Here is a 43,485-nt window from a genome sequence, read left to right as displayed (position 1 = left end):
AGCAGCCGACCGAGCAGCCGTCGCTCAATTCCACCGCGAACGGCAGGTACAGCGCCGTCAGGCCGAAGTAGCCGCGGGCGATGACATTGCGCGCCGTCTGCCGCCGGCGCCACTCCAGATACTGCCGCCGGCAGCCGTCAAAGCGCCCGGCTTCGTTATAGACGAAATCCAGATAGGACGACTCGCGCTCGAAGAAGCGGCGCACCACCTGTTGCTGCTCGCGGTCGAGATGCGCGTCGCTGCCGGCGATGTCCCTGCCGTAGGGGCCGAGGACGGCGCGCGCCAGCGTCTCCGGCGCCGCCAGATGATATTCCTCAAGCGCCGCCGGCCAGCCGCGCGCGGCCTTGTCGCGGAAGGCCTCGTCGGCGATCCATCGTTCCTTGACTCTTTTGAGACGGGCGAGGAGGGCCGCGTCGTCCGAAGCGTCCATCGCCTCAGATGAACACGGGAACCGGGTTCAGTTGGTCTTCGGCCTTCGGCGCCTTCAGTTTGCCCATCGCCACCGGCACATCGTAAAGCCTGCCCGGCGCGAAACGCGGCCAGAAATGGCGCATCCCCGGCACCAGCAGTTTGATGACCGGCAGGCCGATGTCGGGCCGCGTCTGGTCGAGCGCCAGCAGTTCCAGCCCCTTGTCGTGCACCTTGTCCACGCACGCCTGCACTTCCTGGTAGATGGTGCGCCGCGGCGCCTCGTAGTCCTTGCGCCCGCGAAGGCTGGCCCCCGCCAGCGGAATCATGTACTGCTTGTCCTTCAACTTCGCATTCTGCCACCAGTCGAGGCATTCCGGGTCCATGAAGTCGTACGAGTCCGGGTCGTCGGTGGCGTTCAGCACCGCGGTCAGGTACTGGTTCATCTCGCACACCGCCCGCAGGCACGCGATGTGCGGGTCGAAATGCGCGCCGGCGGAAAAGCAGATGTCCTCGTTCTCCTTGTCGGTGCGCCGCGACATCGCCACCATCACCGGAATCCCGAAGTCGTTGGTGATGTCAATCACCCACATGTCGCGGTTGTAGTGCTTGCGGTAGCGTTCCGGCGCCCTCGACAGAAACGGGTCGCCGAAGGTGGCGATGTCAACCGCCGGAAACTGCAACTCGTTGTACCACCACATCGCGAAGGCGTCGCGCTCGACCAGTTCCATGAAGCCCTGCACCGCCGCCTCTTCCAGCGTGTTGCCGGAGGCGGCGCCGTTGGAGTCCGGCCCGACATAATACTTGTCGGCGAAGCGCCCGCCCATGTAACTGAAATACAACTGCGCCGTCGGCAACCACACTTTCCTGCCGCGCGTCACCGACCATATCGGCGACCATTCCATTTCCTGCTCCTCGTCGAACACCAGCGGCACGCTGCCGAACCGGTGGCCGCGCCGGTTGATCTCGTCGCGCCCGGCGTACTGCTTGTCGCTGTAGAGCATGATCTTGTTCGGGTGCAGCGCCTCGCCCTCGCCGAAGTCGGCAAAGCGCGCGGCCTTGCGAATCTCGTCGCCGTGGAAGACGCCGCTGTAACGCTCCAGCGCCTCGCCGATGGCGCTGGCCTGCGCCTGGTCGCGGCTGCGCCCCTTGCCGGAACTTTTGGTGCGTAAACTCGCCGTCAGCAGGTTGAAGTGGGCGTTCATCAGCGCCAGGTTGCTGCCGGCCCAGTACACATGCAGCCACGGGTCGTCCGGCGGCGACGAGCGCAGCAACTGCGTGACGACGCCGGAAAGCGGGCTGACCAGGTCCTTGTGCAGTTCCACCGTCAGGTGCGGCTCGCGCGCCTTCATGCCGCCGCTGGTGAACAGCGTGTCGCCGCCGTCTTTGAAAACCACCGGGCGAAACTCGCGCGACGGGTCGTGCAGGCGCTTGTCGCCGCACGCCGGGCACTGCGGCCTTTTCATCACCGTGTGCAACTCCATGTCCGTCATCACCAGGCTGAAACTTCGCATCTGCCGGTGCAGCGCAATCATGTCGGCGCGCCCCTCTTCGTGCAGCACAATCCATCTCGCCGCATCCATCGCCAGCAACCGCGCGCAGCCGCGCAGCAGGCCCTCGTCCAGCACCTTCGGCACAAACTGCTCGCCGCCCTCGGCCATGTGGCCGAGAAAACTGCGAACCTCGCGGTTGCCTTTCATGCGGTGGTAGAGGCAGCGCCAGCACGGCTCTTCGGCGCCGGCGCGAAACACCGGGCCGAACATCGCCTGCAAACCGACGAGGCGCGCCGGCAGCCACGGGCGCCCGTCGTGCAGCCGCGCCCGGTTGAACGCCTCAAGCGCCGGGTCGAGATAATCGTCCACCAGCACGATGAACAAATCCGGCGTGTCCGACTCCGTCATCTCCACCGACCACGCCGCAAGGCCCTCGCGCAGCCACTCCGCCGCCTGCGGGCGCCCGTTCAGCGACACCATCCTGACGGCGCAGCCGCGCAGTTTCTGTTCGGCATAGCGCGGCGACACGCCCATGGACGCCCAGATGGCGGCCTGATCCTGCGCGATTGCGTGCTCCGCCGAGACAATGTAGAAACTGTACGCCATGCGCGACAGCGCCGACTTGATTTCCATCTCCGGGGCGACGCCCCTGAGTTTTTCAACCAGTTGACGGCGGTCGGTCTTGCCGTCTATCGCCGACGCGAGGCCGAAGAACAAATCGCCGGACAGCACATAGTCGCCGTATTCGGAGCCGAGAAAAACCCGCTTGTCGAGTTTGCCGGGGTCGTCGCCGTCTTCGGCGACGGCGCCCGGCGGCGGTTCCAGAAAAGTGGCTTGCAGATGAGGGCTTAGCTGGGGAAGACGGACGATGCCTTCGTCTTCCCTGGTCTTCAGGTGGAAGCGGCGCTGTTCCGGCGCGGGGGGTTTCTCATAGGTCGCCTTTTCGTACATCAGGGTTTGCCTTCACCGCGCAACAAGCGCGCAGGGGCGTGATTATACAATCAGTCGGCATGTGTTTGCCCGCTGACACAGGTTTCTGAACGGACGAACCGCCGCCCTCGCCGCCATTGGCTGCCACGCACACCGCCACTTGCCGCCGCGCAGCGCACACCGCAAGCCCGGCCAATGGCCGCCCGCGCAACCCGGCCTGCCCCGCCGCGCGGCGCCAACGGCGGCAGGCGTTATAATGGCGGCGTCATGCCGCAGATGCCTTTGAGACGATGACGCCGGAACGAATCAGGAAAATGGCCGCAGGCGGCGAAGCGCTTGATGTGGAATTCAAGAGCGAGCGAACACAGGCACTCCCGGACCGCGAACTCGTTGAGGCCGTTGTGTGCCTTGCAAACCGCAGCGATGACAACCCCGGCTGGCTGCTGATTGGCGTCGAGGACAATGGCCGCATCAGCGGCGCCCGCCCCCGCCACGATGGAAAAACCGACCCGGCCCGCGTGCAGGCGCTCATCAGCAACCGCACCCGCCCGTCGCTCTCCGTGCGTGCCGAGGTGGTGAATGTCGGCGGAAAGCAGATTCTCGCAATCGAGATTCCGGCTGCCCGCCAGCCCGTCGGCACCTCGGACGGGCACTACCTGCGCCGCGCCATCGGCGGCGACGGCAAGCCCGCTTGCACTCCGCTCCACTTTCACGAAATGCAGGCGCAACATGCCAGCCGCGGTCTGCTTGACTACTCGGCGTTGCGGCTGGACCACCTCGGCATGGACGCGCTGGATCCACTGGAATTTGACCGCTACCGCCGCGCCATTCGGGAGAACCGGGGCCGCGGAGACGAAGCCCTGCTCGGCCTCAACGACCTGGAACTGGCCAGGGCGCTGGGTGCGGTTGAAAACAACAACGGCACTGTGTTCATGCGGGTTCTGGGGGTGCTCCTTTTTGGCCGCGAGAGTGCGCTGAAAGACGCCCTGCCGACCCACGAAGTCGCGTTTCAGGTTCTCTCCGGCACAGATGTGGAAGTCAACGACTTCTTTCGCTGGCCGTTGTTGCGCGCCATGGAGGAACTGGAAATGCGCTTCCGGGCGCGCAACCGGGAGCGGGAGGTTCAGGTTGACATGCTTCGCATCGGAGTCCCCGACTATCCGGAACGCGCTTTCCGTGAAGGGGTCGCCAACGCACTCACTCACCGCGACTACACACGCCTTGGCGCCGTGCATGTGCAATGGCATGCCAACCGGCTCGAAATCTCAAACCCCGGCGGCCTTCCGGAAGGCGTGCGCCTCGACAACCTGCTTGTGACCCAACCGCGCCCCCGCAATCCGCTGCTGGCGGACGCCTTCAAGCGCGCCGGCATCGTCGAACGCACCGCCCGCGGCATTGACACCATCTTCCACGAACAGATTCGCAACGGGCGTCCGGCGCCTTCCTACGAACGAACCACGGAAAAAGATGTCGTTCTGACACTCCCCGGCGGCAAGGCCAACCTGGAGTTCGTGCGTCTGGTGACGAAAGAGGCGCGCGCGGGCCGCACGCTCTCTCTGGACGGTCTGCTGATTCTGAACCGCCTGTGGCAAGACCGCCGCATCACGACGGCGGAGGCCGCGCGCCTGATGCAAAAGCCCGAGGCCGAGACACGCGGCAGTCTGGAAACACTGGCCGAAAGCGGCCTGATTGAAAGACGCGGCGAACACAAGGCCCGCACCTGGCATCTGTCCGCCGCGACCTACCGCCGCCTCGGTGAAAAAAGCGCCTACATCCGTCAACGCGGCTTTGAACCGCTGCAACAAGAGCAAATGGTGTTGCAATACGCCAAAAGCCATGGCCGAATTACCCGGGGCCAGGTCGCAGAACTTTGCAAGATTACGCCAGGCCAGGCCACCCGCCTGCTCCGGCGGCTGACTGATCGGGGGGCAATCAAGGCGCACGGCGAGAAAAGAGGAAGATGGTATTCGCACAAACGTCCCCCTGAACCGACATGAAATAATGACCAATAATGACGCGCGATTATTTTACTTTCAACTTTAATTGCGCGCGATTATCCCGGATATTTGCCTGTATATCAATGGTGTAGCGACCTGTGAAAATCCGGATTGGACCGGGCCGGAGCATAAAAAAATCAATATATTCGCAAAATAATGAGCGCGTTAATGCCCCCGATTGACGCGCCCGTACAGTTCAGGCGCGAGTCCACAAAATGAAGTGTGCCGCAGATTGGCCGCCGCGCCGCCCGCGCCGCAAGCCCGGCCAATGGCCGCCGCGCGGCGCCAGCGGCGGCAGGCGTTATAATGGCGGCGTCATGCCGCAGATGCCTTCCTGTCAATCGCTTCACTGGGGCGGATTTGCCCTTGCCGTCGGCGGGCTGGCCGTCGCGGTTTTCTTTATGCAGGGCGTGCTGGGGCTGGCGCCGTGCCCGCTTTGCATTCTTGACCGCTGGGTCACCGGGCTGGCGGCGGCGGTGTTTCTGGCGGCGGCGCTGCACAATCCCGGCGCGCTCGGGCAGCGCCTCTACGCCGGTCTCGGCCTGCTGGCGTGCGCCGCCGGCCTCGGCCTGGCCGGGCGCCATGTCTGGCTGCAAAACCTGCCGCCGGGGCGGGTGCCGGACTGCACGCCCGGCCTTGATTACCTGCTGGAACAATTTCCGCCGATGGAAGTGCTGCGGACGGTGCTGAACAGCGCCGGCGAATGCGCCGAAGTGGCGTGGACTTTCGCCGGGCTGACGATTCCGCAGCAAACGCTGCTGTTTTTCGGCGCGCTGGCGCTGGTGTGCGCGGCGGTGCTGCTGAAAACCCGCGGGGCGCGGTGATGCCGCGCATCGCGTTCATCGGCGCCGGCAACATCGCGCGCAGTCTGATTGGCGGCCTCACCGCGCACGGCCTGCCCGCCGCCGACTTGCGCGTGTCCGACCCCGACGGCGCGCAACTCGCGCGGCTGGCCGAACGCCATCCGGGGCTTGCGACATTCGCCTCCAATCCCGACGCCGCCGCCGACTGCGACTTCGCCGTGCTGTGCGTCAAACCCGACGCCGTGCGCGCGGTGTGCGGCGAGATGGCCGGTGCGCTGGCGCGGCGCGGCGGCGTGCTGCTGTCGGTCGCCGCCGGCGTGCCGCTGGCGCGCCTTGATGAATGGAGCGGCGCGCAACTCGCCATCATCCGCTGCATGCCGAACACGCCGGTCGCGGTCGGGCGCGGCGTTGTCGCGCTGTGCGCCGGCGCGCGCGTGTCGGCGGCACAGCGCGACGCCGCCGGGCAACTGCTGGGCGGCGTCGCCGTTACGGTGTGGCTTGACGACGAAAGCGGCATGGACCTCGTCACCGCGCTGTCGGGCAGCGGCCCGGCCTATTTCTTCCGGATTGTCGAGGCGTTTGAGCAGGCGGCGGCGGAACTGGGGCTGCCCGCCGACGCCGCGCGGCGCCTCGCGCGCGGCACTTTCTGCGGCGCCGCCGCGCTGGCCGACGGCGGCGACGGCGATGTCGCGCGCCTGCGCCAACAGGTGACCTCGCCGGGCGGCACCACCGAAAGCGGCCTCGCCGCACTGGAAGAAGGCGGCATCAACCGCCTCGCGCGCACGGTGCTGGCGGCGGCGGCGAAACGCTCGGCGGAACTGGCCGCCGCGACGGCGCGATGAACAACCTGATGAGCGGCGGCACGCCGGAACAGGCGCTGGCGTTTGTCCTCGACACGCTGATCACCTTCTACACGCTGCTGCTGCTGCTGCGCGCGCTGCTGGCGCTGGCGCAGGCCGACTTCTACAACCCGCTGTCGCAGGCCATCGTGCGGCTGACCGAGCCGCCGCTGGCGCTGGCGAGAAAACTCATCCCCGCCGCCGGCAAGTGGGACTTGCCGTGCTGGATACTGGTCTATCTGGCGCGCCTGTTCGAGTTGTCGCTGGTCAGCGCCATCAAGGGCTTCTCGCCGGCGCTGCCGGCGCTGCTGACGGTGGCGCTGATTCAACTGGGCGAGTTGCTGCTGCAAACCTGGATTGTCGCGATTTTCATTTTCGCCGTCAGCAGTTGGTTCATCACCGGCGCGCAGGCGTACAGCAACCCCTTCATCTCGCTGCTCTACAGCCTGATTTCGCCGCTGCTGGAACCGGTGCGGCGCGTCGTGCCGACCGTCGGGCCGGTGGATTTCAGCGCGCTGATTATGCTGTTTCTGCTTTATATGGCGCTGAATCTGCTGCACTCGCTCTACTGAAACCGGCGCCGCGATGCGCGTGCTGGGCATTGAAACCTCGTGCGATGAAACCGGCATCGGCCTGGTGGATTCGTCTGCGGGCGTTGTCGCCGAGGCGCTGTTCAGCCAGGTCGGGATACACCAGCCGCACGGCGGCGTCGTGCCCGAACTGGCGGCGCGCGACCATGTCCGCAAACTGCTGCCGCTGCTGCGCGAGACGCTCGGCGCGCGCGCGCTGGACGAGGTGGACGCGGTGGCCTACACCGCCGGCCCCGGCCTGATTGGCGCGCTGCTGACGGGCGCCGTCTTCGGCCACGGCCTTGCGTGGGCGCTCGGCAAGCCGGCCATCGGCGTGCACCATCTGGAGGCGCACATGCTCGCGGCCATGCTGCAGGGCGCGCCGCCGCCGCCGTATCTGGCGCTGCTGGTGTCGGGCGGGCACACCCAGTTGATTGCGGCGCACGCCATCGGCCACTACGAGTTGCTCGGCGACACGCTCGACGACGCCGTCGGCGAGGCTTTCGACAAGGTCGCAAGAATGTTAGGGCTTGGCTATCCCGGCGGCCCGGAAATCCAGCGCCTGGCGCGGCGCGGGCGCGCGCGGCGCTTTGAGTTTCCGCAGCCGATGGCGCGCCGTCCGGGGCTTGACTTCAGTTTCAGCGGCCTCAAGACCCGCGCGCTGCAAACGCTGCGGCGCTGCGATGGCGACGACGACCGCTGCCGCGCCGACATCGCCCTCGCTTTCGAGATGGCCGCCGTCGGTTCGCTGACCGAACGTTGCCGACGCGCGCTCGGCCAGACCGGTTGCAACCGCCTTGTCGCCGCCGGCGGCGTCGCCGCCAACGCGCGCTTGCGGCGCGAACTGGCAAAACTCGGCGGCGACGGCGTCGAGGTGGTCTATCCGGAGATGAAACTGTGCGCCGACAACGGCGTCATGATCGCCAACGCCGGCCTGCTGCGGTTGCAGGCGGGCCAGCCGCCCGACCCGCTGCCGCAGGTTCGCGCCCGCTGGCCGCTGACGGAATTGCAGCCGCCGCGCGGCGCCTGAATGAAAACCGGGAAGCCCGCTCAGGATTCAAACAGGCGGTCTTCCTCGCCGCGCATGATTCGGCGCAGGTTGTCGTGGTGGCGCGCCAGCATCGCCAGGCCCATCACCGCGACCGCCGCCGTTGTTGCGCCGGAAGCGCCCGACCAGTGAATCAGAAACGGCGCCGCCAGCCCGGCGGCGACGCCGGCCACCGCGACATAACGAAACGCGCCGGCGGCGGCCAGCCAGACACCGGCCCACGCGAGACCGGCAAGCGGTTGCAGGCCGAGCAGACACCCCAGACAGACGGCGACGCCCTTGCCGCCGCGAAAGCGGTGCCAAACCGGATACAAGTGCCCGGCAAACGCGGCCAGCGCGGCCAGCGCCGCGACCGTGTCCGGAAAACCGGCGTGGCGCGCCGCAAAGACCGGCAGCCACGCCTTGCCGACATCGCCCAGCAGCGTCAGCGCGGCGGCGGTCTTGCCGCCGGCGCGCGCGGCGTTGGTCGCGCCCGGGTTGCCGGAGCCGACGCCGCGCGGGTCCGGGTCGCCGCGCAGGCGGCAGATGACGACGGCGAACGAAACCGAACCGGCGAGATAGGCGGCCAGCACGACGAGTATGCTTTCAACGGACGGCACGACGCCGCCATTGTACGGCTACAATCGCCGAGGTGAAAGACGGCGCAAAAAACCCCGACGGCGCGCAAAGCGGCAAACCGCCGGTCGTTCTGCTGCACGGCTGGATGATGAGCCGCCGCTGCTGGGACGAGGTGGCGGCGCGCCTTCGGACGATGTTTGACCTGTACATCGCCGAACTGCCGGGCCATGAAGTGCGAGGCGAAACAAACGGCGGCGGTGCAAGAGTACTCCGCATCGCCGAACTGCTTGAACACAATGCAAATGGCGATACCGATGACACCGGCGCAAGGCCGCCCGGCTACGGTGCAAACAAGCAAACAGACGGCGGCGACGCAAAACCGTTCCGCAGCGCCGGGCTGCCCGGCCACAATGCAAACAACGGCAGCGCCTTCTCGCGCCCCGGTGAACTGGTGGCGGCGTTGGCGGCGGCGGCGCCGCGGCGGGCGGTGTGGGTTGGCTGGTCGCTGGGCGGTGTGCTGGCGCAGGCGGTGGCGTGCCGTTATCCGGAGCGGGTCGCCGGGCTGGTCTGCATTGCCGCGGCGGCGCGCTTTGTCGCCTGCGATGAATGGCCGCACGGAATGGCGCCTGCGGTTTTTGACGACTTTGCGGCGGCATTCGCGCGCGACGCCGACGGCGCGGCGCGGCGGTTTCTGTCGCTGCAAACGGCGGGCAACGGCGACGCGGCGCTGCTGCGGCGCCTGCGACAGGCCGCCGCGCGCGGCGGCGCGCACGCCGAACAGGCGGCGGCGCTGCGCTTTCTGGGTGACAGCGATTTGCGCGGCGCGCTGCGCGACTGCCGCTGCCGCGCCGACTTCATCGGCGGCGGCCACGACCGGCTGGTGGCGGCGCGCGCGGTTAAGCAAAGCAGTCGCCTGGCGCGCGACGGACGCTTTCACAACATCGCCGACGCCGGCCACGCGGCGCCGGTCTCGCACGCCGGGCGCGTTTGCGAAATCATCCGGCAATGCGCCGAACACGCGCGCGCGGCGACATGAAAGTCGTTCCAAAACGCCCCTCAATCAACAAGCAGGCGGTGCGCCGGTCGTTTGACCGCGCGGCGGCGGAATACGACGCCCACAGCGCGCTGCAACAGAGAATCGCCTGCGACCTGATTGAAGTCTGCGATCGCCTGTCGCCGCGACTGGAACACCGCCCGCGCGCCATTCTCGACGCCGGCGCCGGCACCGGCTACGGCGTGCGCCTGCTTCGCAGCCGTTTCCCGCGCGCGCTCATCGTCGGCCTTGATTTCGCGCCGCAAATGGTGCGCCGCGCCGCGCGCGGCTGCGACAGCGCATCGCACTTTGTCTGCGCCGACGCCGAGCGCCCGCCGTTCGGCGACGGCGTCTTTGACCTGGTGTATTCCAGTTCGCTGGTGCAGTGGTGCGACGAGCCGGGCGGCCTGTTCGGGCAGTTCCGCCGCCTGATGCGCGGCGGCGGCTGGCTGCTGTTCTCGACCTACGGGCCGAAAACGCTGCACGAACTCAGGCAAAGTTGGGCCGCCGCCGACCGCTACGGCCACACACTGGAGTTTCCCGGCGGCGCCGACCTGAAGAAGATGCTGCGGGCGCGCGGCTTTGATGTAAAACTCTTCACGCGCCAACTGGAGGTGGTGCACCACCGCGGCGTCGGCGAACTGCTGCAACAACTGAAAAGCAGCGGCGCCACCAACCGCCACACCGCCGCCCGCCGCGGCCTGACCACACCGGCGGCGCTGCGCGCGATGAAACAACACTACCAGCGCCGCTTCGGCGTGCGCGGCCTGGTCGCCGCCAGTTACGAGATTCTGGTGTTCGCGGCGAGGGCCGCAGAGCGCGAATAACGCGGCAGCGGCGGCGCGGATGCAGAAAGGCCGCGCCTTGCGGGGCGCGCAGCGCGAATAATGCGGCGGCGCGACGGGCGATTTGCCGATAGAATACGCCCATGCCAGACTCCATTCCCGCCGACTCGGTCGGCCTTGTCGAGACCCGCTACCGGACTTTTGACGGCCCGCTGGCGCTGGATTGCGGGCGTGAACTGCCCGGCTTTACGCTGGCCTACGAGACCTACGGCACGCTGAACGACGAGCGCTCCAACGCGCTGCTGATTTGCCACGCGCTGTCGAGCGACCAGCACGCCGCCGGCTACCACAGCATGGACGACGCCAAGCCCGGCTGGTGGGACAGTTGCATCGGCCCCGGCAAGCCGTTCAACACCGACGAGTTTTTCGTCGTCTGCCCGAACAACCTCGGCGGCTGCAAGGGCAGCACCGGGCCGAACACGGCCAACCCGGAAACCGGCGAACTCTATGCCTCGGACTTTCCCATCGTCACCGTGCGCGACTGGGTCAGAAGCCAGAAACTGCTGGCCGACGCGCTCGGCATCACGCGCTGGGCGGCGGTTATCGGCGGCAGCCTCGGCGGAATGCAGGCGATGCAGTGGGCGATTGATTACCCCGACCGCCTCGCGCACGCGCTGCTGATTGCGGCGGCGCCGAAACTGTCGGCGCAGAACATCGCCTTCAACGAGGTGGCGCGCCAGGCCATCGTCTCCGACGCCGACTTCAACGGCGGGCGCTATTACGACCAGCCGGCGCCGAAGAAGGGCCTGATGCTGGCGCGCATGCTCGGCCACATCACCTACCTGTCCGACGACGCCATGCGCGACAAGTTCGGGCGCGACCTGAAGGAAGGCAAGTTGAACTTCAACTTTGACATTGAGTTTCAGGTTGAGAGTTACCTGCGCCACCAGGGCGAGTCTTTCACCAACCGCTTTGACGCCAACACCTACCTGCTGATGACCAAGGCGCTGGATTACTTCGACCCGGCGGCGGACTTCGGCGGCGACCTCGCCGCCGCCTTCGCGCGCACCGCGGCGCGCTTTCTGGTGGTGTCGTTCACAACCGACTGGCGTTTCCCGCCGGCGCGCTCGCGCGAAATCACGCGCGCGCTGGTGCAGGCCGGCAAGCAGGCCAGTTACTGCACCGTCAAGGCGCACCAGGGGCACGATGCGTTCCTGATGCCGGTGCCGCAATACCTCGCGGTGTTGGACGCCTACACCAGCCAGATACTGGCGGGCGTGTGATGCGCCCGGACCTTGAAATCATCCGCGACTGGATCAAGCCGGACTCGCGCGTGCTGGACCTCGGCTGCGGCGACGGCGAACTGCTGTGGTCGCTGCAACGCGACCGCAACATCGCCGGCCTCGGCCTTGAGATTGACGACGACAACATCGTGCGCTGCATCGAGCGCGGCGTCGGCGTCATACAGATTGACCTTGACGAGGGGCTGCGCGACGACTTTGACGACCGCAGTTTTGATTATGTGGTGATGACGCAGGCGCTTCAGGCCATGCGCCGCCCCGACCTGCTGCTGGATGAAATGCTGCGCGTCGGCAAGGAGGCGATTGTGACCTTTCCCAACATGGGGCACTGGCGCAACCGCATGCAGATGCTGCTGGGCGGGAATATGCCGGTCACGCGCGCGCTGCCCGCCGCGTGGTACGACACCGCCAACATTCACCTGTGCACGATACGCGACTTTGAGGCGCTGTGCCGCAGCAAAAACATCCGGCGCTTGCAGCGCACGACGGTGGACCACAACCACCGCGCCTCAATCGGCGCGCGCCTGCTGCCCAACCTGATGGGCGAGATTGCGATTTACCGCCTCGGGCGCGGCTGAACGGCGTCAGGTCTTCAGGTGGCGCGGGACATAGCGCCCGCCCTTGTATTCCGCGAAATACTGGTCCACCAGCGGGTGCCGGATGGGGCGGCTCTCGCAGGGTTCCAGGTTGCGCTCGGCGACATAGGTCTGCGCCGGCTGGCCGTCCACCAGCACATGATACCAGGGGCGGTCTTTCGGCGGCCTTGATTTCGCCACCCGTTCGTACCATTCACCGGGCGCCATGAACACCGGGTCCACATCGCAGATGACGCCGTGGTAGCCGAACATCCTGTGCCGCACCACCTCGCCGATTGAAAAATGCGCGTCCTTCATTCTTTTTGCACCGGGGCGGGCGTGATTATACGCCAGGTTCCGTTTCTCTCGATGGTGCGCTCTTTGCCGGCGGCGTTTTTCCATTTCAGGCGCAGTGTGAAAGCGCCGCCGTTGATTTTTATCATCAGTTGCGACGACAACCGCGCGCCCGGGTTGCCGCACGAGGCGCCGGCGGCGCGGCATTTCCACTGCGCCACCTGAAACCGCGCGAACGCCGCTTCGGTGCAGGCGGCGGCGCGGCAGTCGGGCGTGCTTTGCGCGGTGTCGTCGTAGTCGGCGGCGTAATCGCTGACGCTGCCGGTGGCGGCGCCTGCGGCGCGCAGGTGGGCGGCGATTTCATCAAACAGCATCAGGCCGTGCAGGCGCGCCGTCTGCTCGCGCCCGACCAGCAGCGCCTGGTATTGCATTTGCGCGAAACCGAACAGACCGGCGCCCGCCAGCGCCAGCGCGACCAGCAGTTCCATCATGCCGTAACCGCCGCAGCGCGCAACTCCGGACGCACGCGACGCACGGCGGGCGCGGCGGGCGTCACAGCAGGCAGTTTTCAATGTTGTCATTGCCGACCTCAATAATGCCGTCGCCGTCGCTGTCGGCGGCGAAGCGCAGGCGTCCGGTGCGGCTGATGACCAGCGCCTTTGCGCCGCGCACGGCGCCGTCGGTGCAGGCGACAAAGCGCCCGGCGCGGTTGGAGCGCCCGCGCGCGTCGTAGGCGATGTAATTGACAAAGGTGTTGGAGCGGATGGTGACACCTGCGGCGCGCGCATTGCGGCGGGCGCGCAGGCGGCGTTCGCCGGTGTCGGGTTTGCCGTTCTTCGTCGCCGCGTTCTCGGCGAAAATCAGCCAGCCGCCCTCGTAGCCGTCGCCGCCGCAGGCGGCGCCGTCGGCGCTCTTGCAGACGACGGTGCGCGCGCCCGACACCATCGCGTAACTGCGGGCGAACCGAACCGCGGCGGCCAGCGCCCCGACCCGCTCGTCCAGTTGATGCCGCCGTTTCCAGTCGGCCTGAAACCCGGCGACCGCGGTAACAAACACCGCCGCCAGCGACAACACCAGCAGCAATTCCAGCAGCGTAAACCCGCCCGCCGATGAACGCCGAACACAACGACGCAACGCCGCAACGCGCGACACAGAAACCGGCGATGACGCCGGGTGTGAACACCGCACACAACACCGCAACGCCGCAGCGCGGAAACGCCGCAAGCCAAACCGGAACAAACACTTTTCCATCGCCGGATTACAGCGCAGAACACCGGCGCCCACACACCGCGCCCGACCAACGCGCCCGTTTGGCCGACGAACGGTCCCGGCCAATAAAAAAGGCCGCCCGAAGGCGGCCCTTTCAACCGGTGCGACTGCCGCCCGGCACTCACCAGGCCTGGAAAAATATGTATTTGGCCGCGGCGCCGGCCACGGCCACCAAAATTCCCGCCAAAACCCATTTTGAGCCTCTGAACTCTCCTTTGGTTTCCGCCAATTCAGCGTTCAGGCCGTTTATCTTGCTCACGACTTCTTTGTGCGAATCGTTCGTCGCGGCAATCTGCTCAATATGCGCCTTGTGCATGCTCTCAACCAGCTTGCCTATATTGCCCTGCAGTTCTTTATTCGCCTCACTCATGCTCTCGCCCTGCCGGTTTATATTGCCCTGCAATTCCTTATTCGCTTTACTCATGCTCTCGGCCAGCCGGTCTATATTGCCCTGCAATCTGTCGCCCTGCTTGTCTATGCGGTCGCCCTGCCGGTCTATGTTGTCCTGCAATTCCTTATTCGCTTCACTCATGCTCTCGGCCAGCCGGTCTATATTGCCCTGCAATCTGTCACCCTGCTTGTCTATGCTGTCAGCCAGCTTGTCTATGCTCTCGCCCTGCCGGTTTATATTGCCCTGCAATTCCTTATTCGCTTCACTCATGCTCTCGGCCAGCCGGTCTATATTGCCCTGCAATCTGTCGCCTTGCTTGTCTATGCTGTCGGCCAGCTTGTCTATGCTCTCGCCCTGCCTGTTTATATTGCCCTGCAATCTGTCGCCCTGCTTCTCTATGCTGTCGGCCAGCTTGTCTATGCGTTCGCCCTGCCGGTCTATGTTGTCCTGCAACCGGTCGCCCTGCTTGTCTATGTTGTCCTGCAGCCGGTCACCCAGCTTGTCTATGTTGTCCTGCAATCTGTCGCCCAGCTTGCCCATGTCGCCGCGCAATTCTTTCAGGGCTTCCGGGTGCAGCGCCGTGCCGGCCTCCACCTTCCGGGCGAGGGGATTAACCAGGTTGTGGATGGCCTTTGCGACAGCCTCGGCCTGGGCGGGCGGCATGCCCGCCTGCGCAAGGTTCTGACTTTCTGTGAGCATTGTTTTTCTGCGCGTCATGGTTGTCTGCAAAAGTAACTGCGACGGAATGCATATTGGGGATTGGTTTTGTGCGTGTCAAGGGATTGAAAAGGCGCCATTCGGCGGAAAAAATTGCAAGTGTGTGAGATAACAAGGGAATGTTGCCGACGAACGGAAAAAACTTTCCGACGAACGGTCAATGGTTGTTATCCATGGCGTCATTCGCGCGTTGTGGCGCGTTGCGGTGTCGCGGCGCGTCGGCGTCGGCGCCGGCATTGTTGCGGACATCGGCGCTTTCGGCGCCGCCGGTAGCCCTGTTGGTGTCAGCCTCGCCAGTCAGGCCCTGGTGCGCTGATTGCGGGGCCGCCCAAACGCCCCCGCTCAAAGGCCGCGCTCCCGGCGGGGACGCGGCCTTCTTTTTCAGTCATTACCGGCGTAGTGGCCGGCGACGCCGCCGGCAATCGCTGCCGGTACGGAGAGGGCTGCGGCGAGAATGGCGGGTATGACGAGAAAGAGAAGCCCGCCCGAGACATCTGCCATCTGCTTGTCTGCCAGCTGTTCAAGCGTGCCGTCGTTCAGCATCTTGTAATCCGGCACGCAGATGTTCAGCGAGCCGGCGGTGTTTTTCACCGTAACAATCCTGTTTTTCGCGTCAAAATCCGGGCCAAACGCCTGGGCCGGATTTGACTCGACTTTTTGCGCCCACGCCTTGTCTTCGGAGCATCTCTTTGCACAAAGCACCGAAGCGATTTCCATCGTCATGGGCAGTTGTTGTTTTGTTTCCATCGTGAACTCCTGTGTTAATCGGGTTAATCGGAATGTCGTAATTCAGATTACCCCCGCATTCCCCCCTGTCAAGTTTTTTGCCCGTTGACAAAGGTTTCTGAACGGACAGGCGCGCCGGCGACGGCGCATCGCACCCGTTTGCCGCCGTCTGCAACCGCCGGCCATCCACCGCCGCAGGGCAACCGCCCCGGTTTGGCGGCCAATCCGCCGGGAGCGGGGGTGTGCATGGCGCAATGGCTTGTTTCCGCTGTTTTTGCCCGTTACCGCCCCTGCGCCCGGGGCGTTCAGAAACCTTTGTCATGCTTGACCTTTGGCCGTTCGCTGTGGTGTAGTATGATGGCATTCCGGTTACGGGCCACCCCGCCTGGTAGTCGCCGCGAGAATATTGACCTTATTGAGGAGGCAAAAAATGGACGCACAAACGATGAACAGCCCTCCGGGGCAGACGGAAGTGAGCGGCATCGCGCTTAAGACGGTGGCGCGTGTCTCTCTTCCCCTGACCAATGAAATCGTAGCCGTCCTGCTCGGGCAGACCCTGACACACCCGGACACAACGCCGGAAGCCCGTGCCGAGATTAAGAAGCGCACGGCTGAAGTCGTAGATAAATTCGATTCCTTCAAGGTGGCTTATGTACAGAACACCGCCGACACGCTGAACATCTGTGTGCCGGAATTTCCGGACCTGGACTGTGAGATGGAAAAAATAACCGAGGCAGAACTGGAACAAATCGCCGGCGGAGAGTTTTTTGTCATCTGCACCACATCGGTAACATTTGCGATGGCGAAAATCGCCGTCATTTGCGGCATCGGCGCCCTCTGGGGCGGTGCGGGTACTGTGACCACCCTCGGCACCATTGTGGCGGGCTGGTGTATCGCGGGCGCTGTGGTTGCCGCCCAGGTTATAGGGGCGGTGGGTGTGGCTGCCGGTGTCGGTGTCGGTATCGCTGCCGCAGTGGGCGCTTTTGACGGCAGCCAGTCCGTCAATGTGGCCCACGGTTCGTAAGCCAACTTCAGGGAAAATCGGCCACGCCGGTTAAGGCCGCCACGCGCCAACCACAGAGCGCGGAACACACACGCAAAGGCCGCCGCCGCCCGCTGGTGGCGCGGCCTTTTTTATTGTGCTTGATGGCGTTCAGAAACCTTTGTCATTGCCCTCTTTTCGGGGTTTGTGGTGTAATGTAACAGCAGGCATCGGCCTCTCTGCCCGAAATGGCGGGCATGGGAACAATCGCAATTTTTGCGGAGGAGGAACCATCAATGGAAACACAATCGCTTCAACAAACCCCGCAGGAAAGGGAAGGGGTGAAGGCGCGCTCCAAAGCCGGCATCTCCCTGCCCTTGTGCAATGAAATCTCGTCCATCCTGATTGGCAGGGTTTTGACCTGCCGGGAGGGCGGCGAGGAACTCAGCCGGGCACAGGCCGCCGTCCGGAGGCAGATGGATGCGTTTGAGCGCTTTGATGTCGTGTACAAGCAGAATACCGCCGATGAACTCCACATCCCGCTGCCGTGCTACGACGGATTTGACGAGGCAATGAAAGAGGTGCGGCAGTTGCCCGACCAGGACCTGCGGCAGCTGGCGGGAGGTGAAGTTGCGATTGTGCTCACCTCGGCCATCGCCATCGCCATCGGCAAAATCGGCCTGGCGGCGGGCCTCGGCTTCTCGGTGTCGGTGGGCGCGGCGGGGCTGACCGGCGCAGTCACCGGGGTTTCTCTCGGCGCCGTTGCCGGGGGGGTCTTTGTCGTTACGATGATGGCCGCCGTGCCGGTGATGGCCACTGTGATGGCCGCCGGCGTCGCCGCCGGCATCGGCGTCGGCATCGCCGCCGGCGTCGGCGCTTTCGACAGCAGCCAGTCTGTCAGCGTCAACCTCGCCAGTTAAGCACGGCCAAATCGCGTGGGCGGCCCGCCCGCCGCCCGCCGCGGCAACGCGCGAATGGCGCCATGGATAACAACTGTTGACCGTTCGTCGGAAAGTTTTTTCCGTTCGTCGGCAACATTTTATTGCCAACTCACACACTTACAATTTTTTCCGCCGAATGGCGCCTTTTCAACCCCTTGACACGCACAAAACCAATCCCCAATATGCATTCCGTCGCAGTTACTTTTGCAGACAACCATGACGCGCAGAAAAATAATGCACACAGAAATTTTCACCGCATTGCGGGATTCGGGCATGGCTGAAGAGCACGCCGTCCGCATCGCCGAGGCCATTCCGGTTTCAGACGACCTTGCCACCAAGGCCGACATACACGACCTGCACCTGGCGATTCACGAGTTGCGTTCGGAACTCCTGAAATGGATGTTTATTTCGCAGGGCACTTTCGCCACGCTGGTTGTCGCCCTGATTAAATTCCTGTAACCCGCCCGCCCTTCCCCGCCGCGCCGCCCGGCTGGCCGCGTTTGGCTTGAATTTGCCGCCGTCTGGCCGTAGAATGGCCGGGCGCGGGGTGCGGCCCCGCGTCTTCCAACCGGAACCCGGCTTTATAAAGACAGACAACATGCGGTTTTTGGCGACAACCATCCTTTTGTGGCTGCTGGCCTGCGGCCTTGCGTGGGCGCAGGGGGACGCCGCGCGCGGCCAGCAGAAGGCGCAGGTCTGCGTCGCCTGCCACGGCGCCGACGGCAACAGCACCAACCCCGAATGGCCGAAGATTGCCGGGCAGTCGGCGCAATACATTTACCGGCACTTGCAGTTCTTCCGCGACGGCCAGCGCGTCAATCCGCTGATGAACCCGCTGGTAACCGGCATGTCCGACGCCGACCTGCACGACCTCGCCGCCTTTTATGAATCCATGAAGGTCTCGCCCGGCGCCGCCGACAAGGACCTGGTTGAGACCGGGCGAAAAATCTATCAGGGCGGCAACCCCGAATCGGGCGTCGCCGCGTGCATCGCCTGCCACGGCCCGCGCGGCAACGGCAACCCGGCGGCGGTGTTTCCGAAACTGTCGCACCAGCACGCGCTTTACACCGCCAACCGCCTTCGCAACTACCGCGACGGCGCGTACAGTTACCCGGGCGTTGAGATCATGAACAGCGTTTCCGCCGCGCTCAGCGACGAGGAGATTGAGGCGGTGGCTTCGTATATTCAGGGGCTGCACTGATGAAGGCGCGGACGATGGCGTTTGCGGCGAACGGCAGGGCGGTGTGCGACGGCCTCGTTGCCGCATGGATGAAAGCGGCGTGCGCGATGTTGTTTGCACTGGCGGCGCCGGCGGCGTTTGCACAGGACTTTATTGAGGGGCAGCATTACCAGCGCCTTGAGCAGCCGCAGCCGACCGAGACCGGCGACAAGGTGGAAGTGCGCGAGTTTTTCTGGTACGGCTGCCCGCACTGCTATGTGCTGGAGCCGTATCTTGACAACTGGCAGGTGCCGGAAAGCGCCGAATTCATCCGCACGCCGGCCACCTTCAACGAATTGTGGGCGACCCACGCGCGCGTCTATTATGTGCTGCAGGAAATGAAGAAACTGGATGAACTGCACGCGGTGTTCTTTGACGCGCTGCACAAGCGCAAACTGAGGCTGACCGACGCCGCCTCCATCGCCCGCTTTTTTGAAGGCCACGGCATTGCGGCGGACAAGTTTCAGAGCGCCTGGCGCTCGTTTCTGGTGGACACGAAAGTCGGCAAGGCCGACAAGGCCGTGCGCGCCTACGGGCTGAAAAGCGTGCCGTCGTTTGTTGTCAACGGCAAGTATCTGGTGTCGCCGAGCACCGTCACCAGTTACGCGCAGTTCATTGATGTGCTGGACTACCTGATTGCGCTGGAAGCGCGGTAGCGCCGGCGCCCTTCTTCACCGCCGCCTTCCTTACCGCCGCCGTGCGGACGGCGTCGGCGTTACCGAGTACTGCACCGCTTCCGGCGGCACCTTGTCGAGCGTGATGGCGACGGCAAGCGGCGCGTTCGCCGGCAGGGCGTCGCGGCTCGCGTAGTCGGCGCCTTCCAGGCGGCGCTTTTCCAGAAACCGCCCGGCGCCGTCAAACAGTTGAAACACCAGCGCCGGCCACGGCTGCGCGCGGCCCGCGGTGTTGACGATGACGGCGTTGAACGCCAGCGCGCCGGGCTGCGCGGCGGCGCGCATCACGACATCCGACAGGCGCATGTCCTCCAGCACGATGGACGGCGATTCGGACGGAAAGCCGCAATCCACGCGCGCGCACACCTGGCGCAGCAGCGGCGTTGAGGGGGTGTCGGGGATTTGCACCGGCAGTTCCAGCGCGACAAACGCGCTGCCCGCCGCCAGCACCGCGAACACGGCGAGCGCGAGCCACGACACAAAACCGGGGCGGCGCACGAGCGCGCGCCGGTTGCGCGCGACAATCGCGGCGTTGACATCGCTCGCATGTATCCTGAATTCAGACTTTTTCATCGGCGGCCCGCCTTGCCCGCCCGCCGGCGGTGCGGCCTATTCTACCGCAAGGCATGCGCGGCGCAAACCGCTGTCACAGGTTGTAATGCGGGTGTTTTCTTTCAAGGTAGTGAATGTCAAGGCCGCCGGCGGCGAACGCGGAGTCGTCAATAATCTGGCGGTGCAGCGCAAGGTTGGTGTCAATGCCGGTGATGAAAATCTCGTCGAGCGCGTTTTGCATTCTCTTCATCGCGCTGTTGCGGTCGGCGCCGTGCGCGATCAACTTGCCTATCAGCGAATCGTAGAACGGCGGCACGCGGTAGCCGTCGTAGAGGTGCGAGTCCACGCGGATGCCGGGGCCGCCGGGGAAGTGCGAGCGTTCAATGGCGCCGGGCGACGGGTGGAAATTCTTCGGGTTCTCGGCGTTGATGCGGCATTCAATGGCGTGGCCGTTGAGGCGGATGTCCTGCTGGCGCAGGCCGAGTTTCTCGCCCGCCGCGACGCGCATCTGCTGGTGGACGATGTCCACGCCGGTCACCATCTCGGTAACCGGGTGTTCCACCTGCACGCGCGTGTTCATTTCAATGAAATAGAAACAGCCCTCGTCGTAGAGAAACTCAAAAGTGCCGACGCCGCGGTAGCCGATCTGGCGGCACGCCTCGCACACCTTGTCGCCCATGTCGCGGCGCTGTTCGTCGGTGATGCCCGGCGCCGGCGCCTCTTCCACGACTTTCTGGTGCTTGCGCTGCATTGAACAGTCGCGCTCGCCGAGATGAATGACATCGCCGTGGCCGTCGGCCAGCACCTGGAATTCAACATGGCGCGGCTTTTCCAGAAACTTCTCCATGTAGATGCCGCCGTCGCCGAAGGCGGCCTTGGCCTCGGTTCGCACCAGTTGAATGGCGTTCAGCAGCGCGCCCTCGGCGTGAATCACGCGCATGCCGCGCCCGCCGCCGCCGGCGGCGGCCTTCAGGATCACCGGGTAGCCGATTTCGCGCGCCAGCGCGAGGTTTTTGTCGGCGTTGTCGCCGAGCACCTTGTCCGGCCCCGGCACGCACGGAACACCGGCCTTGTGCATCGCCCGCTTGGCCGAGACCTTGTCGCCCATCAGGCGGATGGCGTCGGCGGACGGGCCGATGAAGACAAAGCCGCTTGATTCAACCTGCTCGGCGAAGTCGGCGCTTTCGGACAGAAAGCCGTAGCCCGGATGTATCGCGACGGCGTCGGTGACCTCGGCGGCGCTGAGGATGGCCGGGATGTTCAGGTAACTTTTGGCCGGTTCCGGCGGGCCGATGCAGACCGACTCGTCGGCCAGTTTGACATGCATCAGGTCAATGTCGGCCTGCGAATAGACGGCGACGGTCTTGATGCCGAGTTCGCGGCACGCGCGCAGAATCCGCAGCGCGATTTCCCCGCGGTTGGCGATGACAACTTTGTCGAGCACTCTGCGGCCCGTCAGGCGTCAATCACAACCAGCCGCTGGCCGAACTCAACGGGGTCGCCGTCGGCGGCCAGTATTTTCTTCACGACGCCGGCGACCGGCGCCTCGATGCGGTTCATCATTTTCATCGCCTCGATGATGCACAGCGTGTCGCCCGCCGCCACCGTCGCGCCTTCCTCAATGAACGGGTCGGCGTCGGGCGACGGCGCGCGGTAGAAGGTGCCGACCATCGGCGATTCAACGGCGTGCCCCGGCTCGGCGGCGGGTTCGTCCGCCGGCGGCGCTTCGGGCGCGGGCGCGGCCTGTGCCGGCGCCGCCGCCACCGGCGCCGCCGCCACCGGCTGCACAAACGCCGGCGCCGCCTGCGCGGCGCTGCTCGCGCGGCTGATACGCACCGACTCCTCGCCTTCCTTGATCTCAATCTCGGCGACGCCGGACTCCTCCAGCAATTCAATCAGTTTCTTGACCTTGCGAATGTCCATCATCCCCTCCCGAGTTGGTCGAGGGCGGCCAACACCGCCAGTTCGTAGCCTTTTGCGCCGGCGCCGGAGATGACGGCGATGGCGATGTCGGACAGGTAGGAGCGCCTGCGAAACTCCTCGCGCGAGTACACATTGGACAGGTGGACTTCAATGAACGGCATGGAAACGGCCAGCAGCGCGTCGCGCATTGCGACGCTGGTGTGCGTGAACGCGCCCGGGTTGATAATCAGAAACTGGGTGCCGTCGTTCATCGTTTGCTGAATGCGCTCAACGATTTCGCTCTCGCTGTTGGACTGGAGGTGCGACAATTCGGCGTCGTTTTTTCTGGCGACTGCGGTGGCGCCGGCGACAATGTCGTCCAGCGTCAGCGTGCCGTAGATTTCAGGCTCGCGCCGCCCCAGCAAATTCAGGTTGGGGCCGTTGATTAGCAGCAGTTTTCGCATGGTTGTTGTTGGTTTGTTGTCAGCCTGTTGTCGGCAATTGTTGCGATCTTGCGCCCTTCTCGCGCAATTGTCGAGAAAGATACATCAAAAGAGCGGTTTCCGCAAGTGACGGGAAATGCTGTCAGGGCAGGGCGGAGGGGGCTGGCGGGGGCGCGGCGGGCGGGCGGCGGAGGCGCGGTCGGGATATGCGGCGCGCAGTCGCAGCGCCAACCGCAATAACAGCGCGGCGGGCATCGCCAGCACCGGCAGCGTGACGGGCCGGGCGCGGTGCGAGATTCAGGCCGTGCGGCGACGGCGGCGGCGCAGCCGCGACGCTGACAGTAGCAGCACAGTCAGCGCCGTCAGCAGCGCCAGCGTGACGGGGCCGAAAGTGCCGCTGCTGCTGCCGGCGACGCCGCCGATGGCGCCGCCGCCGCCGACGGCGTTGCCGGCGCGAACGCCGAGCGGGTCCTTGATGATGCCGTTGGCCAGGCCGTCTTCGTCGTTGGCGCCGCCGTCCACGATATAAACCACCAGGCAGGCGTCATCGCCGCGTTTGGCGCGGCGCAGCGTTTCGCCTTCGCGGTACGGGCTGCCTGCCGTCATTGTGTCGTCGGGGCACGCGCCGTCCTGTTGCAGCGGCGCAAAGCCGTAGTCGTTGCCGCCTTCTACGCTGAACGCCCTGCCGGACGGGTGCTTCACAAGGCTTGCGCCCCTGCCCGCGAGGCTTTCCGGCAGCGGAATAATCACGCCCGCCGTGCCGCCGGTGCGCGCATCCGCCGACACTTCCGCGTAATCCACGCCGGCAATCTCAAAGTCATACACCACCGCAACACTTCCGTCTGCGGGCACTGACGATGCCGAGAAAGCCGCGTAGAGCGGAGTGGAAGTGCCCACTTCATCCACAAGCCTGCGCACCGTCGCCTCGCCAAGGCGCAGATTGTGAACCGGCAGCACCGGGCGGATGTGCTGCCATGCGCTTGCGCCCGCGCCCGCCGTCTCGTCCACCGCCACCGGCAGGTGGGCGCTGTCGTCATAGGAATCAATGAGGTCCACGATGCCATCCCTGTCGCTGTCCCCTTCGTTGGACTCCACCAGGCCATGACTCGCTTCCACAACCGGGTAGCGGTATTCCGCCGTTGTCTCGCCGCCACCGACGCCCGTCACAGAAACCTGAATCACCGCCGTGTCCGTCATCGCCCGGACATTGGCCATCACGACAAAGTTGATCCGGTAAACGCCCTCGTCGCCTGCGGCCATCAGTTCTCCCGATGTGATATCCAGCACGCCGCCGGCATCGCTGGCGCTGGCTGTTGAGTTGCCCGCGCCGATGTCGGCGTAGTTCTTTATCGGAATATCCAGTTGGTGGGACACGATGAAGGCTGCATTCGCCGTGTCCTCGACGACCACGGAGAGCTGGGTTTGCCTGTCCTGGTCAAACAAAGCCGCCCGCCCCAGCACCGGCGGCACCGGCGCGCCGCCGGTGTTGACAACGCGCGTTTGGCGCGCGAGGCCGAGCGAGTGGTCGGTGGTTGCCGGGTAGTTCGGGGTGAAACCGGCGGTCGGCGTGGCCGGGCGATAAAGACGCGATGCGCCGCCCGATTCCGTCAGGCCGGTGATTGCCCACAATGCCGACACCGGCGAGGTGTCCGTCGCCGCCAGCGTGCGGCCTGCGCCGCCGCCCGTGAACATCGTTGTTTCGCCGGTTTCGTCCGGCGTTCTTGACAGCGCAAGCGTCAAGCCGGCGGCGGGGTCGTCGTCAAAGAAGGCACGCACAACCACCGGCGCGCCCGTCGTGAACAGCGCCTGTGACGCCATGTTCAACTCCGGTATCCGGCGGATGGCCTGCTCCGGCAGTTTGCTGGTTGTGTTCATGTTCACCGCCCAGACGCCGTCCGCCGACCTCGCAAACCATGCGATTGTGTGATCCACGCCCGGCACAATGTCGCCCCAATCCACCGGCGCGCAGCCGCCCTGCGACAGCGGCGCGTTGTAGTTCGCCGGGAATTGGCCGGTGGCGCAGCGGTAGGCGCCGTCGTAGCCGAAGGTGTCGCTGCGGTAATACGCGGTGATGGTTTGCGCCGCCGTCCGCGTTGCCGTCTCCGCGCTTGAAACGCCCAAATGCGCGCGCACGCCGTGTTCGCGGATGCCGGAATAGGCGACGGTGCTTGTCGTCGGCGTTGTGCGGCTGATGTCAAACGCCGGCTGCTGCGCGCCGGTAACCGCCACAAACGGGTTGCCCGCGGCGCCGCGGATGCCGGCCTCCACCGCGTCCGGGATGCCGTCGGTGTCAAAGTCGGCGGTGGCGGCAGGCGTCAGCGGGCCGGTCATCGTGAAGGTCGTCGCGTTTCGCATGTTGTTGCGCGCCACGCCGTCTTCCACCGCGGTGTCGTATATCGCGTTGGCGCCGCCCGCCGAGCGTTCGTAGATGACATTCACATTGGCGGCATCGGCGGCGATGGCGCGCTGCAACTCCAGCCTCAGCGCGCGCACGCCTGCGAACGGCGTCACGCCGCTCACCGCTATCGTCGCCGACGACGGATTGCCGTGGTTCTCAACGACGCTGAAGTCGCGCGCGGGCAGCGCGTTCGGCGTTGCCAGACTCGGCGTGGCGGTGCCCACTGTCGCGCCGTTGGCGCCCGACGGGTGCGGCAGCACCTTGAAGTCCTCGTCCATCCTGACCCACAGCACCTGCTGGCCGCCGCTCCAGCCGGGCTGGCCGCCCTGCTGCAAAAAGCCCGGCGGCACGGTGTCTTCGTTGACATTTTCAATGTTCACCGACACATCGTCCAGGCTCGCGGTGATGACCGGGGCGACGGCGCCGGTCAGCGCCGGCTGGTGCGCGGCGGCGGTGATGGTTACCGTCAGTTCCTCGTCCGTCGCGCCTTCGTCAATGTCGTCGTAACGCGCCAGAATGCTCAGCGTGGCCTCGGACTGGCCGGCGGGAATCAGGACGCCGCCGTTGTTGGCCGCGCCCCCGGCGTCGGTGGCAACGACATTGCCGGCGCAGTCGCGCACTTCCACATCGGCGTTGGCGACGGTGTTGGCGCTGCCGGCGGGGTTGCGCTGGGTGGCAATCGCGGTGGCGAAGGTGACGCAGATGTCGGCGGCGGCGGTGGCGGCGGTGGCGCTGTCTCTGGCAAGGGCGAGCGACACGGTGAATTCGGCGCGGTTGCCTTCGGCGACGGCGCCGGTCTGACCGGCGCGGCGGGCGATGCCGACGGTGATGCCATCGTCGTCGTTGATTGTGGCCGTGGCGCTGCGGCTGGAAGCGGTGCCGGTGAGCAGGATTGCACCGGCGGGGCTGCCGCCCTGCGTTGCATACCCCGACGCGCCGGGCGCGGACAGCGTGATGACGACCGTCTCATCCGCCTCGTTGAGGTCGTCCAGTTGGGGAACCACATCAATGTCGGCAAAGGCGTCAACGCCCGCCATCGCGCGGCTGGAGCGCAAGTCAATGGAGACAACGCGCGCGCCGCCGCTTGCGGGCCGCAGCGTGTAGTAGTCGCCGCCGGTGGGGAATTGCAGCGCGGAGGCGGGGTAGTCGGTGGCGTCGGCGGCGGTGCCGCCGATGGTGAACGGAATCTCAACGGAGTCCCGGTCCGAGGCGGTGGCGCCGGCGGCGGTGACAGTGAGTCTTATGCGGCGGGCGTCGCGGTCGGACTGTGTGTTGCCATCGCCGGTGTTGCCCTCGTTGCCCGTCTGGTCGCCGCCGATGGAAACGGTCAGCGGGTCGCTGGCGAGGATGCCGGCGGTGGCGGTGCCCGTGCCGATGCCGGTGCCCGTGCCGCCGCCGCCGCAGTTGCCGCCGGAGCAGGTCAGCGTGAAGACGACGGTTTGCGCGGCTTCGTTGATGGTGTCGTGGGCGACCCGGACTTCCACATCCTGCGGCTCTTCATAGTTGTCAGCGCTGTCGTTGTCGTCGTCGCGCCTGAAGTTGAGGGTGCCGCTTCTGACGCCGGTGAGTTCGTCGCTGCCGTTGGCGCCGGAGGCGCCGGCGCCGGTTACCGTGGCGGCCCAGTTCACGCTGGCTCTATCGTTGTCAAACACATCTCTGCCGCCCTCGACATTGGCCAGCGTGACGCGGAAGGTGATGACCTGGTGGGCGCTGGTGCCGAAGTCCTCGTCCACTTGCAGGCCGGGGGCGGTGCTGTCGCGGTCCACATTGACGGAAGCGCCGGCGGGCGCCAGCGAGACGGAGAATCTGCGTTCGGTGGAGCTGAAGGTGATGGTGATGCTCCTGCTGAGGAGGGCCGGGTCAGAATGAAGAGCGATCTCGTCGCCGCCGGCCATGGCGGAGAGCAGAGTAATGGTGAAAACGCGCGTTGTGCCGTTCGGGAGGTGATCCACATCTTCAATGAAGAATTGTATGTTGCCAGAGAGGTGGCCGCTGCCGATGGTGTCGGTGCCGGTGGCCACGCCGCCGCTGAAGGCGCTGAGCCGGGTGCCGCCGCTGGGGCGCACGAGGGTGCCGGGGTCTTCTTCGGGGGGACCGCCGGTGAATGTGACTCTGAAGGTTACGGTGATGACACCGGCGATGGGGTTGTCATTACGAACAACAATGCCGGCAGACCCGCCTTCGCCAAAGTTGGCGGCGGTGCCAAGTGAGATGGGCTGCGCCGAAGCCGCTGTCGCGGCCACGCCAAGCGCCAGCGTCAGCGCGGCGGCGGCAAGGCGTTTCATTACGCCCGCAAGCGGGCGGCAAGCAGTCAATGGCACAACACATTCTCCGTCAGCAAAGGCGATCAAGAATAGCACAAAACAGGCCATGACAGCGCCGCAAAGCGCCCCGCCGCGCTTCGGCGCAGCGCCGAAAACAGCGCGCGGCGCTGTTTCCCCGGTTTTCATCAGCAACGCAACATCGTCCGGCGCAACACGGAAAACACCGCCGGTGCTATGATGGCGTGATGCGCAACAAGTTTCTGCTGATGACGGCGGTGCTGGCCGCCGCCATCGGCGCTTTTTCGGCCTGGTATTTCCAGCAGCACCTGGGCGGCGCGCCCGGCGCGGGCGCCGGTTCGGCGGCGCCGCCGGTCGGCATGGCGCGCCCGGACTTCCAGTTGCGCGACCTCGACAACCGGATGACGCCGCTGTCCACCTGGGACGGGCAGGTGGTGCTGTTCAACTTCTGGGCGGCGTGGTGCCCGCCGTGCCGGCGCGAGATTCCGGAGTTCAGCGAGGTGCGCGAGTTCTACCGCGAAGACGGCTTTGAGGTGGTCGGCATCGCGATTGACGACGAGGAGAACATCCGCAAGTTTCTGGCCAACCTGCCGGATGTGCGCTACCCGCAACTGATCGGCTTCAACGATGCCGTCCAGTTGGGCCGCGCGCTCGGCAACCGCACCGGCGGCCTGCCTTACAGCGTGCTGGTGGACCGCGGCGGCGTTATCCGCTTTGCCAAGGCCGGCGAATTGTCAAAGGCCGAATTGATTGAGCGCGTTGAAGCGCTGCTGTAACTTGAAAGGGGCCGCCCTGCGGCTCCGATGCCCGGCTGAATTGACTTGGCGCGTTGAAGCGCTGCCGTAACTTGAAAGGGGCTGCCCTGCGGCTCCGATGCCGGGCCGGATGGATTCAGCGCGTTGAGGCGCTGCCGTAACCGAACACCTTGCCGAGGTGCTCGGCGAAATCGTCGGCGCCGACAAAGCCGACGATGCGCGCCCACTCCACCTCGCGCGCGGCGGAATCAAAGAACAGAATCGCCGGCGGCCCGTAGAGCGAAAACCGGCCCAGCAACTCGCGGCTGTTGCCGTCGGATTCGGTTACATCGGCTTCAAGCAGCGCGGCGTCGGCCAGCAGGCGCTGCACTTCGGCGTCGCTGAAGGTGAACGCCTCCAGTTCCTTGCACGACACGCACCAGTCGGCGTAAAACACCAGCATCGTCCACTGTTGGCGGTCGGCGGCGGCGCGGATGCCGTGCTGAATGTCGCCGAGCGAGCGGTGGCGCTCAAACGGCAGCGCGCTGGCGTGCGCGGCCTGGCGCGCCTCGAAATGCCAGGGCCGCAGCCAGTTCTCGCCGCCGACCGAGGCGTTGGCCGCAAGCAGCACCGCGTAGGCCAGCACCAGCGAGTTCAGCGCGCGCGCCGCCAGCGGCCACACGCCGGCGCCGCGCACGATGCGGAACAGCACGATGCACAGCGCGCCAATCAGCGCGCCCGCCAGCAGCATCGTGACATGCCCGAGCACGACGCGGTCGAGCAGCCAGATTGCAAAGCCAAGCAGAATGAAACCGAACAGCATCTGCACCACATTCAGGAACGGCCCCGGCTTCGGCACCAGTTTTCCGAGCGATGTGCCGATGGCCAGCAGCGGCGCGCCCATGCCGAGCGCGAGGCTGAACAGCGCGAGGCCGCCGGTGGCGGCGTCGCCGGTGCGGGCGACGAACAGCAGCGCGCCAATCAGCGGCGGCGTTACGCACGGGCTGGCGACCAGCGCCGCCAGCACGCCCATCACCGCCGCGCCCGCCAGCCGCCCGCGCCGCTTCTCGCCGACGCCGGACAGCCGGGTTTGCAGCGCCGACGGCAGTTGCAGTTTCCAGACGCCGAACATCGCCAGCGCCAGCAGCACGAAAACCGCCGCGAACGAGACGATGACGGCGGGGCGCTGGAACCACAGTTGAAAGTTGTGCCCGGAAAGCGCCACGGCGACGCCGGCGCCGCTGTAAGTGAGCGCCATCGCCAACACATACACCGACGACAACGCGAACGCCTTGCGCGTTGAAACGGTGCCGCCGCCGGGCGTTGTGATGACGGAAAACAGAATCGGCACCATCGGCAGCACGCACGGCGTCAACGCAAGCAGCAGGCCGAGGCCGAAGAACACCAGCACGGCGATGCCGAGGCGCGCATCGGCGAGGTAGTCGGCGAGTTGGTCCTGCTCGGATTGGCGCGGGGTGGCGGCGGCGGCGGCGGTTGCGGGCGGTGTGGCGGCGTTGGGCGGTGCACCGGCGTTGGGCGGCGCGGCAGCGGCGGCGGCGATGGCGTCAAAGCGCACCTGGCGGGTGATGGGCGGGTAGCACAGGCCGGCGTCGGCGCAGCCCTGGTAAGTCAGTTCACCGGTTTCGGCCTGCGTCCTGAAATGCACGGCGGCCTGGTGGCGGTAAATCTCGGTGTCGCCGAAATTGGGGTCGTTGATCATCTCGCCGCGCGGCCTGTCAAGCGCGACGGGCGCGCCGTCCACCGCCAGCGCGGTCTTGTCGCGGTACATGTAATAGCCGTCGGCGATGCGCCACTGGGCGATGAAGTGGTCGCCGTCGCCGCGCGCCATCGTCAGCACAAAGGCCTGGTCGGGCGGCAGAAACTCCTCGTCGTCGTCCGGCTGCCACAACGGCAGTTGCGCGAAAACCGCCGCCGGCCAGAAACACGCCAGCAACAGCGCGGCGCGAAAACGCTGGCCGGGCCGCCACGCTGCCGCCGCAATGCCGTTCCCGGCAAGTGTTTGTTTCAAGCACATTGTTGTCTTACCCAGTCGGCGTAGGCCGCGTTCACTTCCACCGCCGCCGTCGCGATAATCTCCGGCAGTTCGTACGGGTGGATTTGCAGCAGGCGGTCGTGCAGCGCAGCGTAGCGCAGGCGCGTGGTTTTGGCCGTCAACAGGTATTCGCTTTCATCGTTGACACGGCCTTTCCAGCGGTAAAGCGACGACACCGGGCCGCTGACCTGCGCGCAGGCGCACAGTTTCTCGCCAACCAGCACCTCACTGATGGCCCGCGCCTCGGCACGCTCGCCAACGGTCGTCTGCACCAGCACCACATCACAGGACGGCGCCTGCGCGTGCTCGCCTTGCTTTTTTGGCTTCATTTGCTGATTATAAATCGCCGGTCATTTTTTCGCCGCCTGTCATCACAGGGGCGCTATTGGAAGCGGTGTCTCTCCGTTCATTGCCAGTTCCCAATTTACCAACAAATCTTCTCGGTGCAGTTCCGTCCACGCCTGCACCAGCTTCAACTGCCGCCTCGGCAAACCGCCGCTTATCACCTTGCCGGTTTTAATTTCAATGCACGCCTTGTGTTCGGCATATTGCGCGTGAAAATGCGGCGGCGGGTGCTCGCTTGAACCGAAAAACATCCGAATCGCAATACCGTAGAAAATGGAAATCGTCGGCATGGACAAGCCCTCACTGTCTGGTGAACTGGATTGCATATTTGCCCGCAGGATTTGGCCGCGCGCGCATCGCGCATCGCGGCCCGCGCCCGCGGATGATTTGACGCTTTCATGATAAATCAGCGCCGGGTGCAAATCCAGATTGCATTGCCTGCCATACCAGGCGACCGTGCCATACGCAACGCGCACGCTGCGAAACAGATTTTCATCCCGCAAAGCCTTGAAAACGCCCTTGTCAAGAAACGGCTTCATGTCAAACACGCCGTGCTCGCCATTGTCAAACTCAACCGCCAGTTGGTAGTCGGGCCGGCATTCCACCGCCACCGCCTTGGGGTGAGGCAAAAAATAATCGGACGCTTTCATTTCAGCGGATTAATGCGGAACGGTTCTTCATGTTCCTTCATCAGTCTCCAGTTCGCCATCAATTCATCGCGGTAAATCTCGCCCCAGGCTTCGACCAGATGCGTTTGCTTTTCAGGCAGGTTGCCGGTCACGACTTCAGCGCGCTCAATATCAACCTGCGCCTCGAAATCCGTATATGAGGCGGTGAAATACGGCGGCGCATCCGTGCGCGGGTTTTCGGGCATGCGGATGATAATGCCGTGGAACATGGAAATAGCAGGCATGACCAAGCCCTCACTCCGCGAGTTCGCGGTTGGCCTGCAACACGAGCGCGACTGCTTCAATCAGGTTTTGTTTCGTCTCGGCGAGCGTTTTGCCCTGCGTGTTGGCGCCCGGCAACTCTTCAATGTAGCCGATGTAGCCGTATTCGCTTTTTTCAAACACGGCGGTCAGTGCTTCGTTCATTGTTTTGCAACCTCCTCCAACGGCGCTATTTTATGCTGCGGCGGCGCCTGTGCGTGCTCGCCTTGCTTTTTTGGCTTCATTTGCTGATTATAGCGTGATGAAAGTGCTTGCGGGGTTCGGGCTGATTGTGTTGGGGATGGCGGTGGTGGAGATTCAACTGTTCGCCATCGTTACCGACGCGGTTGGCGCGGTGGGGACGGTGCTGCTGATTGTCGCGACCGGGGCCTGTGGCGTGGCCGCGCTGCGGCGGCTGGGGCGGGCGGCTTTTCAGCAACTGCGCGCCGGGATGTCGGGCATTCCGCAGCCGCAGCCGGATTTGCTGCAGAGCGGTTTTGTGGTGATTGGCGGCCTGCTGCTGATTTCGCCGGGGTTTTTCAGCGATTTTGTCGGCGCGCTGTTTCTGCTGCCGGCGGCGCGGCGCTGGCTGATTCGCCACCTGCTGCCGCGGCTGACGCGCTGGCAGTGGCATGTGCAGATGCGAAGGCGCGCCCGCTGGGCGCGCGGCGCGGGCGCGCCGGACGACGCGGACAGCGCGCCGCCGCCGCCGCCCGAACCGCCGCTGCCGCGCAGACCGGACGGCAGCAAACCCGACATCATTGAGGGCAAATACCGCAGGCGCGATTGAGCGGCGGCGGGCGCTGCCCGTTGCCGACCCGGGCGCATTGCGAGAACGCTTGCCGCCGAACGCCGGCGGGTGGCGGGCGCTGCCCGTTGCCGACCCGGGCGCATTGCGAGAACGCTTGCCGCCGAACGCCGGCGGGCGGCGGGCGCTGCCCGTTGCCGGCGGTTGGGCAAAACGAAGGCCGCGTCCCCGGCGGGGGAGCGCGGCCTTTTGTCAGGATGGCTGTCGGAGTGCGCCGGTCTTAACTGGCGTGGCCGATATTGACATCCTGGCCGTCAAAGGCGCCCAGCCCGGAGGCGAGACCGACACCGATAGCGGCGGTCGCACCGGCAATGAGGGTAACACCGATAGTGACGGCACTGGCGAAGATTGTCGCACCGATTGCGACGGCACCAACACCCGCGGCGCCGCCGGCCAGAACGCCGGTGAGGCCAAGGCTGGTCGCAACCCCGATGCCAATCGTGCCGAAAAACAGTGCAATGCCGAGTTCGCCGCCGGAGACCGCTTCCAGATCCTGGTCCGCCAGCTCCCGCGCCCGGGCAGACGCCTCCTCAAGCCCGTTATAGTCCGGCACGGGAACATGGACGACATCCGCCGTGTTCTGCGGATAGACGATGCTGACCCGGTTGAACTGGGCCAGGATATTCTCTATTTTGGCCTTGCTTTCCGCATTGGTGGACGCATCCGTCAGGAATTTGCCGATGCCGACCGCCGCGATTTCATTAATCATCGGCGGCGCCTTGGCCTTCCTGCCCGCCGATGATGTGGCCGCCCCTGCGGGGCTTGCTTGTTGTGTTTCCATTGTTTCTATCCTCCTTTAGAGTGGTTGTTGAAGCGCGCCGGTCTTAACTGGAGTGGCCGACACTGACAGCCTGGTTGCCGTCAAAAGCGCCCACTGCGGCGGCGATACCGACACCGAGACCGGTGGCCACAACCGACGTCCCCAGTACACCGGCGCCAACGACCAGGGCACTGGCTGCCACGCCCGCCGCGATGGCGCTTGCCGAGGCGATTGATGCCCCCGCTGCTCCAGTGCCGAGTATGCCTGAGCCAACCGACAGCATGATACCGATTTTCGCAAAAAAGGCTCCCACGACTCCGACCGTAACGAAGAGTTCACCACCGGCGATTTCCGCCAGTTGCTCCTCGGTTATCTGATCTATCTTGTGGTCCCAATCCGGAAAGTCGGGCACGACGACATTCAGTTCGTCGGCGGTGTTCTGTGCATAAGTCACATTGAAATTTTCGAATTGAGCCAGGCGCTTCTCGGCCTCGGCCCGGGCTTTCGGCAGTGTATCCGGATGCGCCAGGCTGCGCCCGAGAAAGACGGCTGCAATTTCATTGCTCAGGGGGATAGAAACGCCGGGCCTTGTCCGGACGCCCCCCGATTGTTTTTGTGTTGTTTCCATTGGTTTGTCCTCCTGCTGAGTTATGGTAGGTGCTATCTTTTCAGCCTTGTTCCGAAAATGCAATACTGACACAGGTTTCTGAACCAGTGGCGGCCATTTTCCGCGTGGCCGAACGCGCCGCGACAAGGCGCGGCGCGGGCCTGTGACAAAAAACCGCGCCGGAACAACCACTTGCAACGCGGGGGCTTGACTTTCAGCCCGCTGTCCCTATTATAGATGGCGGTTTGGCGGTTTCCGCTCCGGGAACACGCAGACCGTTCTAAACAAATCAACGAAAAATAAAAAACTTTGGAGGAATCCATGAAGATTCGACCCCTGCACGACCGGGTTGTCGTCAAACGCCTGGAAGAGGAACGAACCAGCCCGGGCGGCATCGTCATCCCGGACAGCGCCACCGAAAAACCCGTCAAAGGCGAGGTGATGGCGGTCGGCGATGGCCGAATCATGGACGACGGCGCGGTGCGCGCGGTTGGCGTCAAGGTCGGCGAGACGGTGCTGTTCGGCAAGTATTCCGGCACCGAAGTCAAGCTGGACGGCGATGAACTGGTGGTGATGCGCGAAGACGACATCATGGCCGTCATTGAGTCCTGAACGGTTCACAACAAACAAGACACAGGAGAAACCATCAATGAGTGCGAAAGAAATCCGGTTTGCCGACGACTGCCGCCAGCGCATGACCGCCGGCGTCAACATTCTCGCCGACGCCGTCAAGGTTACGTTAGGGCCGAAGGGCAAGAATGTGGTGCTTGAGAAGTCGTTCGGGGCGCCGACGGTTACCAAGGACGGCGTGTCGGTGGCCAAGGAGATTGAACTGAAGGAGAAGTTCGAGAACATGGGCGCGCAGATGCTGAAGGAAGTGGCGTCGCAGACCTCCGATGTCGCCGGCGACGGCACGACGACGGCGACGGTGCTGGCGCAGGGCATCATCCGCGAGGGCATGAAGGCGGTCGCGGCGGGCATGAACCCGATGGACCTGAAGCGCGGCATGGACAAGGCCATGGGCGCGTCGGTGGATGTGCTGAAGAACCTTTCAAAGCCGTGCTCCGACCGCAAGGCCATCGCCCAGGTCGGCAGCATTTCGGCCAACTCCGACCCTTCCATCGGCGAGATCATCGCCGACGCGATGGACAAGGTGGGCAAGGAGGGCGTCATCACCGTTGAAGAGGGCAACGCGCTGGAGAACGAACTGGATGTCGTTGAAGGCATGCAGTTTGACCGCGGCTACCTGTCGCCGTATTTCATCAACAACCAGGACAACATGTCGGCGGAACTGGAAGACCCCTTCATCCTGCTGCACGACAAGAAGGTGTCCAACATCCGCGACCTGCTGCCGGTGCTGGAGGCCGTCGCCAAGTCCGGCAAGCCGCTGCTGATGATCGCCGAGGATGTGGAAGGCGAGGCGCTGGCGACGCTGGTGGTCAACACGCTGCGCGGCATTGTCAAGGTGGCGGCGGTCAAGGCGCCGGGCTTCGGCGACCGCCGCAAGGCGATGCTTGAGGACATCGCCGTGCTGAGCGGCGGCAAGGTCATTTCCGAGGAGATCGGCCTGTCGCTTGAGAAATGCTCGCTGGCCGACCTCGGCCAGGCCAAGCGCGTGACGGTTTCAAAGGAGAACACGACGATTGTCGGCGGCACCGGCACGAGCGACGACATCAAGGGCCGCGTTGAGCAGATTCGCGTGCAGATTGAGGAGGCGACTTCCGACTACGACAAGGAGAAACTCCAGGAGCGCATGGCCAAACTGGCCGGCGGCGTCGCCGTCATCAAGGTGGGCGCCGCGACCGAGGTTGAGATGAAGGAGAAAAAGGCGCGCGTAGAAGACGCGCTGCACGCGACCCGCGCCGCGGTTGAGGAGGGCGTTGTGCCCGGCGGCGGCACCGCGCTGGTGCGCGCCATCGAGGGCATCGCGTCGCTGAAGGGCGACAACCCCGACCAGGATGTGGGCATCAGCATTCTGCGGCGCGCGATGGAAGACCCGTTCCGCCAGATTGTCAGCAACGCCGGCGGCGAGGCGTCGGTGGTGCTGGACGCGGTGCGCGGCAAGGAGGCCTCTTACGGCCACAACGCCGCCAGCGGCAAATTCGGCAACATGATGGAGATGGGCATTATTGACCCGACCAAGGTCACGCGCAGCGCGCTGCAAAACGCCTGCTCCATCGCCAGCCTGATGGTGACGACCGATGCGATGGTGGCCGAAATGCCGAAGGAAGAGCCGCCGATGCACAGCCACGGCGGCGACATGGGCGGCGGCATGGGCGGCATGGGCGGCATGATGTAAGCCGCCCCGCGCCGGCCCGGCTGTTGAAGCCTTGCCCGCCGTGTTGTATGTTGAAAGCCCCGCCGTTTGCGGGGCTTTCTTTTTTTTGGGATGGCGCATGAAAGTCAACGAACAAAGTCATCTGCTGGAGGGGGCGCGTTATGTGGCCTCGCCGAACGCCGACGAGCGTCCGGCGGCGGCGGCGCCGGAACTGGTTGTGATTCACTGCATCAGCGTGCCGCCGGGGGAGTACGGCGGGGCGGGGGTTGAGCAGTTGTTCACCAACGCGCTGGACCCCGGCGAGCACGGGTTTTACCGCGAGGTTTGCGGGTTGCGCGTGTCGGCGCATTTGTTTATTCGCCGCGACGGCGAGGTGGTGCAGTTTGTGCCGTTTGACAGGCGCGCGTGGCATTGCGGCGTTTCCAGTTACCGCGGGCGCGAGCGGTGCAACGATTTCTCGGTCGGCATTGAACTGGAGGGGCGCGACGACGACGCCTTTGAGGCGGCCCAGTACGAGCGCCTGCGCGCGGTGCTGGGCGCGCTGTTTGACGCCTATCCGACGCTTGGCATTGAGCGCGTCGCCGGCCACAGCGACATCGCGCCGGGGCGCAAGACCGACCCCGGGCGTTTCTTTGATTGGCATTTCATGCCCGGCCTGGCGCGCCCCTGAGATGGCCGCGCGCGACGGCGTTGAGCGCACCGCCGCGGCCCTCGCCGGCGGCGGCGCGCGCCTGGTGCACGACGGGCGGCGCATCGGCCTTGAGAAGGAGTCGCTGCGCATCGGCCCGCGCGGGATGCTGGCGAAGACGCCGCACCCGCGCGCGCTCGGCTCGGCGCTGATGCACCCGTTTATCACGACGGACTTCTCCGAGGCGATGCTGGAGTTTGTGACGCCGCCGCTGCCCGGCGCCGGCGATGCCGTGGCTTTTCTGGAGGAATGCCACGCGCAGGTGTACGCGCGCATCGGCGATGAACTGCTGTGGCCGGCGAGCATGCCGTGCATTGTCAAGGACGAGACCGAAATTCCGCTGGCGCGCTACGGCTCGTCCAACCTCGGACGCATGAAGACGATTTACCGCCGCGGCCTCGGCTACCGCTACGGGCGCACGATGCAGGTGATCGCCGGCGTTCATTTCAACTACTCCGTCGGCGGCGACTGCTGGCGCGCGCTGGCGGAATTGTCGGGCGCGGCGGGAACAGCAGGGGCGGGGGCGTCTGCGGCCTTCCGTTCGGAACGCTACATGGGGCTGATACGCAACTTTCTGCGGCTGGCGTGGATGATTCCGTATTTGTTCGGCGTGTCGCCGGCCATCTGCCGGTCTTTTCTTGGCTCGTCGGCGCACCCGCGGCTGGAGGCGTTTGATGAGACGACGCTGTACGGGCGCCACGCGACTTCGCTGCGCATGGGCGACATCGGCTATCAGAACAACCAGGAGGCCAGCATCGGCATCCGCGCCGATTACAACAGCCTGGCCGGTTATGTGGCAAGCCTCGGGCGCGCGGTGACGACGGAGCATGCGCCGTACCGGCGCCTTGGCGTCAAGGTCGGCGGCGAGTACCGCCAGATCAACGCCTGCATTCTGCAGATTGAGAACGAGTATTACAGCACGATGCGCCCGAAGCGCGCCGCCGGCAAGGAGGAAATGCCGCTTGCGGCGCTGCGGCGCGGCGGTGTAGAGTATGTGGAACTGCGCTCGCTGGATGTGGATGTGTTCAGGTCGGCGGGCGTCGGCGAGGCGCAACTGAAGTTTATCGAGATGCTCGCGTTTTTCTGCCTGCTGTCGCAAAGCCCGCCCATCGGCGACGATGAGCGCAAGGCCATAGACCGCAACGAAATCGCCGCCGCGCACGACGGGCGCGCGCCGGGCCTGAAACTGAACCGCGGCGGGCGCGAACAAACGCTTGCCGACTGGGGGCTTGAGATATGCGACCGGCTGTGGCCGGTGTGTGAGTTGTTTGATGGTGGTGGTGATGGCGGCAATGGCGGCGGCGGCGGCAGTTACGCCGATGCGCTGCGCGAGCAGGCCGGGCGTTTCCGGCAGCCTGATTTGTGCCCGTCGGCGCGGATGCTTGACGCGATGAGCGACGGCGGCTGGAGTTTTGTTGGCTTCGCCGAGGCCCAGGCGGCGCGCTTTCGCAGCCACTTCGCCGCGCGCACGCCGCAGGCCGGGCCGCGCGCGGACTTCGACCGCACCGCGGAAGAAAGCCACGAACGGCAGGCTGAAATGGAAACCGGCGACGACCGCCCGCTTGACCGCTACATCAGCGATTACTTCGCGCAACTGGCGCCGGTGGAAAACGATGAGAGCCGGCCTTTCGCCGGCGGTGAACGCCGCCTTGCAACCGACGCCGATGAAAAGCAATGACACTCAACCTTTCGTCGGCAGCAACCGCTACCGCCTCGCGACCGGCGTCCGTGGAAAGCGATGAGACTCATCACCTGCCGTTACCGGAATAAAACGCACATCGGCGTTGCCGACGGCGATGCGGCGCTGCTGCCGGCGCTGCATGACGGCTGGCGCGGGCGTTATGCCGACATGCTGGCGCTGATTGACGCCGGCGCGCGCGGGCTGGATGAACTGCGCGACTTTGTCGCCGGCGCCGGCGGCGGCATCGGCGTGGCGATGGAGGATGTGCGCCTGCTGGCGCCGATACCGCGCCCGCGGCAGAATGTGATTTGCCTGGGCTGGAATTACGCCGACCATGTGAAGGAAACGCAGGCGCGCGCCGGCGTGCGCGGCGAGTTGCCGGAACACCCGGTGGTGTTCACGAAGGACGCGGGCGCCGTCAACGGGCCATATAACGATGTGGTGCACGACGCCGCCGTGTCACAGCGGCTGGACTGGGAGGTGGAACTGGCGGTGGTGGTCGGGCGCGGCGGGCGCAAACTGGGGGCGGACGGGGCGCTGGCGCATGTCTTCGGTTACACCGTGGCCAACGACATCACCGCGCGCGACCTGCAGAAAAGGCACAAGCAGTTTTTCATCGGCAAGAGTTTGCCGGGGTCTTGCCCGATGGGGCCCTGCATTGTGACCGCCGATGAAATCGCCGACCCGCAGGCGCTGGCGCTGGAGAGCCGCCTGAACGGCGAAGTCAAGCAGAGCGCCTCGACCGCGTCGCAGATATTTGATGTGGCGACGGTGCTTTCCATTTTGTCGAGAAGCCTTGCGCTTGAGCCGGGCATGATCATCTCGACCGGCACGCCGGACGGCGTTGGCTACGCGCGCAACCCGCCGGAATACTTGCAGCCGGGCGATGTGATTGAGTGCGAAGTGGAGCGGATCGGGAAGTTGGCGAACCGGATTGTTGCGGCGAAGGGGTGACGGCTGCGTTGCCGGGGTGCGGTGGTGAATGGCGCGGGTGTTGTTGTCGGGGTGTGGCGGCGGCCTGCTTATGCGGCGTTGATTTGCCGGGCCGCGTTGTTTGACGGCTAACTGTCCGACCAGTAATTCTCGGTGGTGATCTGGCCGGGGTCGCGGCGGCGGTTTTTCTTGAAGCCGCGCGCTTTCAGGATGTTGCTTGTGTCCTCAATCATGCCCGGGTTGCCGCAGATCATCACTTGCGAGGTGGCCGGGTTGAACGGCAGGTTTGCGCGCTTTTCCAGTTCGCCGCTTTCGATGGCCGCGGGCACGCGCCCGGGCATTGCGAAGTCGGTCTGCTCGCGGCTGACGAACGGGATGAAGGTGAAGCGCTGCGGGTCGCGGCGGCGGAAGGTTTCGATGGTGTCGCTGTAGGTCAGTTCTTCGGCGCGGCGCACCGCGTGAACCAGCACGATGCGTTGGAAGCGCCGCCAGGGTTCATCGGTTTTCAGGATGGACAGGAAGGGGCCGAGCGCGGTGCCGGTGGACAGCATCCACAATTCGCTGCCGTCGCGCACCTCGTCCATCGTGAAAAAGCCCGCCGCCGCCGATGCAATCCATATTTTGTCGCCGCGCTCCAGCGCGTGCAGGCGCAGCGACAACGCGCCTTCGGGGACGACGATGGAGTAAAACTCCTGGTGCGCCTCGCCGGGCGCGTTGACGAACGAGTAGGGGCGCGCGATTCGCTTGCCGCCGATGTCGAGCGCAAGCCGCCCGAACTGGCCGGGCGTGAAGGTCTTGATGTCGGCGTCTATCTTGAGCGAGTAGAGCTGGTCGGTCCAGTGCTTGTTCTCGACGACGACGCCCTCGGTGAAACTGGAGTCGGGCATGGGAAGCGGGGAAGTGTATAGGGAAATGGGGGGGTTGGCTACTGGCGGGGAGGGGAACAGGGGCGGGGGTGGAGAGGCGGCTTTCGATTGGACGGAGGGTAAACTTCCGATTGGACGCACTGTAACCTTTCAATTGGACGCACACTTAACTTTCGATTGGACGGGGGGCAAACTTCCGATTGGACGCACTGCAACCTTTCAATTGGACGGGGGGTAAACTTTCAATTAGACGCCCCCTAACCTTTCAATTGGACGGACAAAAAGTTACAATCAGCCGATGGCCGAAGACGCCCTTTATTCCCGCCATGTCGAGCAGCACCTGATTGAGGCGCTGGAGGATTCGCCGGTCGTTCTGATTCACGGCGCCCGGCAGTGCGGCAAGACCACATTGGCGCGCATGGTGGGCACGCCCCGGGATTACGCGTACATCAACTTTGACGACAACATCGTGCGCGACGCCGCGCAGATGGACCCGGCGGGGTTTGTCGCCAATCTGCCCGAACGCATTATCCTGGACGAAGTGCAGCGTGCGCCGGCGCTTTTTACCGCGTTGAAACTGGAGGTGGACCGCAGGCGCGTGCCGGGGCGTTTTCTGCTGACGGGATCCACTTCCATACTGCTGCTGTCGAATCTTTCGGACTCACTGGCGGGGCGCATGCAGATTTTGCGGCTGCACCCGTTCGCGCAGCGTGAACTGGAGCAACCGCCGCAGGCCCCGGGCTTTCTCGATTGCCTGTTCAAGGGTGAGTTCAGGCTGCCGCAAAAACCGCTCGCCCCGGAATCATCCGGCGCTTCATCCGCCACCGCCGGGAATGGCGAACTGGCCAAACGGGTTGTCACGGGCGGTTATCCGGCGGCTCTTGCGCGCCCGGTGGGGCGCCGGCGCAGCGCCTGGTGCCGCGACTATCTTGATGCGCTGGTGCAGCGCGATGTGCGTGATTTGACCCGAATCAGGTCGCTGGAAGCGCTGCCGCAACTGCTGACGCTGGCGGCGACACAAACCGCGAGGCTGCTGAATGTGACCGACCTAGCCTCCACATTTGAGAGCAGCCGGCCCACCATCCGCAGTTATGTCACCTTGCTGGAACGGCTGTTTATTCTGGACAGGCTGCCGCCGTGGCACAGCAACCGCCTGAGCCGGATTGTGAAGACGCCGAAACTGCACCTGGGCGACACCGGGCTTGCCTGCGCGCTGCTCGGCGTGGATGCCGCCGCACTGATGGCCGACCGGCCCCTGTTCGGGCAACTGCTTGAGACTTTCGTGTTCCAGGAGTTGCGGCGGCAGGCGAGTTGGCAGGATGCGGCGCTGGCGTTTTTTCATTACCGCGACAAGGACAAGGTGGAAGTGGATATCGTCATTGAGCGCGGCGCGCGGGTGCTGGCGGGGGTTGAAGTGAAGGCGGCGGCGACCGTTACCGCGGCGGATTTCCGGGGGTTGAGGAAACTCAAGCGCGCCACAGGCAAGCGGTTTGCCGGCGGCGCCGTGCTTTACAACGGCGAAATCAGCGCCAGTTTCGGCGGCGGACTTTATGCGGTGCCAATTCGGGCGCTTTGGGGAGTGGAGTGAGGGGGCGCCTGCGCCGTCTTTTGGGGAACGATGCATTCATGAATTCCAGAGAGATGATTCGCCGCCTTCTTGCCCCGGAAGCGGGGGCGGTCATTCTTGATACCGAAACCACCGGCCTTCACGACAGCGCCGAGGTTATCGAGATTGGAATCATTCGTGCCGCTAGCGGTGAAGTGCTCTGCAATCAGCGTTTCAAGCCGCATGGCGCGATGAATCCCGAGTCCCTGAAGATTCACGGCATCAGTGCCGATGCTCTGGCCGCGTGTCCCCGCTTTGCGGAGCGCATCGCTGAGGTGCGGCAGATTATCGAGGAGGTTCCGGTCATTGCCTGGTATGCCAATTTTGACAAGGGCAGATTGCGGCACGAGTTCACCAGCGCCGGGGCGGAATTCGGGCGCTGCTTTGAGGATTGGCACTGCGCCAGCATCCTCTACCATCGGGCTGTCTATGGGAGCACGGCATTGCGGGTGCGCCTGCCGGGCGCTTGCGAGGCCGAAGGCGTTGTGCACGACAACCCCCATTCCGCGCTGGGGGATGTGTACGCCGTTCGTCGGGTATTGCTCTCGGCGTGGGCGGGGTCTGGTAAACTGGACGCCCGCCTGGCAGCAGGACTGGAATAAACCAAAACCGTACACATTCCGCAATAGCTCTAATGAAATTGTGTATACAGCTTGCAAAATAAGGGCGTTTGTGGTAGCATCCCTCGCGGAAGCGAAATTTTTGAAAGCGAGGGATGCTACCACAAACGCCCTTCCAAACTCTTGCCAAACAAATCGGTTACCTCGCTGTAAGACACAGATTTCAGTTTCACCACCTCCCTGCCAAACAGCCCCGAACCAACCCGGCCTCCCCTTGCAAATTACCCCCTAAATTGAGTAAAATTACTCAATACAATGAGTAATTCCCCACAAATCCCCGCCCGCCTCCAAGCGAAAGAACTGGCCCGGCGCCTGAAAGAACCGCGCCGATTCATCCAGGTCGTCGCCGGGGCACGGCAGGTGGGCAAGACGACGCTGGTCAGGCAGGTCGCGGAGCAATCCGGACTGCCGACGCACTATGCCAGCGCCGATGAGCCGACTTTGCGCGGCGCCGACTGGGTGGAGCAGCAGTGGGAAGCCGCCCGGCTTGCTGCCGGCGAAGCGGGCAGGAAAGGTGCGCTTCTTGTCCTCGACGAGGTGCAGAAGATTACGCAATGGTCCGAAATCGTCAAGCGCCTGTGGGACGCCGACACGCACACCGGCCAGCCGCTGAAAGTCATCCTGCTCGGCTCCGCCCCGCTTTTGATTCAGCGCGGCTTGAGCGAAAGCCTCGCCGGTCGTTTTGAAGTGCTGCACCTGCCGCACTGGAGTTTCAGCGAAATGCGCCGGGCGTTCGGCTGGTCGCTGGAGCAGTATCTTTTCTACGGCGCCTACCCCGGCGCGGCGCCGCTCATCAAACAACCAAAGCGCTGGGCGCGTTACATCCAGGACTCGCTCATCGAAACCACCATCTCGCGCGATGTGCTGCTGCTGTCGCGTGTGAACAAACCGGCGCTGCTGCGCAGGGTTTTTGAAATTGGCTGCGCTTACTCCGGACAAATTCTTTCCTACAACAAAATGCTCGGCCAACTTCAGGACGCGGGCAACACCATCACGCTGGCGCATTATCTGGATTTGCTGTCCGGCGCGGGCCTGGTAACCAGCCTGCAGAAATACTCCGGCGAGGAAGTGCGGCGGCGCGCGGCCAGCCCCAAACTCCAGGTGCTGAACACCGCCCTGATAACGGCCCGCAAAGAAATGACATACGCACAAGCCCGCAAAGACAGCGAGTTCTGGGGGCATCTGGTGGAATCGGCGGTCGGCGCGCATCTGGCAAACGCCGCCGCCGCAGGGGAATGCAAACTGTATTACTGGCGCGAAAACAACCGCGAGGTGGATTTTGTCGCCAGCGCCGGCGGGCAACTGACGGCCATCGAGGTAAAAAGCGGGCGCTCGCAACACCGCCCGGCGGGAATGGCGGCCTTCTCCGACGCCTTCGGCGCCACACGCAAACTCCGCAAACTGCTGGTCGGCGGCGACGGCATTGATGTGGAAACCTTTCTGTCAAA

Annotated in this window: 46 protein-coding genes and 1 pseudogene; 25 read left to right on the top strand and 22 right to left on the bottom strand. The window is 64.9% G+C overall.

The features are described 5' to 3' along the window. Both OXU50_05765 and OXU50_05760 read right to left on the bottom strand, forming a co-directional pair. The coding region (locus OXU50_05765) for a hypothetical protein (protein MDD9869381.1) at positions 1–430 on the bottom strand (430 nt) is incomplete at its 3' end. A gap of 4 nt (positions 431–434) precedes the next feature. Next, positions 435–2,852, bottom strand: a complete 2,418-nt coding sequence (locus tag OXU50_05760) for a TOMM precursor leader peptide-binding protein (GenBank protein MDD9869380.1) — start codon at positions 2,850–2,852, stop codon at positions 435–437. Between the two features lie 269 nt (positions 2,853–3,121). Between OXU50_05760 and OXU50_05755 the strand changes: the two genes are divergently transcribed. The 5 genes from OXU50_05755 to tsaD all read left to right on the top strand — a co-directional run bounded on the left by OXU50_05755 (position 3,122) and on the right by tsaD (position 8,069). Beyond that, positions 3,122–4,828, top strand: a complete 1,707-nt coding sequence (locus tag OXU50_05755) for a putative DNA binding domain-containing protein (GenBank protein MDD9869379.1) — start codon at positions 3,122–3,124, stop codon at positions 4,826–4,828. A gap of 326 nt (positions 4,829–5,154) precedes the next feature. Next, positions 5,155–5,652 carry a disulfide bond formation protein B gene (locus tag OXU50_05750; protein ID MDD9869378.1) on the top strand — a complete coding sequence of 166 codons (498 nt, stop codon included), beginning with the start codon at positions 5,155–5,157 and terminating at the stop codon, positions 5,650–5,652. Further along, the gene (proC, locus tag OXU50_05745) at positions 5,652–6,473 is read left to right on the top strand and encodes a pyrroline-5-carboxylate reductase (protein MDD9869377.1); all 822 of its coding nucleotides are present in this window, start codon (positions 5,652–5,654) and stop codon (positions 6,471–6,473) included. The genes OXU50_05750 and proC overlap by 1 nt, the downstream gene beginning before the upstream one ends. Beyond that, on the top strand, positions 6,470–7,042 hold the full coding sequence (locus OXU50_05740) for a YggT family protein (GenBank protein ID MDD9869376.1): 573 nt from the start codon (positions 6,470–6,472) through the stop codon (positions 7,040–7,042). The genes proC and OXU50_05740 overlap by 4 nt, the downstream gene beginning before the upstream one ends. Positions 7,043–7,055: 13 nt before the next feature. Then, on the top strand, positions 7,056–8,069 hold the full coding sequence (gene tsaD, locus OXU50_05735; GenBank protein MDD9869375.1) for a tRNA (adenosine(37)-N6)-threonylcarbamoyltransferase complex transferase subunit TsaD: 1,014 nt from the start codon (positions 7,056–7,058) through the stop codon (positions 8,067–8,069). Positions 8,070–8,089: 20 nt separating this feature from the next. Here tsaD and plsY read toward each other — a convergent pair whose 3' ends face one another. After that, on the bottom strand, positions 8,090–8,686 hold the full coding sequence (plsY, locus tag OXU50_05730; protein MDD9869374.1) for a glycerol-3-phosphate 1-O-acyltransferase PlsY: 597 nt from the start codon (positions 8,684–8,686) through the stop codon (positions 8,090–8,092). Positions 8,687–8,718: 32 nt separating this feature from the next. Here plsY and OXU50_05725 point away from each other — a divergent pair, with 32 nt between their 5' ends. The 4 genes from OXU50_05725 to metW all read left to right on the top strand — a co-directional run bounded on the left by OXU50_05725 (position 8,719) and on the right by metW (position 12,342). Then, positions 8,719–9,681 (top strand): alpha/beta fold hydrolase, encoded by a 963-nt coding sequence (locus OXU50_05725; GenBank protein MDD9869373.1) that lies wholly within the window; start codon positions 8,719–8,721, stop codon positions 9,679–9,681. Further along, entirely contained in the window at positions 9,678–10,505 is an 828-nt protein-coding gene (gene bioC / locus OXU50_05720; protein ID MDD9869372.1) for a malonyl-ACP O-methyltransferase BioC, read from the top strand. Before OXU50_05725 ends, bioC begins: the two co-directional genes overlap by 4 nt. A 101-nt stretch (positions 10,506–10,606) precedes the next feature. Further along, on the top strand, positions 10,607–11,746 hold the full coding sequence (locus OXU50_05715) for a homoserine O-acetyltransferase (GenBank protein ID MDD9869371.1): 1,140 nt from the start codon (positions 10,607–10,609) through the stop codon (positions 11,744–11,746). Further along, positions 11,746–12,342, top strand: coding sequence for a methionine biosynthesis protein MetW (metW, locus tag OXU50_05710; GenBank protein MDD9869370.1), 597 nt, complete (start codon positions 11,746–11,748; stop codon positions 12,340–12,342). The genes OXU50_05715 and metW overlap by 1 nt, the downstream gene beginning before the upstream one ends. A 6-nt stretch (positions 12,343–12,348) precedes the next feature. On the opposite strand, the gene hspQ is transcribed toward metW, so the two are convergent. The 4 genes from hspQ to OXU50_05690 all read right to left on the bottom strand — a co-directional run bounded on the left by hspQ (position 12,349) and on the right by OXU50_05690 (position 15,010). Then, positions 12,349–12,657 (bottom strand): heat shock protein HspQ, encoded by a 309-nt coding sequence (hspQ, locus tag OXU50_05705; GenBank protein ID MDD9869369.1) that lies wholly within the window; start codon positions 12,655–12,657, stop codon positions 12,349–12,351. After that, positions 12,654–13,124 (bottom strand): hypothetical protein, encoded by a 471-nt coding sequence (locus tag OXU50_05700; protein MDD9869368.1) that lies wholly within the window; start codon positions 13,122–13,124, stop codon positions 12,654–12,656. The genes hspQ and OXU50_05700 overlap by 4 nt, the downstream gene beginning before the upstream one ends. Positions 13,125–13,185: 61 nt before the next feature. Next, positions 13,186–13,767, bottom strand: a complete 582-nt coding sequence (locus tag OXU50_05695) for a GspH/FimT family protein (protein ID MDD9869367.1) — start codon at positions 13,765–13,767, stop codon at positions 13,186–13,188. Between the two features lie 256 nt (positions 13,768–14,023). After that, positions 14,024–15,010, bottom strand: a complete 987-nt coding sequence (locus OXU50_05690; protein ID MDD9869366.1) for a hypothetical protein — start codon at positions 15,008–15,010, stop codon at positions 14,024–14,026. 160 nt (positions 15,011–15,170) lie between these two features. Here OXU50_05690 and OXU50_05685 point away from each other — a divergent pair, with 160 nt between their 5' ends. Beyond that, positions 15,171–15,326 (top strand): hypothetical protein, encoded by a 156-nt coding sequence (locus OXU50_05685; GenBank protein MDD9869365.1) that lies wholly within the window; start codon positions 15,171–15,173, stop codon positions 15,324–15,326. 65 nt (positions 15,327–15,391) lie between these two features. Here OXU50_05685 and OXU50_05680 read toward each other — a convergent pair whose 3' ends face one another. Continuing rightward, entirely contained in the window at positions 15,392–15,757 is a 366-nt protein-coding gene (locus OXU50_05680) for a hypothetical protein (GenBank protein MDD9869364.1), read from the bottom strand. A 409-nt stretch (positions 15,758–16,166) separates the two neighbouring features. Between OXU50_05680 and OXU50_05675 the strand changes: the two genes are divergently transcribed. From OXU50_05675 to OXU50_05655, 5 genes are all read left to right on the top strand, one after another. After that, positions 16,167–16,760: a hypothetical protein gene (locus OXU50_05675; GenBank protein ID MDD9869363.1), complete on the top strand. Its 594-nt coding sequence runs from the start codon at positions 16,167–16,169 to the stop codon at positions 16,758–16,760. Positions 16,761–17,014: 254 nt separating this feature from the next. Continuing rightward, positions 17,015–17,638, top strand: coding sequence for a hypothetical protein (locus OXU50_05670; protein MDD9869362.1), 624 nt, complete (start codon positions 17,015–17,017; stop codon positions 17,636–17,638). Positions 17,639–17,932: 294 nt separating this feature from the next. Further along, on the top strand, positions 17,933–18,118 hold the full coding sequence (locus OXU50_05665; GenBank protein ID MDD9869361.1) for a hypothetical protein: 186 nt from the start codon (positions 17,933–17,935) through the stop codon (positions 18,116–18,118). A gap of 148 nt (positions 18,119–18,266) precedes the next feature. Next, entirely contained in the window at positions 18,267–18,860 is a 594-nt protein-coding gene (locus OXU50_05660) for a cytochrome c4 (GenBank protein MDD9869360.1), read from the top strand. Beyond that, complete coding sequence (locus OXU50_05655; protein ID MDD9869359.1) at positions 18,860–19,534, top strand: thiol:disulfide interchange protein DsbA/DsbL; 675 nt, start codon at positions 18,860–18,862, stop codon at positions 19,532–19,534. Before OXU50_05660 ends, OXU50_05655 begins: the two co-directional genes overlap by 1 nt. A gap of 30 nt (positions 19,535–19,564) precedes the next feature. On the opposite strand, the gene OXU50_05650 is transcribed toward OXU50_05655, so the two are convergent. The 5 genes from OXU50_05650 to OXU50_05630 form a co-directional block, all read right to left on the bottom strand. After that, entirely contained in the window at positions 19,565–20,125 is a 561-nt protein-coding gene (locus OXU50_05650; GenBank protein ID MDD9869358.1) for a DUF3426 domain-containing protein, read from the bottom strand. A 73-nt stretch (positions 20,126–20,198) separates the two neighbouring features. Next, a complete protein-coding gene (gene accC / locus OXU50_05645; protein ID MDD9869357.1) occupies positions 20,199–21,548 on the bottom strand; it encodes an acetyl-CoA carboxylase biotin carboxylase subunit in 1,350 nt (449 codons plus the stop codon). Positions 21,549–21,559: 11 nt separating this feature from the next. Beyond that, the gene (gene accB, locus OXU50_05640; protein ID MDD9869356.1) at positions 21,560–22,027 is read right to left on the bottom strand and encodes an acetyl-CoA carboxylase biotin carboxyl carrier protein; all 468 of its coding nucleotides are present in this window, start codon (positions 22,025–22,027) and stop codon (positions 21,560–21,562) included. Continuing rightward, the gene (gene aroQ, locus OXU50_05635) at positions 22,027–22,470 is read right to left on the bottom strand and encodes a type II 3-dehydroquinate dehydratase (protein MDD9869355.1); all 444 of its coding nucleotides are present in this window, start codon (positions 22,468–22,470) and stop codon (positions 22,027–22,029) included. The genes accB and aroQ overlap by 1 nt, the downstream gene beginning before the upstream one ends. Positions 22,471–22,746: 276 nt before the next feature. Then, positions 22,747–27,132 carry a hypothetical protein gene (locus OXU50_05630; GenBank protein MDD9869354.1) on the bottom strand — a complete coding sequence of 1,462 codons (4,386 nt, stop codon included), beginning with the start codon at positions 27,130–27,132 and terminating at the stop codon, positions 22,747–22,749. A gap of 224 nt (positions 27,133–27,356) precedes the next feature. On the opposite strand from OXU50_05630, the gene OXU50_05625 reads away from it, so the two are divergent. Next, positions 27,357–27,905, top strand: a complete 549-nt coding sequence (locus OXU50_05625) for a TlpA disulfide reductase family protein (protein MDD9869353.1) — start codon at positions 27,357–27,359, stop codon at positions 27,903–27,905. Positions 27,906–28,020: 115 nt separating this feature from the next. Here the strand turns inward: OXU50_05625 and dsbD are convergent, their stop codons facing one another. The 6 genes and pseudogenes from dsbD to OXU50_05595 all read right to left on the bottom strand — a co-directional run bounded on the left by dsbD (position 28,021) and on the right by OXU50_05595 (position 31,355). Beyond that, positions 28,021–29,892: a protein-disulfide reductase DsbD gene (gene dsbD, locus OXU50_05620; protein MDD9869352.1), complete on the bottom strand. Its 1,872-nt coding sequence runs from the start codon at positions 29,890–29,892 to the stop codon at positions 28,021–28,023. Continuing rightward, positions 29,889–30,245 (bottom strand): divalent-cation tolerance protein CutA, encoded by a 357-nt coding sequence (locus tag OXU50_05615; GenBank protein MDD9869351.1) that lies wholly within the window; start codon positions 30,243–30,245, stop codon positions 29,889–29,891. Before OXU50_05615 ends, dsbD begins: the two co-directional genes overlap by 4 nt. Positions 30,246–30,287: 42 nt before the next feature. Further along, positions 30,288–30,551, bottom strand: coding sequence for a DUF4160 domain-containing protein (locus tag OXU50_05610; protein ID MDD9869350.1), 264 nt, complete (start codon positions 30,549–30,551; stop codon positions 30,288–30,290). Positions 30,552–30,665: 114 nt separating this feature from the next. Next, positions 30,666–30,911: pseudogene (locus OXU50_05605) on the bottom strand (DUF2442 domain-containing protein). Next, positions 30,908–31,174 carry a DUF4160 domain-containing protein gene (locus tag OXU50_05600; GenBank protein MDD9869349.1) on the bottom strand — a complete coding sequence of 89 codons (267 nt, stop codon included), beginning with the start codon at positions 31,172–31,174 and terminating at the stop codon, positions 30,908–30,910. The pseudogene OXU50_05605 and the gene OXU50_05600 overlap by 4 nt, the downstream one beginning before the upstream one ends. A gap of 10 nt (positions 31,175–31,184) precedes the next feature. After that, positions 31,185–31,355, bottom strand: a complete 171-nt coding sequence (locus tag OXU50_05595) for a type II toxin-antitoxin system HicB family antitoxin (protein MDD9869348.1) — start codon at positions 31,353–31,355, stop codon at positions 31,185–31,187. Positions 31,356–31,452: 97 nt separating this feature from the next. Here OXU50_05595 and OXU50_05590 point away from each other — a divergent pair, with 97 nt between their 5' ends. Further along, the gene (locus OXU50_05590) at positions 31,453–31,980 is read left to right on the top strand and encodes an FxsA family protein (protein ID MDD9869347.1); all 528 of its coding nucleotides are present in this window, start codon (positions 31,453–31,455) and stop codon (positions 31,978–31,980) included. A gap of 238 nt (positions 31,981–32,218) precedes the next feature. Here the strand turns inward: OXU50_05590 and OXU50_05585 are convergent, their stop codons facing one another. Both OXU50_05585 and OXU50_05580 read right to left on the bottom strand, forming a co-directional pair. Further along, on the bottom strand, positions 32,219–32,779 hold the full coding sequence (locus OXU50_05585; GenBank protein MDD9869346.1) for a hypothetical protein: 561 nt from the start codon (positions 32,777–32,779) through the stop codon (positions 32,219–32,221). A 43-nt stretch (positions 32,780–32,822) separates the two neighbouring features. Next, positions 32,823–33,386: a hypothetical protein gene (locus tag OXU50_05580; GenBank protein ID MDD9869345.1), complete on the bottom strand. Its 564-nt coding sequence runs from the start codon at positions 33,384–33,386 to the stop codon at positions 32,823–32,825. Between the two features lie 300 nt (positions 33,387–33,686). On the opposite strand from OXU50_05580, the gene OXU50_05575 reads away from it, so the two are divergent. From OXU50_05575 to OXU50_05555, 5 genes are all read left to right on the top strand, one after another. After that, positions 33,687–33,977 carry a co-chaperone GroES gene (locus OXU50_05575; protein MDD9869344.1) on the top strand — a complete coding sequence of 97 codons (291 nt, stop codon included), beginning with the start codon at positions 33,687–33,689 and terminating at the stop codon, positions 33,975–33,977. 37 nt (positions 33,978–34,014) lie between these two features. Further along, entirely contained in the window at positions 34,015–35,664 is a 1,650-nt protein-coding gene (gene groL, locus OXU50_05570) for a chaperonin GroEL (GenBank protein ID MDD9869343.1), read from the top strand. Positions 35,665–35,761: 97 nt separating this feature from the next. Beyond that, positions 35,762–36,313: a 1,6-anhydro-N-acetylmuramyl-L-alanine amidase AmpD gene (gene ampD, locus OXU50_05565; protein ID MDD9869342.1), complete on the top strand. Its 552-nt coding sequence runs from the start codon at positions 35,762–35,764 to the stop codon at positions 36,311–36,313. 1 nt (position 36,314) lies between these two features. Then, positions 36,315–38,009, top strand: coding sequence for a glutamate--cysteine ligase (gshA, locus tag OXU50_05560; GenBank protein ID MDD9869341.1), 1,695 nt, complete (start codon positions 36,315–36,317; stop codon positions 38,007–38,009). A gap of 60 nt (positions 38,010–38,069) precedes the next feature. Next, positions 38,070–38,966, top strand: a complete 897-nt coding sequence (locus OXU50_05555) for a fumarylacetoacetate hydrolase family protein (GenBank protein ID MDD9869340.1) — start codon at positions 38,070–38,072, stop codon at positions 38,964–38,966. Positions 38,967–39,073: 107 nt separating this feature from the next. Here the strand turns inward: OXU50_05555 and OXU50_05550 are convergent, their stop codons facing one another. Then, positions 39,074–39,832, bottom strand: coding sequence for a ferredoxin--NADP reductase (locus tag OXU50_05550; GenBank protein ID MDD9869339.1), 759 nt, complete (start codon positions 39,830–39,832; stop codon positions 39,074–39,076). Between the two features lie 277 nt (positions 39,833–40,109). On the opposite strand from OXU50_05550, the gene OXU50_05545 reads away from it, so the two are divergent. The 3 genes from OXU50_05545 to OXU50_05535 form a co-directional block, all read left to right on the top strand. Continuing rightward, positions 40,110–41,399: an ATP-binding protein gene (locus OXU50_05545; protein MDD9869338.1), complete on the top strand. Its 1,290-nt coding sequence runs from the start codon at positions 40,110–40,112 to the stop codon at positions 41,397–41,399. A gap of 38 nt (positions 41,400–41,437) precedes the next feature. Continuing rightward, a complete protein-coding gene (locus OXU50_05540) occupies positions 41,438–42,019 on the top strand; it encodes a 3'-5' exonuclease (GenBank protein MDD9869337.1) in 582 nt (193 codons plus the stop codon). Between the two features lie 273 nt (positions 42,020–42,292). Further along, positions 42,293–43,485: ATP-binding protein (locus tag OXU50_05535; GenBank protein ID MDD9869336.1), on the top strand; the 1,193-nt coding region annotated here is incomplete at its 3' end.

Source organism: Gammaproteobacteria bacterium, assembly GCA_028817225.1.
In the GTDB taxonomy this organism is placed as follows: Bacteria; Pseudomonadota; Gammaproteobacteria; order Poriferisulfidales; family Oxydemutatoraceae; genus Oxydemutator.
Note: the sequence above shows the minus strand (reverse complement) of the source record. Positions and strands in the feature narration are given on the sequence as shown.

Coding starts and splice junctions, on each gene's coding strand:
- OXU50_05760 (MDD9869380.1), bottom strand. CDS start 2,852: ATGTACGAAAAGGCGACCTATGAGAAACCCCCCGCGCCGGAACAGCGC.
- OXU50_05755 (MDD9869379.1), top strand. CDS start 3,122: ATGACGCCGGAACGAATCAGGAAAATGGCCGCAGGCGGCGAAGCGCTT.
- OXU50_05750 (MDD9869378.1), top strand. CDS start 5,155: ATGCCTTCCTGTCAATCGCTTCACTGGGGCGGATTTGCCCTTGCCGTC.
- proC (MDD9869377.1), top strand. CDS start 5,652: ATGCCGCGCATCGCGTTCATCGGCGCCGGCAACATCGCGCGCAGTCTG.
- OXU50_05740 (MDD9869376.1), top strand. CDS start 6,470: ATGAACAACCTGATGAGCGGCGGCACGCCGGAACAGGCGCTGGCGTTT.
- tsaD (MDD9869375.1), top strand. CDS start 7,056: ATGCGCGTGCTGGGCATTGAAACCTCGTGCGATGAAACCGGCATCGGC.
- bioC (MDD9869372.1), top strand. CDS start 9,678: ATGAAAGTCGTTCCAAAACGCCCCTCAATCAACAAGCAGGCGGTGCGC.
- OXU50_05715 (MDD9869371.1), top strand. CDS start 10,607: ATGCCAGACTCCATTCCCGCCGACTCGGTCGGCCTTGTCGAGACCCGC.
- metW (MDD9869370.1), top strand. CDS start 11,746: ATGCGCCCGGACCTTGAAATCATCCGCGACTGGATCAAGCCGGACTCG.
- hspQ (MDD9869369.1), bottom strand. CDS start 12,657: ATGAAGGACGCGCATTTTTCAATCGGCGAGGTGGTGCGGCACAGGATG.
- OXU50_05700 (MDD9869368.1), bottom strand. CDS start 13,124: ATGATGGAACTGCTGGTCGCGCTGGCGCTGGCGGGCGCCGGTCTGTTC.
- OXU50_05690 (MDD9869366.1), bottom strand. CDS start 15,010: ATGACGCGCAGAAAAACAATGCTCACAGAAAGTCAGAACCTTGCGCAG.
- OXU50_05685 (MDD9869365.1), top strand. CDS start 15,171: ATGGTTGTTATCCATGGCGTCATTCGCGCGTTGTGGCGCGTTGCGGTG.
- OXU50_05680 (MDD9869364.1), bottom strand. CDS start 15,757: ATGGAAACAAAACAACAACTGCCCATGACGATGGAAATCGCTTCGGTG.
- OXU50_05675 (MDD9869363.1), top strand. CDS start 16,167: ATGGACGCACAAACGATGAACAGCCCTCCGGGGCAGACGGAAGTGAGC.
- OXU50_05670 (MDD9869362.1), top strand. CDS start 17,015: ATGGAAACACAATCGCTTCAACAAACCCCGCAGGAAAGGGAAGGGGTG.
- OXU50_05665 (MDD9869361.1), top strand. CDS start 17,933: ATGGCTGAAGAGCACGCCGTCCGCATCGCCGAGGCCATTCCGGTTTCA.
- OXU50_05655 (MDD9869359.1), top strand. CDS start 18,860: ATGAAGGCGCGGACGATGGCGTTTGCGGCGAACGGCAGGGCGGTGTGC.
- OXU50_05650 (MDD9869358.1), bottom strand. CDS start 20,125: ATGAAAAAGTCTGAATTCAGGATACATGCGAGCGATGTCAACGCCGCG.
- accB (MDD9869356.1), bottom strand. CDS start 22,027: ATGGACATTCGCAAGGTCAAGAAACTGATTGAATTGCTGGAGGAGTCC.
- aroQ (MDD9869355.1), bottom strand. CDS start 22,470: ATGCGAAAACTGCTGCTAATCAACGGCCCCAACCTGAATTTGCTGGGG.
- OXU50_05630 (MDD9869354.1), bottom strand. CDS start 27,132: ATGAAACGCCTTGCCGCCGCCGCGCTGACGCTGGCGCTTGGCGTGGCC.
- OXU50_05625 (MDD9869353.1), top strand. CDS start 27,357: ATGCGCAACAAGTTTCTGCTGATGACGGCGGTGCTGGCCGCCGCCATC.
- OXU50_05615 (MDD9869351.1), bottom strand. CDS start 30,245: ATGAAGCCAAAAAAGCAAGGCGAGCACGCGCAGGCGCCGTCCTGTGAT.
- OXU50_05610 (MDD9869350.1), bottom strand. CDS start 30,551: ATGCCGACGATTTCCATTTTCTACGGTATTGCGATTCGGATGTTTTTC.
- OXU50_05600 (MDD9869349.1), bottom strand. CDS start 31,174: ATGCCTGCTATTTCCATGTTCCACGGCATTATCATCCGCATGCCCGAA.
- OXU50_05595 (MDD9869348.1), bottom strand. CDS start 31,355: ATGAACGAAGCACTGACCGCCGTGTTTGAAAAAAGCGAATACGGCTAC.
- OXU50_05590 (MDD9869347.1), top strand. CDS start 31,453: ATGAAAGTGCTTGCGGGGTTCGGGCTGATTGTGTTGGGGATGGCGGTG.
- OXU50_05585 (MDD9869346.1), bottom strand. CDS start 32,779: ATGGAAACACAACAAGCAAGCCCCGCAGGGGCGGCCACATCATCGGCG.
- OXU50_05580 (MDD9869345.1), bottom strand. CDS start 33,386: ATGGAAACAACACAAAAACAATCGGGGGGCGTCCGGACAAGGCCCGGC.
- OXU50_05575 (MDD9869344.1), top strand. CDS start 33,687: ATGAAGATTCGACCCCTGCACGACCGGGTTGTCGTCAAACGCCTGGAA.
- groL (MDD9869343.1), top strand. CDS start 34,015: ATGAGTGCGAAAGAAATCCGGTTTGCCGACGACTGCCGCCAGCGCATG.
- ampD (MDD9869342.1), top strand. CDS start 35,762: ATGAAAGTCAACGAACAAAGTCATCTGCTGGAGGGGGCGCGTTATGTG.
- gshA (MDD9869341.1), top strand. CDS start 36,315: ATGGCCGCGCGCGACGGCGTTGAGCGCACCGCCGCGGCCCTCGCCGGC.
- OXU50_05555 (MDD9869340.1), top strand. CDS start 38,070: ATGAGACTCATCACCTGCCGTTACCGGAATAAAACGCACATCGGCGTT.
- OXU50_05550 (MDD9869339.1), bottom strand. CDS start 39,832: ATGCCCGACTCCAGTTTCACCGAGGGCGTCGTCGTCGAGAACAAGCAC.
- OXU50_05545 (MDD9869338.1), top strand. CDS start 40,110: ATGGCCGAAGACGCCCTTTATTCCCGCCATGTCGAGCAGCACCTGATT.
- OXU50_05540 (MDD9869337.1), top strand. CDS start 41,438: ATGAATTCCAGAGAGATGATTCGCCGCCTTCTTGCCCCGGAAGCGGGG.